This is a genomic window from Micromonospora sp. bgisy143 (assembly GCF_057708145.1).
This window is the reverse complement of the sequence record NZ_JBYIRN010000004.1, coordinates 167,389-224,799: the sequence shown is the minus strand read 5'-3', so window position 1 is coordinate 224,799 and position 57,411 is coordinate 167,389. Positions and strand designations below refer to the sequence as shown.

The 57,411-nt window shown below is 73.0% G+C and carries 49 protein-coding genes (2 of these 49 cut by a window edge); 25 read left to right on the top strand and 24 right to left on the bottom strand.

The window, feature by feature from the left end:
• A protein-coding gene (locus AC3EN4_RS09015; protein WP_435205453.1) for a penicillin-binding protein crosses the window boundary here: on the bottom strand, positions 1-2,226 show its 5' portion. It extends 213 nt beyond the left edge of the window; 2,226 of the gene's 2,439 nt are visible here — the first part of the coding sequence; the start codon lies at positions 2,224-2,226; its stop codon lies off the left edge, out of view.
• A gap of 403 nt (positions 2,227-2,629) precedes the next feature.
• Here AC3EN4_RS09015 and AC3EN4_RS09010 point away from each other — a divergent pair, with 403 nt between their 5' ends.
• Entirely contained in the window at positions 2,630-2,950 is a 321-nt protein-coding gene (locus tag AC3EN4_RS09010) for a WhiB family transcriptional regulator (RefSeq protein WP_130405437.1), read from the top strand.
• 6 nt (positions 2,951-2,956) lie between these two features.
• Here AC3EN4_RS09010 and bagB read toward each other — a convergent pair whose 3' ends face one another.
• The 3 genes from bagB to AC3EN4_RS08995 are packed head-to-tail and all read right to left on the bottom strand — an operon-like array spanning position 2,957 to position 5,715.
• A complete protein-coding gene (gene bagB / locus AC3EN4_RS09005) occupies positions 2,957-4,108 on the bottom strand; it encodes an ArsA family ATPase (RefSeq protein ID WP_435205451.1) in 1,152 nt (383 codons plus the stop codon).
• Between the two features lie 54 nt (positions 4,109-4,162).
• Entirely contained in the window at positions 4,163-5,140 is a 978-nt protein-coding gene (gene bagA, locus AC3EN4_RS09000) for an ATPase BagA (protein WP_435205450.1), read from the bottom strand.
• A 26-nt stretch (positions 5,141-5,166) separates the two neighbouring features.
• Positions 5,167-5,715, bottom strand: a complete 549-nt coding sequence (locus tag AC3EN4_RS08995) for an Rv0361 family membrane protein (protein ID WP_435205516.1) — start codon at positions 5,713-5,715, stop codon at positions 5,167-5,169.
• 794 nt (positions 5,716-6,509) lie between these two features.
• Here AC3EN4_RS08995 and AC3EN4_RS08990 point away from each other — a divergent pair.
• The 7 genes from AC3EN4_RS08990 to AC3EN4_RS08960 all read left to right on the top strand — a co-directional run bounded on the left by AC3EN4_RS08990 (position 6,510) and on the right by AC3EN4_RS08960 (position 14,422).
• A complete protein-coding gene (locus AC3EN4_RS08990; protein WP_435205449.1) occupies positions 6,510-6,995 on the top strand; it encodes a hypothetical protein in 486 nt (161 codons plus the stop codon).
• A 44-nt stretch (positions 6,996-7,039) separates the two neighbouring features.
• Positions 7,040-7,195, top strand: a complete 156-nt coding sequence (gene sp36 / locus AC3EN4_RS08985) for a Sp36 family protein (RefSeq protein WP_007466198.1) — start codon at positions 7,040-7,042, stop codon at positions 7,193-7,195.
• 55 nt (positions 7,196-7,250) lie between these two features.
• Complete coding sequence (locus AC3EN4_RS08980) at positions 7,251-7,712, top strand: RidA family protein (protein ID WP_422737321.1); 462 nt, start codon at positions 7,251-7,253, stop codon at positions 7,710-7,712.
• Positions 7,713-7,835: 123 nt separating this feature from the next.
• Positions 7,836-8,663 carry an MBL fold metallo-hydrolase gene (locus tag AC3EN4_RS08975; protein ID WP_435205448.1) on the top strand — a complete coding sequence of 276 codons (828 nt, stop codon included), beginning with the start codon at positions 7,836-7,838 and terminating at the stop codon, positions 8,661-8,663.
• The gene (locus AC3EN4_RS08970; RefSeq protein WP_435205446.1) at positions 8,660-12,262 is read left to right on the top strand and encodes an adenylate/guanylate cyclase domain-containing protein; all 3,603 of its coding nucleotides are present in this window, start codon (positions 8,660-8,662) and stop codon (positions 12,260-12,262) included. Before AC3EN4_RS08975 ends, AC3EN4_RS08970 begins: the two co-directional genes overlap by 4 nt.
• 156 nt (positions 12,263-12,418) lie before the next feature.
• Complete coding sequence (locus tag AC3EN4_RS08965; RefSeq protein WP_435205445.1) at positions 12,419-12,874, top strand: hypothetical protein; 456 nt, start codon at positions 12,419-12,421, stop codon at positions 12,872-12,874.
• A gap of 30 nt (positions 12,875-12,904) precedes the next feature.
• Positions 12,905-14,422 carry a serine/threonine-protein kinase gene (locus AC3EN4_RS08960; RefSeq protein WP_435205444.1) on the top strand — a complete coding sequence of 506 codons (1,518 nt, stop codon included), beginning with the start codon at positions 12,905-12,907 and terminating at the stop codon, positions 14,420-14,422.
• On the opposite strand, the gene AC3EN4_RS08955 is transcribed toward AC3EN4_RS08960, so the two are convergent.
• On the bottom strand, positions 14,409-14,750 hold the full coding sequence (locus AC3EN4_RS08955; protein ID WP_435205443.1) for a hypothetical protein: 342 nt from the start codon (positions 14,748-14,750) through the stop codon (positions 14,409-14,411). The genes AC3EN4_RS08960 and AC3EN4_RS08955 overlap by 14 nt on opposite strands.
• Before the next feature lie 169 nt (positions 14,751-14,919).
• Here AC3EN4_RS08955 and AC3EN4_RS08950 point away from each other — a divergent pair, with 169 nt between their 5' ends.
• Both AC3EN4_RS08950 and AC3EN4_RS08945 read left to right on the top strand, forming a co-directional pair.
• Positions 14,920-15,861 carry a transporter substrate-binding domain-containing protein gene (locus tag AC3EN4_RS08950; protein WP_435205442.1) on the top strand — a complete coding sequence of 314 codons (942 nt, stop codon included), beginning with the start codon at positions 14,920-14,922 and terminating at the stop codon, positions 15,859-15,861.
• Between the two features lie 44 nt (positions 15,862-15,905).
• Positions 15,906-17,033 (top strand): hypothetical protein, encoded by a 1,128-nt coding sequence (locus tag AC3EN4_RS08945; protein WP_435205441.1) that lies wholly within the window; start codon positions 15,906-15,908, stop codon positions 17,031-17,033.
• On the opposite strand, the gene AC3EN4_RS08940 is transcribed toward AC3EN4_RS08945, so the two are convergent.
• From AC3EN4_RS08940 to AC3EN4_RS08900, 9 genes are all read right to left on the bottom strand, one after another.
• The gene (locus AC3EN4_RS08940) at positions 17,027-18,190 is read right to left on the bottom strand and encodes an acyl-CoA dehydrogenase family protein (protein WP_435205440.1); all 1,164 of its coding nucleotides are present in this window, start codon (positions 18,188-18,190) and stop codon (positions 17,027-17,029) included. The two genes, AC3EN4_RS08945 and AC3EN4_RS08940, sit on opposite strands and share 7 nt — an antisense overlap.
• Positions 18,190-20,247 carry an acetyl/propionyl/methylcrotonyl-CoA carboxylase subunit alpha gene (locus AC3EN4_RS08935; protein WP_435205439.1) on the bottom strand — a complete coding sequence of 686 codons (2,058 nt, stop codon included), beginning with the start codon at positions 20,245-20,247 and terminating at the stop codon, positions 18,190-18,192. Before AC3EN4_RS08935 ends, AC3EN4_RS08940 begins: the two co-directional genes overlap by 1 nt.
• A gap of 9 nt (positions 20,248-20,256) precedes the next feature.
• Positions 20,257-21,858 (bottom strand): acyl-CoA carboxylase subunit beta, encoded by a 1,602-nt coding sequence (locus tag AC3EN4_RS08930; protein WP_435205438.1) that lies wholly within the window; start codon positions 21,856-21,858, stop codon positions 20,257-20,259.
• 55 nt (positions 21,859-21,913) lie between these two features.
• A complete protein-coding gene (locus AC3EN4_RS08925; protein WP_435205437.1) occupies positions 21,914-23,110 on the bottom strand; it encodes an acyl-CoA dehydrogenase family protein in 1,197 nt (398 codons plus the stop codon).
• On the bottom strand, positions 23,107-24,711 hold the full coding sequence (locus AC3EN4_RS08920) for an acyclic terpene utilization AtuA family protein (RefSeq protein WP_435205515.1): 1,605 nt from the start codon (positions 24,709-24,711) through the stop codon (positions 23,107-23,109). Before AC3EN4_RS08920 ends, AC3EN4_RS08925 begins: the two co-directional genes overlap by 4 nt.
• 56 nt (positions 24,712-24,767) lie before the next feature.
• On the bottom strand, positions 24,768-25,565 hold the full coding sequence (locus AC3EN4_RS08915) for a TIGR03084 family metal-binding protein (protein WP_435205436.1): 798 nt from the start codon (positions 25,563-25,565) through the stop codon (positions 24,768-24,770).
• A gap of 36 nt (positions 25,566-25,601) precedes the next feature.
• Positions 25,602-26,222 carry a TetR/AcrR family transcriptional regulator gene (locus AC3EN4_RS08910; RefSeq protein WP_435205435.1) on the bottom strand — a complete coding sequence of 207 codons (621 nt, stop codon included), beginning with the start codon at positions 26,220-26,222 and terminating at the stop codon, positions 25,602-25,604.
• Positions 26,223-26,633: 411 nt separating this feature from the next.
• Entirely contained in the window at positions 26,634-27,377 is a 744-nt protein-coding gene (locus AC3EN4_RS08905) for a metallophosphoesterase family protein (RefSeq protein WP_435205434.1), read from the bottom strand.
• Positions 27,378-27,500: 123 nt separating this feature from the next.
• Positions 27,501-28,178, bottom strand: coding sequence for a Crp/Fnr family transcriptional regulator (locus AC3EN4_RS08900; protein WP_007466162.1), 678 nt, complete (start codon positions 28,176-28,178; stop codon positions 27,501-27,503).
• 143 nt (positions 28,179-28,321) lie between these two features.
• Between AC3EN4_RS08900 and AC3EN4_RS08895 the strand changes: the two genes are divergently transcribed.
• From AC3EN4_RS08895 to AC3EN4_RS08870, 6 genes are all read left to right on the top strand, one after another.
• Positions 28,322-28,984 (top strand): adenosylcobinamide amidohydrolase, encoded by a 663-nt coding sequence (locus tag AC3EN4_RS08895; protein WP_435205433.1) that lies wholly within the window; start codon positions 28,322-28,324, stop codon positions 28,982-28,984.
• Positions 28,985-29,040: 56 nt separating this feature from the next.
• Positions 29,041-30,219 carry a CapA family protein gene (locus AC3EN4_RS08890; RefSeq protein WP_435205432.1) on the top strand — a complete coding sequence of 393 codons (1,179 nt, stop codon included), beginning with the start codon at positions 29,041-29,043 and terminating at the stop codon, positions 30,217-30,219.
• A 40-nt stretch (positions 30,220-30,259) separates the two neighbouring features.
• Positions 30,260-31,048 carry an endonuclease III gene (nth, locus tag AC3EN4_RS08885; protein ID WP_435205431.1) on the top strand — a complete coding sequence of 263 codons (789 nt, stop codon included), beginning with the start codon at positions 30,260-30,262 and terminating at the stop codon, positions 31,046-31,048.
• Entirely contained in the window at positions 31,045-31,704 is a 660-nt protein-coding gene (locus tag AC3EN4_RS08880) for a TlpA family protein disulfide reductase (protein WP_435205430.1), read from the top strand. Before nth ends, AC3EN4_RS08880 begins: the two co-directional genes overlap by 4 nt.
• The gene (locus AC3EN4_RS08875; protein WP_435205429.1) at positions 31,701-32,393 is read left to right on the top strand and encodes an NUDIX hydrolase; all 693 of its coding nucleotides are present in this window, start codon (positions 31,701-31,703) and stop codon (positions 32,391-32,393) included. Before AC3EN4_RS08880 ends, AC3EN4_RS08875 begins: the two co-directional genes overlap by 4 nt.
• Positions 32,394-32,457: 64 nt before the next feature.
• Complete coding sequence (locus AC3EN4_RS08870) at positions 32,458-33,636, top strand: MarP family serine protease (RefSeq protein ID WP_422737302.1); 1,179 nt, start codon at positions 32,458-32,460, stop codon at positions 33,634-33,636.
• Between the two features lie 12 nt (positions 33,637-33,648).
• On the opposite strand, the gene AC3EN4_RS08865 is transcribed toward AC3EN4_RS08870, so the two are convergent.
• The 4 genes from AC3EN4_RS08865 to eccCa all read right to left on the bottom strand — a co-directional run bounded on the left by AC3EN4_RS08865 (position 33,649) and on the right by eccCa (position 40,610).
• Positions 33,649-34,344: a phosphatase PAP2 family protein gene (locus AC3EN4_RS08865; RefSeq protein ID WP_435205428.1), complete on the bottom strand. Its 696-nt coding sequence runs from the start codon at positions 34,342-34,344 to the stop codon at positions 33,649-33,651.
• Positions 34,345-34,381: 37 nt separating this feature from the next.
• Positions 34,382-35,173, bottom strand: coding sequence for a phosphatase PAP2 family protein (locus AC3EN4_RS08860; RefSeq protein ID WP_435205427.1), 792 nt, complete (start codon positions 35,171-35,173; stop codon positions 34,382-34,384).
• 50 nt (positions 35,174-35,223) lie between these two features.
• Entirely contained in the window at positions 35,224-36,555 is a 1,332-nt protein-coding gene (gene mycP, locus AC3EN4_RS08855) for a type VII secretion-associated serine protease mycosin (RefSeq protein ID WP_435205426.1), read from the bottom strand.
• Positions 36,556-36,629: 74 nt separating this feature from the next.
• Positions 36,630-40,610, bottom strand: coding sequence for a type VII secretion protein EccCa (eccCa, locus tag AC3EN4_RS08850; protein ID WP_435205425.1), 3,981 nt, complete (start codon positions 40,608-40,610; stop codon positions 36,630-36,632).
• A 101-nt stretch (positions 40,611-40,711) separates the two neighbouring features.
• On the opposite strand from eccCa, the gene eccD reads away from it, so the two are divergent.
• The gene (eccD, locus tag AC3EN4_RS08845; RefSeq protein WP_435205424.1) at positions 40,712-42,115 is read left to right on the top strand and encodes a type VII secretion integral membrane protein EccD; all 1,404 of its coding nucleotides are present in this window, start codon (positions 40,712-40,714) and stop codon (positions 42,113-42,115) included.
• Between the two features lie 31 nt (positions 42,116-42,146).
• Here the strand turns inward: eccD and AC3EN4_RS08840 are convergent, their stop codons facing one another.
• A complete protein-coding gene (locus AC3EN4_RS08840; RefSeq protein ID WP_355052506.1) occupies positions 42,147-42,653 on the bottom strand; it encodes an inorganic diphosphatase in 507 nt (168 codons plus the stop codon).
• 464 nt (positions 42,654-43,117) lie between these two features.
• On the opposite strand from AC3EN4_RS08840, the gene dacB reads away from it, so the two are divergent.
• The 3 genes from dacB (at position 43,118) to tilS (ending at position 46,871) form a co-directional block, all read left to right on the top strand.
• Positions 43,118-44,662 (top strand): D-alanyl-D-alanine carboxypeptidase/D-alanyl-D-alanine endopeptidase, encoded by a 1,545-nt coding sequence (dacB, locus tag AC3EN4_RS08835; RefSeq protein WP_435205514.1) that lies wholly within the window; start codon positions 43,118-43,120, stop codon positions 44,660-44,662.
• Positions 44,663-44,797: 135 nt separating this feature from the next.
• Entirely contained in the window at positions 44,798-45,868 is a 1,071-nt protein-coding gene (locus AC3EN4_RS08830; protein ID WP_422737296.1) for a zinc-dependent metalloprotease, read from the top strand.
• Positions 45,869-45,878: 10 nt separating this feature from the next.
• Positions 45,879-46,871, top strand: coding sequence for a tRNA lysidine(34) synthetase TilS (tilS, locus tag AC3EN4_RS08825; protein WP_435205423.1), 993 nt, complete (start codon positions 45,879-45,881; stop codon positions 46,869-46,871).
• Here the strand turns inward: tilS and AC3EN4_RS08820 are convergent.
• Positions 46,858-47,838 carry a GlxA family transcriptional regulator gene (locus AC3EN4_RS08820; RefSeq protein ID WP_422737294.1) on the bottom strand — a complete coding sequence of 327 codons (981 nt, stop codon included), beginning with the start codon at positions 47,836-47,838 and terminating at the stop codon, positions 46,858-46,860. The genes tilS and AC3EN4_RS08820 overlap by 14 nt on opposite strands.
• A gap of 150 nt (positions 47,839-47,988) precedes the next feature.
• On the opposite strand from AC3EN4_RS08820, the gene AC3EN4_RS08815 reads away from it, so the two are divergent.
• The 4 genes from AC3EN4_RS08815 (at position 47,989) to folE (ending at position 51,976) form a co-directional block, all read left to right on the top strand.
• Positions 47,989-48,126, top strand: coding sequence for a hypothetical protein (locus tag AC3EN4_RS08815; protein ID WP_422737293.1), 138 nt, complete (start codon positions 47,989-47,991; stop codon positions 48,124-48,126).
• Positions 48,127-48,226: 100 nt separating this feature from the next.
• On the top strand, positions 48,227-48,802 hold the full coding sequence (gene hpt, locus AC3EN4_RS08810) for a hypoxanthine phosphoribosyltransferase (RefSeq protein ID WP_421473568.1): 576 nt from the start codon (positions 48,227-48,229) through the stop codon (positions 48,800-48,802).
• 451 nt (positions 48,803-49,253) lie between these two features.
• Positions 49,254-51,275 carry an ATP-dependent zinc metalloprotease FtsH gene (gene ftsH / locus AC3EN4_RS08805; protein ID WP_435205422.1) on the top strand — a complete coding sequence of 674 codons (2,022 nt, stop codon included), beginning with the start codon at positions 49,254-49,256 and terminating at the stop codon, positions 51,273-51,275.
• Between the two features lie 35 nt (positions 51,276-51,310).
• Positions 51,311-51,976 carry a GTP cyclohydrolase I FolE gene (gene folE / locus AC3EN4_RS08800; protein WP_422740850.1) on the top strand — a complete coding sequence of 222 codons (666 nt, stop codon included), beginning with the start codon at positions 51,311-51,313 and terminating at the stop codon, positions 51,974-51,976.
• A 36-nt stretch (positions 51,977-52,012) separates the two neighbouring features.
• Here the strand turns inward: folE and AC3EN4_RS08795 are convergent, their stop codons facing one another.
• Both AC3EN4_RS08795 and AC3EN4_RS08790 read right to left on the bottom strand, forming a co-directional pair.
• Positions 52,013-52,732 (bottom strand): hypothetical protein, encoded by a 720-nt coding sequence (locus tag AC3EN4_RS08795; RefSeq protein WP_435205421.1) that lies wholly within the window; start codon positions 52,730-52,732, stop codon positions 52,013-52,015.
• A 7-nt stretch (positions 52,733-52,739) separates the two neighbouring features.
• On the bottom strand, positions 52,740-55,460 hold the full coding sequence (locus AC3EN4_RS08790) for an FtsK/SpoIIIE domain-containing protein (RefSeq protein ID WP_435205513.1): 2,721 nt from the start codon (positions 55,458-55,460) through the stop codon (positions 52,740-52,742).
• A gap of 194 nt (positions 55,461-55,654) precedes the next feature.
• On the opposite strand from AC3EN4_RS08790, the gene AC3EN4_RS08785 reads away from it, so the two are divergent.
• Positions 55,655-56,209: an Rv0361 family membrane protein gene (locus tag AC3EN4_RS08785; protein ID WP_435205512.1), complete on the top strand. Its 555-nt coding sequence runs from the start codon at positions 55,655-55,657 to the stop codon at positions 56,207-56,209.
• A 3-nt stretch (positions 56,210-56,212) separates the two neighbouring features.
• Here the strand turns inward: AC3EN4_RS08785 and AC3EN4_RS08780 are convergent, their stop codons facing one another.
• Both AC3EN4_RS08780 and AC3EN4_RS08775 read right to left on the bottom strand, forming a co-directional pair.
• Positions 56,213-56,812: a hypothetical protein gene (locus tag AC3EN4_RS08780; RefSeq protein WP_435205419.1), complete on the bottom strand. Its 600-nt coding sequence runs from the start codon at positions 56,810-56,812 to the stop codon at positions 56,213-56,215.
• A 13-nt stretch (positions 56,813-56,825) separates the two neighbouring features.
• On the bottom strand, positions 56,826-57,411 hold the end of the coding sequence (locus AC3EN4_RS08775) for a M23 family metallopeptidase (protein ID WP_435205418.1). Its footprint extends 590 nt past the window's final position; the window shows 586 of its 1,176 coding nt (coding positions 591-1,176); its start codon lies off the right edge, out of view; the stop codon is at positions 56,826-56,828.

Here is a 57,411-nt window from a genome sequence, read left to right as displayed (position 1 = left end):
GCCCTTGATCCGGGACTTCGCGGTGTCCAGCGGCTGGCACTTCACGTCGGGAATGCTGCGCTGGTCACCCTCGGAGATCTTCTGGCCCGGGGGTTCGAAGTTGATGCGCGGCTTGCCCTTCATGGCGTCCCGCAGCGTCTCGTACACCGGCGGGTTGATGCCGTCCTTCTCGGCGTGCTTCATCTTGACGTTCGTCTGCGGCCAGTCCGGGTCGGCCATGATGCCGGCCACCGCGTACTGCTTGGTCATCGCGACCAGCGCGGCGGTCTTCTCGGAGTCGGTGGTACCGGACTTGCCGGCCACCGGCGCGTCGACGATGCCCTTCACCACGGCGGCCGTACGGCTGCTGCCGCACTTGCTGGTCTTGGAGTTGTCGCCGACCGGGCAGCGGGCGGCGTCGACGGCGGCGCGGGCCACGTCGGTGCTGAACCGCTTCTCGCAGCGCGGGTTGGCGATGTCCAGCTTCTTGCCCTCCGGGTCGCGGATCTCCTGCACCGGGATCGGCTCGCAGTACTTGCCGTCCGCCGCGAGAGTCGCGTACGCGTTGGCCAGGTCCAGCGGCGTGGTGGCGGAGACGCCCAGGGTGAAGGCGCCCCACTGGTGGGCGTAGTCCTTGGTGGAGGCGAACTTGGCGTCGTTGCTGGCCCGGAACTGGATGCCGGCCCGCCGGGCGACGTCGACCACGTTCTCCGCGCCGACCTGCTGCTGCAGCGGCACGAAGTAGGTGTTGATCGACTGGGCGAACGCGGTCCACATGTTCTGCACGCCACCGGCCTTCTTGCCGGAGTTGGTCGGGCAGTAGAAGTGGGTGCCGGGGCAGGCCGCGGGGCTGCTGCTGTCGATGATGTACTCCGACTTGAACTGCTGCGGGGCGTTCATCGAGTAGCTGAGCGGGATGCCCTTCTCCAGGGCCGCCACGACCGTAAAGATCTTGAAGGTCGAGCCCGCCTGGTAGCCGGCGATGCCGTCGCCGCCGGTGAGCAGCGGGTTCACCGTCGCCGGGTAGTTGCCCTTGATGCCCCGCTTGCTCTTCGCCGGATCGCTGGAGATCTTGTTCTTCGGGTTCTTCGGGTCGTCCAGCTTGAACTGCCGGTTGACCGCCAGCGCCCGCACCCGGCCGGTGCCCGGCTCGACCACGGCGACCATGGCGGCTTCCTTGCTGTTCTCGCTCTTCGCCTTGCGGACCGCCTTGTCCGCACCCTTCTGCGCCTGGACGTCGATCGACGTGACGACGGTGTAACCGCCGCTCTTGAGCCGCCGCTCACGGTCGTACGACGTCGAGCCGAACGTCTCCTGCTGCATCCACCAGCGGTAGAAGTAGTCGCAGAAGAAGCCCCAGCTGTTGACGTTGGTGGCGACGCAGCCGTTCGGGGTGCGCTTGTCCTGCACCTTCAGCTTGACCGCCTTGGCGGCGTCGGCCTCCTGCTGGGTGATCGCCTTGGTGTCGACCATGTTCTGGATGACGTAGTTGCGACGGTCCAGCGCCAGCGGGTAACCGCTCTTGGTGGTCGGGTCGTTCGTCGTCGGCGCCTTGACCATGCCGGCCAGCAGCGCCGCTTCCTCGATCTTCAGCTTGCTCGGCGGCTTGCCGAAGTAGACCTGGCTCGCGGCGTAGATGCCGTACGCGCCGTTGCCGAACGAGGCGAGGTTGAGGTAGCGGGTCAGGATCTCGTCCTTGGAGAACTCCTTGTCGACCTGCAGGGCCAGCCGCATCTCGCGGAGCTTGCGGGCGCTGGTGTCCTCGGTCGCCGCGACGACGTCGGCCGGGTGGGTGGCCGAGTAGGCGATCGCCAGCCGGACGTACTGCATGGTCAGCGTCGAGGCGCCCTGGCGGCCGGCGCCCTCGTTCTGGTTGTTGACGAACGCGCGGGCGACACCGTTGATGTCGACGCCGTTGTGCTTGTAGAAGTCGTGATCCTCGGCCGCGATGATGGCCTTGATCATGTACGGCGAGATGTCGGCGAGCTTCACGTCGCGGCGGTTCTCGTCGTACATCGTCGCCAGCGGGGTCTTGCCGTCCGACGCCAGCAGGTAGCTGATCTGTGGCGCGCGGGCCACCGTCAGCTCCGTGGGCAGGTTGCCGAATGTCTCGGCGCCGGCCTTCGCCGCCAGTCCGGACATCGCCACCGCGGGGAAGGCCGCCGCAGCGACCACCACGCCGGCCAGCAGGCCACATATGAGCAGCGATGCGGCGTTGGTCAGCACATTGTGGTCACGTTTCCGCATCCAGGTCACCTCGGCATGGTACGCGAGTAGGGAACGAGGGGCGCCTGGGCGTCTTTCCCCATTTCCTGCGCGCGCTGCCCTCGTTGTGCTAAACGCATGACCCCCGGTACGAGGTTGCGTGTGACTGGCGCGAGTCTCCTCCGATCGGTGGAGGCCGCGCAGCGTTTTCGCGGACCTCGGCGGGGTAACCGGCGGTCGAGAGCCCGGGAAGCCGGGAGTGTCCGGAATGATGGATTTCGCCGACAACGTTGCGTAATCGGTCGACTACAGAGCATGATGATGGCGGCGACAGCGCCACATGTCGTCCGCGCCGCCTTGGGGAAGGCGAGCCGGGCGATCGGGGGGAAATTGCCGGCTGCCGTGCAACGAGGTCGGTAGGTACTGCAAGGGGGGACGAGTACACATGGGCATGATCACTGACTGGCCGTCACTGGCGGCATGTCAGAACGGGGACCCGGACGCGTTGTTCGTACAGGGCGCCGAACAGAACGTGGCCAAGCGGATCTGCCGGAGCTGCCCAGTTCGGTACGAGTGCCTGGCCGACGCGCTGGACAACCGGATCGAGTTCGGTGTGTGGGGCGGTATGACCGAACGCGAACGCCGGGCGTTGCTGCGTCGTCACCCCCAGGTGACGAGCTGGCGCAAGATGTTCGAGGCGGCGATGAAGAAGAACAGCAAGGACAAGGCCGGCAAGGACAAGATCCTGGTCACCGCGGCAAACTGACGCCGGTCACGCCCGGCTGATCGCCGCGCCGATCGTCCGTAGCCCGTCGACGTCGTGCACGTCGGCGGGCTGTGCCGTCACCGACACCGCCGGCACCGCCGGGAACGCCTCGGTGAACCGCGCGGCGACCTGCTGCTCGCGTACCGCCTGACGCGCCAGCGCCGCGTGCGCCCGCAGCACGTCGGCGGCGCCCTCGTGCCCACCCAGCTCGGCCAGCCGCTCAGCGGCGGCCTGACTCCGCTCGGCGTCCAACTCCGGAACCACCGGGCGGTGCACCCGGTTGAGTACCAGGCCGGCCAGCGGCATCTTCTCCTCGCGCAGCCGGCCGGCGAAGTAGGCGGCCTCCCGGACCGCGTCCGGCTCGGGCGCCGCGACCAGCACGAAGGCCGTCTCCCGTGCCTGCAGGATGCGGTACGTCTGCTCGGCCCGCTGCCGGAAGCCGCCGAACATCGAGTCGAGCGCGGCGACGAAGCCGGACAGGTCGGTGAGCAGTTGCGCGCCGAGCACCTTCTGCACCACCTTGGAGAACATCCCGAACGACGCCGTGACCAGGCTGAACATGCTCCGCCCACCACTGCGCGCCGGGGCCAGCAGCAGACGCAGCATCCGGCCGTCGAGGAAGCGCGAGAGTCGGGCCGGCGCGTCCAGGAAGTCCAGCGCCGAGCGGGACGGCGGGGTGTCCACCACGATCAGGTCCCACTCGCCCCGGGCGTGCAACTGGCCCAGCTTCTCCATCGCCATGTACTCCTGCGTGCCGGCGAACGTCGAGCTCATGGCCTGGTAGAACGGGTTGGCGAAGATCTCCGCGGCCTTCGCCGGATCGGTGTGCTGGAGCACCACGTCGTCGAAGGTGCGCTTCATGTCCAGCATCATGGCGTGCAGCTCACCGCCGCTGGACTCGACGTCGATCCCCTTGACCTGCCGGGGCGTGTTGTCCAGCTCGGTCAGGCCCAGCGACTGGGCGAGCCGGCGGGCCGGGTCGATGGTGAGCACCACCGTGCGGCGGCCGTGCTGCTCGGCGGCCCGCAGCGCCAGGGCGGCGGCCGTGGTGGTCTTACCCACCCCGCCGGCACCGCAGCACACCACGATCCGTACGCCCGGGTCGGCGAGGATCTGGTCGACGTCCAGCTGCGGCGCCGCGTCTTCGGAAGGCACCAATCGAGCGTATCGGGCCGCGTCGGTCCATGCGCCCGTGCTGAGCTCAGGTGTGAGTCAATCGGCGCGGACGAGGGCCTGGGCCAGGGTTGCGAGGCCCGCCCGATCCACCCCGTCGGGCAGCAACGGCAGCTCGACCATCGGCAGCCCCAACTCCATCAGGTCGGCGCGGAGAGAATCCTCCAGTTCGCGCCGGATGAGCTGGTCCCGTGCCTCGTCGTGCAACCCGGCCACGATGTCCCGGTCGGCCGGCAGTCCCGCGGCGACCAGGCCCCGCCGCAGGTCCGCCGCGGTCACCGCCGGACCGGCCGGCAGCGAGGGCCGGGCACCGTTGACGATCACCTTCCCGATGCCGAAGCCGAGGGCGGTCAGGTCGGCGATGGCGTCCACCGTCTCCTGCACCGGCATCTCCTCCAGCAGGGTGACCACGTGCACGGCGGTCATCGGGGAGCGCAGCAGCGCGGAGACCCCCTCGCTCTGGGTCTTGATCGGGCCGACCTTGGCGAGCCGGGCGGTCTCGGCCGTCACGTTGAGGAAGCGGCCGATCCGACCGGTGGGCGGCGCGTCCAGCACCACCGCGTCGTACGCGCGCCGCTGCCCCGAGGTGCGGGTGGTGGCCTCCTTCACCTTGCCGGTGAGCAGCACGTCCCGCAGGCCCGGGGCGATGGTGGTGGCGAAGTCGATGGCCCCCAGCTTGCGCAGCGCCCGACCCGCCGCCCCCAGCTTGTAGAACATGTCCAGGTACTCGAGCAGCGCCTCCTCGGCATCCACCGCGAGCGCCCGTACCTCGCCGCCGTCCGGCGCGTCGGTGAGGTGTCGCTCCTCGTACGGCAGCGGGTCGAGCCCGAAGAGCTGGGCGATGCCCTGCCGGCCCTCGACCTCCACCAGCAGGGTGCGCCGGCCACCGGCGGCCAGCGCCAGGGCCAGCGCCGCCGCCACGCTGGTCTTGCCGGTGCCGCCCTTGCCGGTCACGACGTGGAGGCGGGCCGACCATCCGCTACCGGCCGGGTCGGACGGCCGCTCAGGTGCACGCACCTGTCGAGCCTATCCAGGGCGACGGGTCACGCGACCTCGCAGACCCACCAACCCGTCTTCTGCACCACGGTGAAGCGCAGGTCCTGGTCGGCCACCTTCTCGTCGGCCGTGGTCATGGTGATCCGGGTGGAGACGGTGGCCCGGTCCCCGGTCTGGTTGTCGACCTTGGGCGTAGTCCACTTGAACCGGGGGTTCTGGTACGAGGCGGCGTACTTCTCCACCTCGGCCACCTTGGCGGCGATCTTCTTGTCGTCGCGCGAGGCGGCGCAGACGTGGTCCGCGGCCTTGCCGGCGTCCCGGTCCTTGTAGACGGCGGTGAGGAACTCGTCGACGGCGACCGCCGGCTCCTTCGCGCCCTCGCCGGACTCGGCGTTGCGCAGGGTCAGGAACGTCACGACGCCGCCGCCCACGCAGAGCACCATGATCACGCCCAGCGCGATGAGCGCGATCAGCAGGCCGCGCTTCTTCTTCGGCTCGGCGGCGCCGGCGTACGGCGGATAGCCGGGCGGGGGCGGCGGGATCGCGCCCGGGGAGACCGGCAACGGCGTGTCGGTCGGGCCTGCGGGCTGCGGCACGCCACCGGGTGGGGCGGGCGTGGTGGGCGTTCCGGGCTGCGCGGGGAACGCTCCGGCCCCGAGCTGACCAGCAGAAACGGGCTGCGCGGAGACGGGCTGCGCGGAGACGGGCTGGCCGGAGACGGGCTGGCTGGGGAGGGTGGGCTGTCCACCGGGGGTGGCTTGACCAGGCCCGGCGGCGCTCTGGTGGGGCAGCGCCGGCTGGCCGGGCAGTGCCGGCTGGCCAGGCTGGGTCGAAGGGCCGGGCTGGGTCGACGGCCCGGGCTGGGTGGGGATGACCGGCTGGCCCGGTGCGGACGACGGGCCGGAATCCCCGGCGGAGGACGCCGGGTCGGACGGTGCGGGGTTTGCCGCGACCTCGGGCTGGCCGGAGGGGTCCGGCTGGGCCGGCGGAAGAGCGCGCGGGCCGGCCTGGTCGCCGCTGGGCGGTTGGGTCATCTCGTTCCCCCGGGGGTGCGGCGCCCGGCCGCCACCCCGGGCGCCGAGCGAGATCGAGCGGGCGGCCGGGCGCTGCGCGACCGTCCGACCGAGAGGGTAGCGGCCGGCCGGCGGTTCGGTGTCGCCCCTACCGCGCCGTACGTCACCTCTCGACCCGGAGAAGCGCATGGTGACATCTGAGGCAGTCGGGATTCCTGCCGCCGGTCTGTCACATATGTGACTCTGGGTGACTGATCGTGCGCGCCCTGTTGGCGAGACCGCCTCCGCGGGCCTACCTTCGTCCCGGTGCGGGGGCCGGAACGGTTGAGTGAACCGGACCGGAAGCGTGATCCGAGAGGTACGACCGGAGGCAGTTCATGCGCGATGCGGACAACATCCCTCGCACCCAGTTTCCGACGAACGACCGGCAACGGCGGCTCGGGTCCGTGGGTGAGGTGGCCGGCGGGCTGGGCGGCAACCTGCCCATCAACGAGCGGTCGTACCGTCGGGTTCCGGAGCCGCCGGAGAGCGTCCGGGCGTCGCACCGGTCGGTCGAGCGGCTGCGGGACGACGACGAGCCGGGTTTCGTCATCCACCTGCCGATTCGGGTACCCGACCTGGCGTCGGCGACCGCGCTGGCCGGGCGGGTCGCGGTGTCGTTGGGCTTCCTGCCGGAGCTGGACGCGGGCGAGACGACCGTGTCGAACGCGGACGACCAGAACAACCGGCACCGGGTCTTCTGCGACCTGTTGCTGCCCGACCGCTCGCGCTGCCCCCAGGGGTACGGCCACGAGGGGCCCTGCGGCGAGGTGCCGGCCACGCCGGAGCAACGTCCCGCGCCTCGCCCGGCCAGCGGACCGTAGGCTGTGCCTCGACGAAATCCGCACCACGAGGGAGCCCTCCAGCGATGCAGAAGTGGGAATATTCCACGGTCCCTCTGCTGGTCCACGCGACCAAGCAGATCCTCGACAACTGGGGTGAGGACGGGTGGGAACTCGTCGCCGTGGTCCCCGGCCCGAACCCGGACCAGCTCGTGGCGTACCTGAAGCGGCCCAAGGCGTGAGCGCCGGGACGTCGGCCCGGCGAGGCTCCGCGATCGCGAACAACGAGGTGACCCGATGAGCAACGGTCCCCACGCGAAGCTCGCCGAGCTGGGCCTCGAACTGCCCGACGTGGTGCCGCCGGTGGCCAGCTATGTGCCGGCGGTGCAGTCCGGGCAGCACGTGTACGTCTCCGGCCAGTTGCCCATCGCCGAGGGCAAGCTCCTGGCGACCGGCAAGGTCGGCGCCGGGATCTCCGCCGAGCAGGCCAAGGATCTCGCCGAGCGGTGCGCGCTCAACGCGCTGGCGGCGGTCGACTCGCTGGTCGGGCTGGAGAACGTGGTCAAGGTGGTCAAGGTGACCGGCTTCGTGGCTTCGGCCCCCGGGTTCATCGGCCAGCCCGCCGTGATCAACGGTGCCTCCGACCTGTTCGGCACCGTCTTCGGCGAGGCGGGTCGCCACGCGAGAAGCGCGGTAGGCGTGGCGGAGTTGCCCCTGGACGCCCCGGTGGAGATCGAATTAATCGTCGAGGTCGCCTGACCCCCGCTCTGACCCCCGCGATCTTGCACTTTCTGTGGTGACGAATGCCGTGAACAGGTATGAAGCAACAGCAGGAAGTGCAAGATCGCGGGGAGTGGCGGGCGGGGTCGTACGATCGCAGCCATGAGCGGGCACGTGACGGGGGCCGTGGCGGCACTTGCCGACGAACTGCCGAGCTGGGTTTCGTTGCTGCGCGCGCCCAACCCGGGGCCGATGACCCTCGACGGGACCAACACCTGGGTGCTGCGTGCACCAGGGGCCGGGTACGCCGTCGTGGTCGACCCGGGGCCGGCCGACGAGGGGCACCTGAACCGGATCGCCGAGCACGGCCCGATCGGCCTGATCCTCATCACCCACGGCCACCCCGACCACACCGAGGGAGCAGCCCGGCTGCGTGAGCTGGTCGGTGCGCCGGTCCTCGCCGCCGACCCGGCGCACACCATCGGCGGTACGCCACTGAGCGCCGACACCGCGCTCGACGAGACCCTCGGCATCCGGCTGCTGCACACCCCCGGCCACACCGCCGACTCGGTCTGCTTCCTCGTCGAGTACGGCGACGAGCGGGTGGTGCTCACCGGCGACACCATCCTGGGCCGGGGCACCACCGTGGTCGCCCACCCGGACGGGCACCTCGGCGACTATCTGAACAGCCTCGAGCTGCTCTCCGCGTACACCGGGATCGCGGCGCTGCCGGGCCACGGCCCGGCGCTGGCCGACTGCGCCGCCGCCGCCGAGTTCTACCTCGCCCACCGGCGGGCCCGGCTCGACCAGGTCCGGTCGGCGGTCGACGCGGGCGCCCGGACGCCCGCCGACGTGGTCGCGGCGGTCTACGCGGACGTGGACCGCTCGCTCTGGTGGGCGGCGGAATGGTCGGTCCGTGCCCAGTTGGAGTATCTGGGCGTCGACACCGGGGAATCTGCGCCGGGGGTCAGTGGGTTGGAGCACATGTGACCTGCCCGGTGTGCGGAACCGTCGCCGTCCCCGGCGCACGGTTCTGCCACAACTGCGGTGCCGCGCTCCCGGCGGCCGCCACGTTGCCGGCGGCCGAGCGCCGGGTCGTCACCGTTCTCTTCGGTGACCTCTCCGAATTCACCTCCTGGTCGGAGGACCTCGACCCGGAACGCGTCGGCGCGGTCACCGACCGGGTGCTCGCCGCCCTGGCCGGTGCCGTCAAGACCTTCGGCGGGCACGTCGACAAGCTGACCGGCGACGGGATCATGGCGGTCTTCGGCGCTCCGGTGGCGCACGAGGACGACGCCGAGCGGGCCGTGCGGGCCGCCCTGTCGATGCAGCGGGCGGTGCGTCGGGTGCTCGACGACGAGCGGGGCGGTGGCGCGCCGCTGGGCCTGCGTGTCGGGCTGAACACCGGCGACGTCATCGCGGGCATCCAGGCCGCCATCGAGTACACGGTCATCGGTGACACGGTGAACACCGCCGCCCGGCTGGCCGACGCCGCCGCCGTCGGCGCGGTCTACGCGGGCGCGCGTACCGCCGCCGCCACCCGGCACGTCGCCTCCTGGCGGGCGCTACGTCCGCTGCGACTCAAGGGCAAGCGGGAGCCGGTCGAGGCGTACGAGCTGCTGGGCCTCCTGGACGCGCCGGGCACCCGCTCGGGTCTCGGTGACGAGGCGCCCTACGTGGGCCGGGAGACCGAGATCGGGCGGGTCGCCGGACGGCTCGCCGAGGTGATCGACCAGGGCGACCCGCGGGTGCTGCTGATGACCGCCGAGGCGGGCATCGGCAAGTCCCGGTTCGCCGCCGAGGTCGAACGCCTCGCGGCCGGGTACGACGTGGGTGCCGGCCGGTACGCGGCGCACACCGGCGCGCGGGTGCTCTCGGTGCGCTGCGCCGCCTTCGGTGAGCGGCGTCGGCTCGCGCCCCTGGCCGACCTGGTCCGTGCCGCCGTCGGTCTCCCCACCGACGCGGCCACCGCGCTGACCCGGCCCGCCGTCGAGGAGCGGCTACGCCGACTCGCCCAGCGGCTGGCCCGCTCTGGCGAGACGGCCCCGATCGCCAACGACCAACTGCTCGCCCTGCTCGGCTACGCCGAACTGCCCGCGCACGGCGGCACCGACAACGGCGAGTGGGGCGGCGCGGGGTCGGCGGCCGCCGACGCCGAGGCGGTGCCGAGCGCCGTGGCCGACCTGCTCAGCGGGCTCGCCTCGGAGGCGCCGCTGGTGATCGTGGTGGACGACCTGCACGACGCGACGGCCGAGACCATCAGCGCGCTCGGGTCGACCCTGTCCCGGCTCACCGGCCCGGTGCTCGTCCTGCTGCTCGGCCGCCCCGAGCTGGTCCGTACCGCCGGTGCGTTGACCCGCGTCGCGGACGCCGAGGTGCACGCCCTGCCGCCGCTGCGCGGCGCGGACGCCGCCCGTCTGCTCACCAGCTATCTCGGTGGCGGGAAGTTGCCGCCGGCCGATGCCGACCGACTGCTCGCCACCGCCCAGGGCAACCCGTTCTACCTGGCCGAGCTGGTCACCCTGCTGATCGAGCGCGGCGCGTTGACCACTGCCGCCGGCACGCGGGACCAGGACGGGTCCGGTTGGCGGCTGGTGCCCGGCTCGCTGGGCAGCCGGCTGCTCTCCCGGGACCTCGCGGCCGTGCTCGCCGCCCGGATCGACGCGCTGCCCCCGGACGCCCGGTCCGTGCTGCGCGACGCCGCCGTGGTCGGTGACACCGTGCCGACCGGCGCGCTGGAAGCGCTGCGCGAGCAGCGGGCCGGCCGGGACGGGCGACCGTCCGCGGTGGTCGCCGTCGAGTTCGACCGGGCCGTCGAGGAGTTGCTGCAACGCCGCATGCTGCACCGCACCCGCGCCGGCTACGCGTTCGCCACCCCGCTGATGCGGGAGGCCGCGTACGCCGGGGTGAGCAAGGCGGAGTTGGCCGAGCGGCACGCCGCGCTGGCCCGCTGGGCCGCGCCGGCCGAGGGTGTCACGACGGGCGGTTTCACCGAGGAGGACCGCGACGACTTCGTCGCCGCCCACGTGCAGCGGGCCGCCGCCCTCGCCGACGCGGTGAAACTACGACCGGACGCGCCGGCCCGCACCGTGGTCCCGCTCGGGATCGCCGCGCTCGGCCGGGCCGCCCGCCGGTCGCTGTCCGCCGGGGAGCCCGCCCTCGCCGTCGAGTACGCCGAACGCGCCAGCGAACTGGCCCGCGACGGGGTACCGGCGAGCGACCGGGTGGTGCACGCCCGCGCGCTGTTGCAGATCGGTCGGGTGGGGGACGCGCTGGCCTTCGCCGAGAAGATCGCCGCGAACGCGGGGGACGACGCCACCCGGGCCAGCGCACTGCTGCTCGCCGGGCAGGCCCAGCAGACCCTCGGCGACCAGGGTCGGGCGGAGGCCGCCTGGCAGGAGGCGTTGCAGGTGGCCACCGCCGAAGGGTTGCCCACGCTGCGCGCGTCCGCGATGCGCCGGCTCGGCATGGCTGACTTCGTGGCCGGTCGGCTGGGCCAGGCGAGCAGCCGGTTGGCCGCCGCGTACCAGGTCAGCCTCGCCGCGCAGGACCGGCGCGGGCAGGCGTGGTCGCTCCAGAACCTGGCGTGGGTGACCACCACCCGCGGTGACTTCGCCGGCACCGACGCGGTGCTCGGCCGGGCCGCCCGGCTCTTCGCCGAGCTGAAGGACCCGTACGGGCGGGCATGGCTCCGCGGCACCACCGCGTTCGCCCGGCTGCTGGCCGGTCGGCTGCGGGAGGCGTGCCGCCTGGCGCAGGTCTTCCTGCCCTTCGGCGAACGGGTCGGCGAGGCGTGGGCGGTGGGTACGCTGCGCGCGGTCGCGGCGTTCGCCACCGCGGAGTTGGGCGACCTGGCGGAGGCGGACCGGGAGGCCCGCCGTGCGTACCGCGAGTTCGCCGCCGCGTCGGACGACTGGGGGCGCGGGTTCGCGCTGGTGGTCCGGGCCGTCGTGGCACGCGGACTGGGCGAGCCGGAACACGCCGCCGACCTGCTCACCGACGCGCTGGCGTACGCCGAACAGACGTCCCACCCGCTGCTCACCGGCATGGCCGGCACGCTGCGCGGTTCCGTGGCGCTGGACATGGGCGACCACGAGACCGCCGAGCAGGCCGCCCGGGCGGTGCTGACCGCCGTCGAGCCGCACAACCCGCAGGCGCCGGCGCAGGTCGCGCCCCGGGTGCTGCTGGCCACCGCTCGACTGGCGGCCGGTGACCCGGCGACCGCGGTCGGGTTGCTCGCCCCGGTGGCGACGGCCGCCGCCACCGCGCCCTCCCTGCTGTTGTCCCGCCGCCAGACCATGGCCCGGTACGCGTCGGCGCTGCTCGCGCACGGTCAGCGGGAGCAGGCGCTGGACTGGGCCCGACGGGCGGTCGCCGCCCCGGCCGAGGACGTGCGCAGTCAGGTGATCGCGGCGAGCGTGCTCGCCGAGGCGTTGGCGGCCTGCGGCTACCCGGACGAGGCCCGGTCCTGCGCCGACGAGGCCGTCCGCCTGGCGTACGCGACGGAACAACGCAGCGAACGAGCAGCGGCCAAAACCCTCCAAGAGCGCCTGACCCCTGCGGGGTCCCACCCCGCTCCTGCTCGTTGATCATAAAGTTATTGCGTCGACACGCCGATAGCGGTGGCAATAACTTCATGATCGACGCAGTGGGGGGATGTGGTTGTCCCGGGGAGCGGCGTAGCGTGTCACCACCGCGCGGTGGTCCACAGTGGTGACCGTCGCCGTGCCTGGGGGAGGCTCACCATGAAGCTGCCGCGTTCCGTCGCCGGCTGGACCATCGCGGTCTTCGGCGTCCTGGCGCTCGTGATGGGCGCCGTCGGCATCCTCTGGCCGGAGGCGCAGTTGCGCATGCTCGGCTTCGAGGTGCCGACGACGCGTTCACCCGGCGACTACACCGGCACCTTCCTGCTGGCGTCCTCGATGGCGGCGTTCAACATGGGCGTCTACTACCTGCTCGCGACGGTCACCGAGTGGCGGGCGTTCTACCGGTTCACGGTGGTGTTCCGGTTGGTCACCTTCACCGTGTTCACCATCGCCGTGCTGGCCGACATCGCTCCCGAGCGGTTCTTCGGCGTGGCCGCGTGGGAAGGGCTCGGCGCGGTGGCCACCGCGATCGGCCTGCGGGTGGACGCCCGCCGGGGCGCGCCGGCCGTCCCCGCCGCCCCCGCGCCAACCGCTTCGGCGGACGCGGCGCGCTGAGCCACCGGCAGGGTTGGGTATTTTCAAGCGGTGACCGACACCCCGAGCGGCGGCCTGCCGGTGCCGATCGTGCCCGGTCTGACTGATTTGCGGGTCTTTGCCCGGGGCGGTTACGCCACCGTCTACCAGGCCACCCAGATCTCGGTCGGCCGCGAGGTCGCCGTCAAGGTGGAGAACCGCACCCTGGACAGCGAACGCGACCAGGCCCGTTTCCTGCGCGAGGCGCGGGCGGCCGGGCGGATGTCGTCCCACCCGCACGTCGTGGACCTCTTCGACGTCGGCGTCACCGTCGACCAGCACCCGTACCTGATCATGGAGCTCTGCGACGGGTCGTATGCCGAGCGGATGCGCAACTCGCCGCTCGACCCGGTGGAGGCCCGCGACCTCGGCCTCAAGATCGCGGATGCGTTGGCCCACTCGCACGGCGCCGGGGTGCTGCACCGGGACGTGAAGCCCGCGAACATCCTCTACTCGCACTTCAACTCGGCGGTGCTGGCCGACTTCGGGCTCGCCGTGCTGGCCGAGGCCCGGGACGCCTCGGTCACCCTGGAAGTGCTCACCCCGGCGTACGCGCCACCGGAGATGTTCAGCCACAGCCCGCCGTCGCCGGCCGTCGACGTGTACGCGCTCTGCGCCACCCTCTACGCGGTGATGCACGGCCGTCCGCCGCGGTGGCAGTCCGAGCGCAACCCCAGCCTGGTGACCGTGCTGGAGATGTTCAACCAGCCGATTCCCGCCCTGCCGGGGGTGCCGGACGAGCTGGTCGACGTGCTGCGGCTCGGCATGGCGAACGATCCGGGTGAGCGGCCCTCCGCTCTCGAACTGCACGAACTGCTCGCCAACCTGCCGTTCGGCGCGCCGACCGCCCCGGTGAGTGGCGCACCGATCGGCGGCGGCACCCCGATCGGCGGCGGTTCGACCCGCTCCGGCCTGTACGGCACCGGCCAGCCCAGCCCTCGTTCCTCGGTCGAGGACACCCGTCCCGGGGTGCCCGGCGGCCGGCGCTGGCGGCGGCGCTGGTTCCTCGGCGGTGCCGGCGTGCTGGCGCTCGCCGCCTCGGCCACCACCGGCGCATGGGTGGCCAGCAGCGACGGGCCACCCGGCCCGTCCCCCTCGGTGACCCGGGTCGCGGCGCCGGCGACCGGGCCACTGCCCGGCTGTGCCACGGGCGCCGGAGCGCCGAGCGCACTGCCCGGCGGCGCCCGTTGCCTGCCCGAGTTGGAGTGCTTCGGTCCGGTGCGCATCCGTGGTCAACGCGCGGAGGCGGCGCGGGTCCCCTGCGACGGCCGGCACACCTGGGAGACGTACGCCGAGGGCATCCTGCCGGTGCCGCTGGTGGGCGCGGACTACGACGAGGTGATCGCCGCCGAGCAGGTACGGCAGGTGTGCAGCGACGACACGTTCCGGCTGACCACCGAGATCACCGAGCCGACCGGCTGGCACCTGGCGGTGCTGCCGCCCGTCGACGGCAACGTCGACCGGGTCTACCGGTGCCTTGCGGGACGGGGCGTCGACGCGCTCACCGCCCCCACTCTCACCGGTCGTTGAACCCGCCGCGCGCCCCACGCCGGTCACGCACCGCACGCAACGCGTCCCGACTGTCCAGCGCGTCGAGGGTGTCCGCGTCGATGCCGTACGGCATCAACTCCGGCGGGCCGGTCAGGTGCGGCTGCTCCGCCGGCTCCGGTTCGTCACGCTGACGGGCGGCCGACACGGCGACCGCGGTGACCATGACCAGCAGCACGCACAACAGCGCGAGAACCACGCCGACGAGGTCCTGCCGGCGCAGGACGACCAGCAGGATCAGCAGCGCGAGGGCTCCCGGCGCCGCGACCGCCGCCACCATCCGCGCATCGATCCTGGACAGTCGAGTCACCCTTCCAGCATGTCGTCGCCCGGCTCGCTGTCAACCGCAGAGGCGATCCGCCACGCCGATCGGCGTTGATCGAACGGTTGGATCGACCTGACCGAACGGCATGCGTACGCAGTGGACCGCTGTCGCTACTCTCGGTGTTCCGCAGGCTGCTCCGTCAGCGAGGTCGCCCATGAACGCACGCATTTCGCAGTCCCGGCTCCGCTCGGTCGCGACGACTCTGGCGGTCGCCCTGACCCTCACCCTGGCCGCTGCCGCCGGATGCGACAGCCGCAAGGAGCCCGACCTGCCGTCGGTGCAGGAGAAGATGCGCGAGTCGCACATCTACGGCCAGTCCAAGCTGCGCATCGGCGTCGCCACCAACGAGCCGCTGATGGGCGACCTCCGCAACGGCCAGCACATCGGCTTCGACGTCGAGATCGGCCGGTACATCGCCGCCTCCCTCGGCTACGAGGGCGAGCAGCAGCTGGAGTTCGTCTCGGTGGCCACCGAGGACCGGATCCCGTACCTCCAGGGCGGCACGGTCGATCTGGTGGTGTCCAGCTTCTCGATGACGGAGGAGCGCAAGAAGCTGGTCAGCTTCGCCGGACCGTACTTCGTCACCACCCAGGAGCTGCTGGTACCGGTCCGGCTGCGGGATGAGATCCGCACCATCGAGGACCTGCGGAACCCCAAGTACAAGATCTGCACCAGCGGTGGCTCCACCACCGAGATCGAGTTGGAGAAGCGCCAGGTCAAGGCGTTGGTGGTGAAGGACGTCTGGGACTGCGTGAACGGCATCCGCGCCGGCCGGTACGACGCCGTCAGCTCGGACGAGACGATCCTCGCGGGCTTCCTCGCCACGTACCCGAAGGAGTTCGAGATCGTCGACCTGCCCTTCGGCACGAGCGAGCTGTTGGGCATCGGTGTGCCGATCGGCGACCCGGCCCTGCGGGACCTGGTCGCGTTCTTCCTGCAGAAGAGCTACCTACAGGGGCGCAACGGGCAGTCCAGTCCGTGGCAGACCGCGTACAACCGGACCCTGGGCCCGTGGCTGCGGATCGAGAAGAGCCAGCCGCAACCGCTTGAGGTACCGAAGCTCGTCGACTTCGACGACAAGGCCCCCCGGCGGTGAGCGCGACGTGGACCGCGACCGGTGAAGCGGGCTCCGACGGCCCGGTGCCGACACCACGCGCGGCCGTACCGACCGACCACGTCGAGGTCGACGCCGACGAGACGCGGCGCGCCGAACCCACCGGACCCACCGCCGATCCGGAGCCGGTCGGCGACGCCGGGCCGGCACGGTGGGACCCGGCCGAGCGGCGGGCACGGGCCAGCCAGTCGTTCTGGACCGCCGTCGTGGGCGTACCGGCGATCTTCTCGGTGCTCCGGCTCGGCGTGGAGGCGGGCGGGGAGCTACAGACCACGCTGTTGCTTGTCGCGAACGTCGGGACGGTCAATTTGCTGGCGGGATTCCTGACCACCGCCGCCCGACTGCTCTCCACCGGTCTGGTCGCCGTCTTCGCGCTCGGCGCGGTGCTGGCGGTGAGCGTGGATCGCCTGCCGCCGGGCACCCGACGCCGCCCGCTCTTCGCCCGCTGGGCGGACCTCACCCCGGCCTGGTTCGTGCTGGCCAGCTTCCTGCTCGCCCTGCTCACCTGGCCGCTGCTCTACCTGCCGCTGCTGCTGCCGGCGTTCGCGGCCGCGTTCCAACTCCGGCCGGAGCGGTTGCACGAATGGGTCGTACCCCGGGTGCTGGCGATCGTCGCGCTGTTCGCCGGGTACGGGTGGCTGATGGTGCCCACGCTGCGCGAGGCCGGCGCGCAGGGTGAGCTGCTGGTGCTGGCGCTGCTGGTGGTTCCGCCGGTACTGGCGCTGTTCATCGCCGGACCGCTGCCCGGCATGGTGATCCGTCCACTGGCGTCGGTGACCGAGGTGGCGGTCCTGGTCATGCTGGTCTGGGCCGCGCTGCCGGTGATCAGCACACCGGTATTGCCGCTCACCGTCACCACGGTCGGCGTCGAGAACGGCCCGACCGAGGACGTACGGGGGCACGTGGTGACCACCGACGACGTCAACATGGTGATCCTGCAGGAACGGGGTGGGGTCCGGTACGTGCCCGTCGGCCTGGTCCGGGCGCAGGTGCTCTGCCCGAGCGAGGAGGAGTTGCCCCGGCACCGGCTGCGCATCCACGACTTCCACGTCGAGGACTCGTTGCTGGAGGGGTTGGGCCGCCGCGTCCGCCCGGTGCACCGCATCGACGCCGCCTGCCGTGCGCCCGGCGGACCCCGCGACACCACTCAGTAGGACTTCTCCTGACCCAGGACGTGCTGGGCCACGAAGTTGAGGATCATCTCCCGGCTGACCGGGGCGATCCGGCCGGCCCGTACCGCGCCGAGCAGCGTCGCCACCCCGTACTCGGTGGTCATGCCGGCCCCGCCGAGAACCTGCACGGCGGTGTCCACGGCGAGTGCGGCGGCCTCGCCGGCCGCGTACTTTGCCATGTTGCCGGCCACCCCGGCCTCCAGGTCGCGGCCCGCGTCGTACAGCGTGGCCGCCTTCTGGATCATGAGGCGGGCCAGCTCCACCTGTACCGCCGCGTGCGCGAGCGGGTGCGACACCCCCTGGTGCGAGCCGATGCTCCGGCCACCCCAGACCTTGCGGGTGGCGGTGTACTCGCTGGCGCGTTCGATGGCGTACCGGCCGGTGCCGGCGCCCATCGCGGCCACCGTGATCCGTTCCGGGTTCAGCCCGCTGAACAGCGCCGGCAGCCCGGCGTCCAGCGACTCGCCGACCAGCGCGTCGGCGGGCACCCGGACGTCGTCGAGGTAGAGCAGGAACTGGTTCTCCGGGGACACGATCTCCATGTCCAGCTTGGACCGGGTCAGCCCGGCCGCGTCGGTCGGCACGATGAACAGGGCGGGCTTGAGCTTGCCGGTGGCGGAGTCCTCGGTCCGCGCGACCACGAGCACGTGACCGGCCTCGTCGACCCCGGAGATGTAGCACTTGCGGCCGTTGAGCACCCAGTCGTCACCGTCGCGGCGGGCCACCGTGCCGAGGCGGTGGAAGTTGGAACCGGCCTCCGGCTCGGTGATCGCGAAGACGATCTTCGCCGACCCGTCGGCGAGACCGGGCAGGTGCCGTTTGCGCTGCTCCTCGGTGCCGTGCCGGGCGATCACGGTGGCCGCGATGGCGGGGGAGACCACCAGCAGCAGCAGCGGGCAGCCGGCCGCCGCCAGCTCCTCGCAGACGATGGCCAGCTCGGTGATGCCGCCGCCCCCGCCGCCGTACTCGGTGGGGATGTTGACCCCCAGGTAGCCGAGCCGGCCCGCCTCGGCCCACAGCTCGGTGGTGTGTTCCCCGGCCCTCGCCTTCTCGACGAAGTAGCCGTGCCCGTACCGGCGGCCGAGCGCCCGCACGGCGTCGCGCAACTGGTCCTGTTCGGAGGTGAGGTCGAAGGTCATCAGTGGTCCTTTCCGATAACGGCCAGCACGGCGCCCGTGCGCACCTGACCACCGGCCGGCACCGGCAGCTCGGTGACCACGCCGTCGGTCGGGGCGAGCACGGGATGTTCCAGCTTCATCGCTTCCAGGGTGAGCAGCGGATCGCCGGCCGAGACCCGTTGGCCGACCTCGACGTGCACCCGGGTCACCGCGCCGGGCAGCGGCGCGAGCAGCGAGCCGGCGGCCAGTTCCGCCGTCGGCAGCGGGAGACGCGGCAGCTCGGCCAGGCTCGCCGCCCCGTCCGGGCCGTCCACGAAGAACTCCGACCCCACCCGGTGTACGCGGTACGACCGCCGCACCCCGTCGACGTCGAGGACCACCCGGTCGGGTGTGGCCTCGACCAGCTCGACCACCTGCCGCTCGGCGCTGTCGTCAGCGGCACCGGGTCGGCCGGCGGCGCGGCGCTCGTCGGTGTCGCCCGGGCCGCCGTGATCCGCGACGGTGTGGTGCGCGACAGACCACTCGGCGAGGCCGCCGGTACGGTCCAGCCGGTAACGGACCTCGAGCTCGCCCTCCGGGCCGGCGAACCGGGTGACCTGCGGAACGGCCGGCACGTTGCGCCAGCCGGACGGAAGCCCGGCGAGCACCGGCGCGCTCGCTCGTCGGTGCGCGGCAGCCGCCAGCGCGGCGGCGAGCGCGGTGACCGGGAGTTGGTCGGCGGGGAGCAGCGGTGCGAAGACCTCCGGGTGCCGGTCCAGGAAGCCGGTGTCGATCTCGCCGGCTCCGAACTCCCGGCTGCGCAGCACCCGCACCAGCAGATCCCGGTTGGTGGCGACGCCGTGGATCTCGGCCCGGGCCAGCGCGCCGGCCAGTGCGCGGATCGCCTCCGCGCGGGTCGGCGCCACGGCGATCACCTTGGCGAGCAGCGAGTCGTAGTGCACGCCCACCACCGAGCCCGCCACCACACCCGAGTCGAGCCGCAGGCCGGACCGGTCGACCCCGCCGAACTCGCGGTCCACCCCGGGCACGTCGAAGCGGTGCAGCGTGCCGGTGGCGGGCCGCCAGTCCTGCGCCGGCTCCTCGGCACAGAGCCGCACCTCGATCGCGTGGCCGCGGGTGGCGGGGGCGTGGTGCTGCGCGGGCAGCGGCTCACCCTCGGCCACCAGCAGCTGCATCCGGACCAGGTCCAGCCCGGCCGGGGTGACCAGTTCGGTGACGGGGTGCTCCACCTGGAGCCGGGTGTTCATCTCCAGGAAGTAAACCGCCCCGTCGGGCGTCAGCAGGAACTCGACGGTGCCCGCGCCCACGTAGTCGACCGCCCGCCCGGCGGCCTCGGCCGCCTCGTGCAGCCGTTCCCGCACCTCGGCCGGCACGAGACCGGGCGCCTCTTCGATGATCTTCTGATGCCGGCGCTGGATCGAGCACTCCCGGACGCCGAGCACCTGCACGGTCCCGTGGGTGTCGCCGAGGATCTGCACCTCGACGTGCCGGCCGCGCTCGACGTACCGCTCGATGAAGACCGTGCCGTCGCCGAACGCCGCAGCCGCCTCGCGGCGCGCGGAGGCGACGGCCTCGGCGAGCCCGGCGGCGTCCCGGACGATCCGCATGCCCCGCCCGCCACCGCCGGCGGACGCCTTGACCAGCACCGGGAAGTCGGTGACCTGATCGGCGTCGGTCCAGCTCGGCAGCATCGGTACGCCCGCCTCGGCGAGCAGCGCCTTCGCGGCCAGCTTGTCGCCCATCGCGGCGATCACCTTGGCCGGCGGGCCGACCCAGGTCAGGCCCGCGTCGGCGACCGCCGCCGCGAACTCGGCGTTCTCGGCGAGGAACCCGTAACCGGGGTGGACGGCGTCCGCGCCGCTGCGCCGGGCCGCGTCCAGGATGAGATCCACCCGCAGGTACGTCTCGGCCGGCGTGTCCCCGGGCAGCCGCACCGCCTGGTCGGCCTCGGCGACGAAGGGCGCGTGGGCGTCCGCGTCCGAGTGCACGGCGACGGTCTGCACGCCCATCGCCCGGCAGGTGGCGAAGACCCGGCGGGTGATCTCGCCCCGGTTGGCCACGAGCAGTCTGGTGATCATGTCAGCCCTTCAGTGCCGGAAGACGCCGAAGCCGTCGGCGCCCTTCACCGGTCCGTTGTGGATCGCCGAGAGGCAGAGCCCGAGGACGGTACGCGTGTCCCGAGGATCGATCACCCCGTCGTCGTAGAGCCGGCCGGAGAGGAACAGCGCGCCCGACTGCGACTCGATCTGCTGCTCGACCATCATCCGCATCGCCGCGTCGGACTCCTCGTCGTAGTCCCGCCCCCGGGCGGCCGCGGCCTGCCGGGCCACGATCGACAGCACCCCGGCGAGCTGCGCCGGGCCCATCACCGCCGACTTGGCGTTCGGCCAGGTGAACAGGAACCTCGGCTCGTACGCCCGGCCGCACATGCCGTAGTTGCCGGCCCCGTACGAGGCACCGAGGTTCACCGTGAGGTGCGGCACCGTCGAGTTGGACACCGCGTTGATCATCAAGGCGCCGTGCTTGATGATGCCGCGCTGCTCGTACTCGGTGCCGACCATGTAGCCGGTGGTGTTCTGCAGGAAGACCAACGGGGTGTCGGAGGCGTTGGCGAGCTGGATGAACTGGGCCGCCTTCTGCGCCTCCGCGCTGAACAGCACCCCGCGCGCGTTGGCCAGCACACCCACCGGATAGCCGTGCAGTTCGCCCCAGCCGGTGACCAGCGAGTCCCCGTACGCCGGCTTGAACTCGTCGAAGTCACTGCCGTCCAGGATCCGGGCCAGCACCTCACGCGGGTCGAACGGCACCTTCAGATCGGAGCTGACGATGCCCAGCAGCTCTTCCGGGTCGTACTTCGGCGGCTGCGGCACGGCCGTCCGTGGCGCGGGACCCTGCTTGCGCCAGTTCAGCCGGCGTACGCACTGGCGGGCCAGGCGGATGCCGTCGCGCTCGTCCTCGGCCAGGTAGTCGGCCAACCCGGACGTGCCGGCGTGCATCGCCGCGCCACCCAGCGACTCGTCGTCGGTGACCTCGCCGGTCGCCATCTTCACCAGCGGCGGCCCGGCCAGGTACACCTGCGACCGGTCCCGAATCATGATCACGTGATCGGACATCCCCGGCACGTACGCGCCACCGGCCGTCGCGTTGCCGAAGACCACGCTGACCGTGGGGATGCCGGCCGCCGACAGCCGGGTCAGGTCCCGGAACACCCGACCGCCGGGGATGAAGATCTCCGCCTGGGTGGGCAGGTCCGCCCCGGCCGACTCGACCAGGTTGACCATGGGCAACCGGTTGGCGAGGGCGATCTCGCCGGCCCGCCGGGTCTTCGCGAGGGACCACGGGTTGACCGCGCCGCCGCGTACCGTCGGATCGTTGGCGACGATCAGGCACTCGACGCCCTCGACCACGCCGATGCCGGTGACCACGCTGGCGCCGACCGGGAAGTCCGTGCCGTGCGCGGCGACCGGCGACAGTTCGAGGAACGGGCTGTCCGCGTCGACCAGCAGCTCGATCCGCTCCCGGGGCAGCAGCTTGCCGCGCGCGTGGTGCCGCGAGACGTACTTCTCGCCGCCGCCCGCCCGCGCCTGGTCGAGTGCGGCGTCCAACTCGGCCAGCCGCTCCACCAGGGCCGCCCGGTTCGCCACGTACCCCGGGGCGGTCGGGTCGATCGCGCTGTCCAGGATGCTCACCGTTCCTCCTTCGTTCGCGACTGCGGGGCTCGCAAACCCGGCTCACTCCTCGCGCTCACAGGCCCATGCCTTTCGCGATGATCTCGTTCATGATCTCGGTGGTGCCGCCGCCGATGCCGAGGATCCGCGCGTCGCGGTAGTGCCGCTCCACCTCGGCGTCGCGCAGGTAGCCGAAGCCGCCGTGCAGTTGCAGCGCCTGGTCGACGACGTGGTCGCAGGCGGCCACGGCCACGTTCTTCGCCATGGCCACCTCGGTCACCACGGGCTCGCCCGCCGCCACCCGGGCGGCCACCTCGTGCACGTACGACCGGGCCGCCTCGGCCCGGGTGTGCATCTCGGCCAGCCGGTGCCGGACCACCTGCCGGCCGACCAGCGGACGCCCGAAGGTCTCCCGGTCCCGGCACCAGCGCATCGCCAGCTCCACGCAGCGCTGCGCGGTCGCGTACGCCTGGGTCGCCAAAGAGAGCCGCTCCGGCGCGAAGTGCTGCATGATCGCCAGGAAGCCGGTGTTCTCCGCGCCGATCCGGTTGGTCACCGGCACGCGCACGTCCACGAAGGACAGCTCGGCGGTGTCCGAGCAGTGCCAGCCCAACTTCTCCAACCGACGTCCCACGGTGAACCCGGGCGAGTCCTTGTCGATCACGAGCAGGGTCAGCGCGCCGCTGCCCGGAAAGTCGGTGCACACGGCGGTGGTCACGAAGTCGGCCCGGTGACCGCTGGTGATGTAGGTCTTCGACCCGTTCACCACGTAGTGGTCGCCGTCCCGGACGGCGGTCGTGCGGATGCCGGCCACGTCCGAACCGCCGTCCGGCTCGGTGATGGCCAGGGCGCCGATCATCGTGCCGGCCAGGGTGGGTCGGACGTACCGCTCGATCAGCCCGTCGTCACCCGGGGACGCGACGCCGGTGAGCCGGCCACCCAGCGATCCACCGGTACGGGCACCGGCTGCGGCGACCATGTGCGGCAGCGCGATGCCGTGCGTGAACAGGGCCGCTACCAGCCCGGACGACCCGCCGGAACGGATCAGCTCCTCGGTCACGATGATCGAGTCGAGCAGGTCGCCGCCGCTGCCGCCGACCGACTCGGGAAAGCCGATGCCGAGCAGGCCCAGCTTCGCGGCGGTGGCGTGCAGGGCCCGGGGAACCTCGCCGGCCCGCTCCCAGTCGTCCAGGTGCGGCAGCACCTCCCGGGTGACGAACGCGCGGGTCAACTCGCGGAGCTGTCGGCGTTCCGGGGTGTCCACGATGCTCATCGGGCCACCTCCGCCGGCAGGTCGACGATCCGTGCGCGGAGCAGCTCGCCCAGCGCCTTGGCCTGCGGATCGAACCGGGTGGACGCGGCGACCCCGGCCCCGAGCAGACCCTCGATCACGAAGTTCACCGCGCGCAGGTTCGGCAGCTCGTAGCGCCGGACGGTCAGCGCCCCCGTCTCGGGCAGCAACTCGGCCAGGCGCTCGACGGTCAACCAGGCGCGCAGCCACGCGTACCCGGCCTCGGAGCGCGCCCAGACGCCGAGGTTGGCGTCGCCGCCCTTGTCGCCGGAGCGCGCGCCGACCAGCTCACCGAGCGCGCCGCGCCGGGTCGGGCCGGTGACCGGCGCGTCGCCACCCGGGGCCGTCTCGTCCGGCGTCACGGGAGCCGTGCGGATCGGCGGGGGGATCGGCACCCGCTCGCCGCCGGGCAGGACCGCCACCTGGGCGACCTCGTCCTGCGGCACGGTGTCGGCGGTGAAGACGCCGTACGGGGTGGCGTCGCCGGGCAGGGTCGTCAGCGTGCAACCCGGGTACGAGGCCAACGCCAGCTCCACGGCGGCGGCCGAGAAGGCCCGCCCGGCCCGCTTCCGGTCGCTGTCCCGCAGGTGTACGTGCAGCAGGGCGCTCGCCGCCTCGGTGTCGGCGGCGTCCGGGTGATCGGTACGCGCGAGGGTGAACTCCAGCCCGTCCGTGCCCACCGCCTCCTCGATCTGCCCGCGTACCAGAGCGGCCTTCGCCTCGATGTCGAGGCCGCACAGGACGAACGTCATCGAGTTCCGGAACCCGCCGAGGTTGTTGACGCCCACCTTGAGCGTGGGCGGCGGCGGGGTGCCCCGTACACCGCTGACCCGCACCCGGTCCGGCCCGTCGGGGTGCAGGGTCACCGTGTCCAGGCGGGTGACCACGTCCGGCCCCAGGTACGCCGGCCCGCCGACCTCGTACAACAGTTGGGCGGTGACGGTCTCCACGGTGACCGCGCCACCGGTGCCCGGATGCTTGGTGAGCACGGCCGAGCCGTCGGCGTGCACCTCGGCGATCGGGAAGCCGGGCCGGTGCCCGCCGTCGGGCAGTTCGGTGAAGAAGCTGAAGTTGCCGCCGGTGACCTGCGCGCCGCACTCGATCAGGTGCCCCGCGACGGTCGCCCCGGCCAGCTCGTCGAGGTCGTCCCGGCGCCACCCGTACCGGGCGATGGCCGGACCCACCACCAGCGAGGCGTCGGTGACCCGGCCGGTCACCACCACGTCGGCCCCGGCGTCGAGGCAGGCGGCGATCCCGAACGCGCCCAGGTACGCGTTCGCGGTGAGCGCGTCGGCTCGCGGGAGCGCGTCGCCCTCGACGTACCCGACCCGCACCGCCAGGCCCAGCCGACCGGCGAGCGCCTCGATGGCGGCGGCCAGGCCGGCCGGGTTCAGCCCGCCGGCGTTGGTCACGAGCCGTACCCCCCGGTCGAGGGCCGTGCCGAGGCACGTCTCCGCCTGCCGCAGGAACGTCTTTGCGTAGCCGAGGTCGGGGTCGCGCAGCCGGTCCCGACCGAGGATCAGCATGGTCAACTCGGCCAGGTAGTCACCGGTCAGCACGTCCAGCTCGCCGCCGTCGAGCATCTCCCGCCAGGCGGTGAACCGGTCACCGTAGAAGCCGGAGGCGTTGCCGATGCGGATCACGGACGTACCCCGTCTCCGCCGGCTGGCGTCCGGCCGTCGCCCGGCGGCCCGGCGAAGGCCTGGGCCACGTCGAGCCACTCGTCGGCGACCGGGCCGGTCGGCCGCAGGGCGAGGTCCGCCCGGTGCCGGCGCTGGGTGACCAGGAGACAGAAGTCCCGGGCCGGACCGCTCAACCGGTCGGCGGCGTCCGCCGGGCCCCAGGCCCAGGTGTCGCCGTCCGGCGCGGCCAGCTCCACCCGGACCGGCGACGTCGGCGCGGGACGGCCGTGGGCGGTGAACCCGTGCCCGAGGGTACGCACACCGAGGTGCGCCACATGGCGGAGGCGGCCGGTGGCCGGGCGGACGACACCGAGGGCGTCGGCCACGTCCTCACCGTGCGCCCAGGTCTCCATCATCCGCGCGGTGGCCATCGAGGTGGCCGACATCCGGGTGCCGTACCAGGGCACCTTCTCGCCGGCCGGAACGGCGGCCAGTGCGTCGGCGAGCGCGCCCCGGCCGGCCCGCCAGCGGGCCAGCAGGTCGACCGGTGGCGCCAGGAACTCGTCGACCCCGGCGTCCACCAGCCGGGTCACGTCCGGCGCGGCGATCACCGTCGCGTAGAACGCCTCGGCGTCGGTGGCGGCCAGCAGCGCCATGTGGTCGGTCCAGGCCAGGTGGGCGATCTGGTGCGCGACGGTCCAGCCTGCCGCCGGCGTCGGGTGGGCCCAGTCGGCCGCGGACAGCGGCGTGACCAGCGCGTCCAGGTCGGCGGACTCGTCGGCCAGATCTGTGAGCAGGTCACTGAGGTCGACCATGGTGCCTCCGGTCGGTGCGGGCCCCGATGGCCGGGGTCAGGGCGTGAGCAGGGTGGCGAGCTGGCGTTTCCAGGTGACGAGCAGGGCGGTACGACGGGCCGAGTCGTCGCTGAGCAGGTTGGCCACCCCGAGCCCGCGCATCAGGTCGAGGGTGGCCTGTACCGCCTCGCGGACGCCGGGTCGGCGCTCGTCGACGCCGAGCAGCGCGACGGTGAGCCGGTGCATCTCCCGGCCGACCGTCGCCTCCAACGGCACCAGGGCGTCGCGCAGCTCGCGGTCGGTGCGGGCGGCCACCCACAGTTCGAGCGCGGCCACGAAGAGCGGCCCGGTGAAGGCCGCCCCGAGCAGGTCGATCACCCGGTCGAGGCGCTGCGGCCCGGCGGGCAACGCCTCGGCCTCGGTGCGCAGCTCCTGGGCCCGGCGTTCGGCCAGGTGCGCCACGGCGGCCGTGACCAGCGCGGCCTTCGTGGGGTAGTGGTGCAACTGGGCGCCCCGCGAGACGCCGGCCCGGGCGGCCACCACGGTGGTCGTGGTGCCCGACCACCCGTGCTCGATGAGACAGTCGACGGTGGCTTCCAGCAGGCGGGCCCGGGTGGCGCGACTGCGCTCCTGCTGAGGCACACGCGTCCATGCGGCGGGGGTCGATGGGAGGGGCACGCGAACAGCCTGCGGTCTGAGAAACAAACAGTCAAGACTGACTTTTTATGGCTCCGAGGCGGCGAACAGTGGACCGGAGCCGCTCCCACCCGGTGTGCTCGCGGTCTGCCGTGCCGGCCCCACCCGCTCTAACTCGAGTCCTGTCGAGCTGCCCCAGAAATGGGGCGGCGAGTCGCGTCCTGATAGGCGTCTCCTGCCCCAATCCCGGGGCAGCTCGACAGGACTCGGTCACCTACCCCGGGGTCGCTCGACAGGACTCGGTCACCTACCCCGGGGTCGCTCGACAGGACTCGGTCACACCTACCCGGGGCTGCCCCGAATCCGGGGCAGCTCGACAGGACTCGGTCACCTATGTCGGGGTCCCTCGTCGGCGCCCACCGCAGCGAGACGTCAGCAGTGATGTCTTGCGGGTCAGCGGCCGTCGCGGGGGCCGAAGACGACCAGCGCGTCGGCGTCGCTGTGGTGGGAGCGCAGGTACTCGTCGGCCCAGGCCACGGCGTCGGGGAAGGCCGACTCCGCCGCCACCCGGGCGCACGCCGCGTCCACGTCGAAGGCGGTACGGCGTAGCTGCACGCCCGGCCCGAGCAGGGCCCACCACGCGCCAGCGCCCCCGTACGGCATGCCGACGCTGCCCGGGTTGACGACCAGCCGTCGGTCCACCAGCCGGGTGAAGGGCATGTGGGTGTGCCCGCAGACGACCGTGCGGACCTCGGCCGGCAGGCCCGCGAACACCTCGGCCCAGCGCTCCATCCGCGAGTCGACGAGCACCATCTCCTCGTCGTCTCGGGGTGTCGCGTGGCAGAACAGGGTCGGGCCCAGGCCGTCGATCTCCAGCGTCACGGTCGCGGGCAGCGCGGCCAGCCGCGCGACCTGATCGTTCCGGAGTTGCCCGGCCGCCCAGTTCGACACCTCGATCGAGGCGGGTCGGCCCGCGCGGGCGTCGACCAGCTCACGTTCGCAGTTGCCGGCGACCCAGCAGGCGCGGTCACCGAGGTCGGCGAGCACGTCCAGCACCTCGACCGGCTGCGGACCGGCCGCGATGTCGCCGGTCAGCACGATGAGGTCGGCGGCGGCGACGTCCGGCTCGGCCAGCACGGCCTCCAGCGCGGGCAGTACGCCATGGATGTCGGAGAGCACGGCAACCCGGTTCAGCATTGCCCCACTCTCGGCCCGACGGTCGCCCCGATCCAGCGATTCTGCGCCGGGCAGACAACCCGGGCAGACAAAGACGTCCCCGCCTCGCCGTCGGTGACGGAGAGGCGGGGACGTACCGATGTCTCAGACGCGGGCGCGGCGGGCCAGGCGCTCCGGGTCCAGGATGATGATGCTCTTGCCGTCCAGCCGCAGCCAGCCGCGCGAGGCGAAGTCGGCCAGCGCCTTGTTGACCGTCTCCCGGGAGGCGCCGACGAGCTGGGCGATCTCCTCCTGGGTGAGGTCGTGGGTCACCCGCAGGACGCCGCCGTCGCGGGTGCCGAAGCGACCGGCCATCTGGAGCAGGTTCTTCGCCACCCGACCCGGCACGTCCGTGAAGATCAGGTCGGCGAGCGAGTCGTTGGTCCGGCGCAGCCGCCGGGCGAGCACGCGGAGCAGCTGCTCGGCGATCTCCGGCCGGTTGTTCAGCCACGGGCGCAGCGCCTGCTTGCGCAGCCGTACCAGCCGGGTGTCGGTCACCGCGGTGGCGGTCGCCGTACGCGGACCCGGGTCGAAGAGCGACAGCTCACCGACCATGTCCGACGGCCCCATCACCGCGATCAGGTTCTGCCGGCCGTCCGCCGCCCGGCGGCCGACCTTGATCTTCCCGGACAGCAGGATATAGAGGCTGTCACCGGGCTCGCCCTCATTGAAGACGATCTCGCCCTTGCGGACCTCGATCGTCTCCATCTCCTTGGCGAGCGCCTCGGCAGCTTCCGGGTCCACACCCTGGAAGATCCCGCTGCGGGCCAGTACCTCATCCATCGCGCACCTCCGGTTGCGCGTGCCGTCCGTCGGCCGGGGCCGCCGTCCGCTGATCCCCTCGCGCGCCGCCAAGTCTAGGCGCACGTGAGCACGAATCAGAGGTCGCCCCTGGAATCTTGATCGGTGGGCGTAACCTGCCCGACGTGCTGAGGGACCCGATTCTGACCAGCCGCGTCGAGGGCGGGCGGTCCGTACCGCTGCTCGTCTGGCGGGCCGACGGCCCCCTTCGGGCGGCCAGCAGCGGCCCGCTGGGCGGTGGCGTCGGCGTCCGGCGGTGGGTGCTGAACGCGACCGTGCCCATGTCGTACGACCGGGACGACCCCGCCGTCCACCTGGCCGCGCTCGCCGCGGACCTGGCCCTGGACGGTCCCGGGGTGGGTCTGCTGACCGGCGTCGACGTGACCGAGGTGGTGGCCCGGACGGACACCGGGGTGCGGGCCTGGGCGACCGTCGGGATCGGCACGCCGGTGCCCGCCGCCGCACCGGCCGCGGGCGCGCTCAGCCAGCGGGTGGGCACGGTCAACATCGTGGTGTACGTGCCGGCCCGGCTCGCCGATTCGGCCCTCGTCAACGCCGTCGCCACCGCCACCGAGGCGAAGACCCAGGCCATCGGCGAGCTGGGACTGCCGGGGACGGGCACGCCCACCGACGCGGTCACCGTGCTCTGCCCGGTGGACGGGCCGGAGGCCGCGTACGGCGGACCGCGCTCGACGTGGGGCGCCCCGTTGGCCCGAGCCGTGCACGCCGCCGTACGCGCGGGCGGCGAGCGGCCGGTCGTGCCCTGGTCAGACCGGCTGACGGGCTGAACTTCCGACCGATCGGCCCTCGTCGGCGCGTCCCGAGGTCGGTAGGGTCGCGGGCGATGTACGCTGCCGCCCCTTCCGCGCCCCGCCCGTTCCGCCGCGTCGCCATCGGCCTCGCGGCGCTGCTGGCCGCCCTGCTCGTCGCCGGCTGCGCCGACAGCGGGGAGGCCCCGACGTGGCAACCCGGCGCCGGTGGCGGTGGCACGGGCGCGCCCGTGAGCACGGCCGGCCCGAAGGCCAGCGGCGACGCGCCGGCCGCCGGCGGAGGCGGCGCCATCTCGCTCTCCGCGACCGGCGACATCATCATGGGCAACGCGCCCGGCCGCCTGCCCGCCGCCGGGGGGAAGGGATTCTTCGACTCGGTCACCGGAGCACTCAAGGCCGACCTGGTCATGGGCAACCTGGAGGAGCCGCTGACGGTGGACACCGGCACCGGCAAGTGCGGGGCCAACTCCACCCGCTGCTTCCAGTTCCGGGCCCCGCCCGAGTACGCGGCGCATCTGCGCGACGCCGGCTTCCGGGTGCTCAACCAGGCGAACAACCACGGGTACGACTACGGGCCCAAGGGCTACGAGAACACGCAGAAGGCGCTGAAGAAATACGACCTGGAGCACACCGGCGCCCCCGACGAGATAACCGTGGTCACCGTCAAGGGCGTCAAGGTGGCGGTGGTCGGCTTCTCCTCGTACGTCTGGTCCAACAGCCTGGTCGACATTCCCAAGGCCAAGACGGTGGTCGCCAAGGCGGCCACCATGGCCGACCTCGTCGTGGTGCAGGTGCACATGGGCGGCGAGGGAGCGGACAAGACCCGGGTGAAGCCGGGCACCGAGCTGTTCCTGGGCGAGAACCGGGGCGATCCGGTCAAGTTCTCGCACGCCATGATCGACGCGGGCGCGGACCTGATCGTCGGACACGGGCCGCACGTGCTGCGCGGCATGGAGTTCTACAAGGGGCGGCTGATCGCGTACAGCCTGGGCAACTTCGCCGGCGGCGGCAACTCGCTGAGCAACGCCGGGCGGCTGGGCTGGGGCGGGGTGCTGAAGGTGTCGCTCAAGCCCGACGGGAGCTGGGCCGGCGGGTCGTTCGCCTCGACGTACATGAACTCGACCGGCAAGCCGACGATGGATCCGGACGACCGGGGCCTGGGGCTCGTCACCGAGCTGAGCCGTACCGACTTCCCCAAGGCCGGGGCCCGGTTCGACGGGCAGGGCAGGATCACCGCGCCGACCGGCGGTTGACCGCGGAGGAACGTCCGGGGTGCGACGTAGGCTGGCCGTCGTGACCAGTAGCCCTCCCGGCGCCAGCGAGACCGACCTCGGGCGCACCCGCCGCGCCCGCAAGATCGGCCGGGTGCTGACCGAGACGCACCCCGACGCGCACTGCGAGCTGGACCACTCCAACGCGTTGGAGCTGTCCGTCGCCACCATCCTGTCCGCCCAGTGCACCGACAAGAAGGTCAACGAGGTCACCCCGAAGCTCTTCGCCCGCTACCCGGACGCCGCCGCGTACGCCGGTGCTGACCGGGGCGAGATGGAGGAGCTGATCCGACCCACCGGGTTCTACCGCAACAAGACGGACTCGCTGCTCAAGCTCGGGCAGGCGCTCGTCGACAGGTACGACGGCCAGGTCCCCGGCCGGCTCGCCGACCTGGTGACGCTCCCCGGGATCGGCCGCAAGACCGCCAACGTCATCCTCGGCAACGCCTTCGACGTCCCGGGCATCACCGTCGACACGCACTTCCAGCGGCTGGTGCACCGGTGGCGGCTGACCGCCGAGACCGACCCGGTCAAGATCGAGCACGCGATCGGCGCGCTGTATCCCAAGCGCGACTGGACCATGCTGTCGCACCGGATCATCTTCCACGGGCGGCGGGTCTGCCACGCCCGCAAACCGGCCTGCGGGGCGTGCACGCTCGCGAAGCTCTGCCCCTCGTACGGCACCGGGCCGACCGAGCCGGCCGCCGCCGCCAAGCTGCTCAAGGGCCCCCGGGCGCGTGAGCTGGCCGTGGCGGCCGGGGTCGACCCGGAGCTGGTGCCGCCGCAGGCGGTCGCCGCGGAGGTGCCGTGAACCGCCTGCGCACGGGTGCCGTCACCCGACGGCTCGCCCTGCTCGCCGTGCCCCTCACGCTGTTCGTCGGGGGCTGCACCGGCAGCCCGGCCGACGACTCCGCACCCAAGCCGCCCGCCGCCGCCGAACGACCGTCGCCCTTCCGGGACTGCGCCGCGTTGAGCGCGGCACCGACGCCCAGCCCCGGTGCTGTCTCCGCCCCGCCGGCCGCGAACACCGCACCTGCGGGCGGGCCGGAGTTGCCGGCGTTGACCCTGCCCTGCTTCACCGGCGGTGCGCCGGTCGCGCTGCGGGACGTGGCCGGGCCAGCCGTGATCAACGTGTGGGCCTCCTGGTGCGGGCCGTGCCGTAAGGAGCTGCCGGCCTTCCAGCGGCTCAGCGAGCGGACCGCCGGCCAGCTCCAGGTGGTCGGGGTCAACACCCGGGACAGCCGCAGTGGCGCCCAGTCCATCGGCGAGGACTTCGGCGTACGGTTTCCGGTCCTCGTCGACCAGGGCGACGCGCTGCAACGGGAGCTGCGGCGCAACGCCTTCCCGCTGACCCTCTTCGTCGACGCGGCGGGCCGGATCCGGCACGTCGACGCCACCGGGGCCCTCGACGATGCTCAGCTCAGCACGCTGGTGCGCGCGCACCTGGGCGTGGCGGTGCCGGCGTGACCCGTCGACCTCCCGGCTGGATCGACCCGCTGCTGAGCCGGCTGGGCACGGCCCGCGTCGAGGACTTCACCCGGCTCACCACCCCCGCCGAGGGTGGCCGGGAGAGCGCCGTGCTGGTGCTGCTCGGCGAGCAGCCCGACACCGGGCCGGACGTGCTGATCCTGCAACGGGCCGCGACCCTGCGTAACCATGCCGGCCAGCCGGCCTTTCCCGGTGGGGCGGCCGACCCGGAGGACGCCGACGCCCGCGCCACCGCGCTGCGCGAGGCCAACGAGGAGGTCGGTCTCGACCCGGCCAGCGTGACCGTGCTGGCTGAGCTGCCGAAGCTGTGGATACCGGTCAGCGACTTCGTGGTCACCCCGGTGCTGGCCTGGTGGCACGACCCGCACCCGGTGCACCCCCGGGAGCCCGCCGAGGTGGCGCACGTGGCCCGCCTGCCGATCCGCGAACTGGTCGACCCGGCCAACCGGCTGCGGGTCCGCCATCCCAGCGGCTGGGTGGGGCCGGCGTTCTCGTCGCGCGGCATGCTCGTCTGGGGCTTCACCGCCGGGGTGCTGGCGGCCCTGCTCGAGATGGGTGGCTGGGCCCGCCCGTGGTCGCCCGGCCGGCTCGTCGACCTGCCGCCCACCGGCGCCACTCCGGCCCCCTCGGCCGGCACCGACGACGTCGACGAGACCGCCCTGCGCTGACCACGCGGTCACCTTCCGCAAGCGATGGTCATCCGCCGGGCGCGGTGCCCGTACGCTGGACCCCGTGTCCGTCGTGGATCTCGTCCTGCTGCTGCTCATGCTCGTGTTCGCGATCAGCGGATACCGCCAGGGTTTTGTCATCGGCATCACCTCGCTGTCCGGCTTCTTCCTGGGTCTCCTGCTCGGCCTGCAACTCGGGCCGCTGTTCGCCCGACAGTTCGTCGACGCCGGGACCCGGGTGCTGATCTCACTGGTGGCGATCTTCGGTCTGGCGGTGATCGGGCAGGCGCTCGCCGGCTGGCTCGGGTCGCACCTCCGCAAGACGATCACCAGCGACGTGGGCCGGCGGGTCGACGACATCGGTGGCGCGTTCGTCTCCCTGTTCGCGGTGCTCCTGCTGGCCTGGCTGGTCGCCGTACCGCTCGGGTCGTCGTCGGTGCCCTGGCTCGCCGCCTCGGTGCGCAACAGCGCGTTGATCAGCGTGGTGAACGGGATCCTGCCGGAGGAGGCACACCGGCTCTCGACCGCGTTGGAGGACACCGTCGACACCGACGGTTTCCCGGACGTCTTCGGTGGCCTCGCGCCCACCCGGGCCCGGCAGGTCGAGCCGCCCGACCCGGCGCTGGCGGGCTCCCAGGTGGTGGTCAACGGTCAGCGTTCGGTGGTCAAGGTGCTCGGCTCCGCGCCGAGCTGTTCGCGCCGCATCGAGGGCTCCGGCTTCGTGTACGCCGACGACCGGGTGATGACCAACGCCCATGTGGTCGCCGGTACTCGTTCGGTGGCCGTGGAACTGGGCGGGGAGCGGTACGACGGCCAGGTGGTGGTCTACGACCCCAACCGGGACCTGGCTGTGCTGCTGGTGCCGGGGCTCCCCGGCCCGTCGCTGCGGTTCGCCGCCGGCAACGCGGGCAGCGGCTCGGACGCCATCGTGCTCGGCTTCCCGCTCGACGGCCCGTACAACGCGCAGTCGGCCCGGGTGCGTGACGTCGACCGGATCAAGGGGCCGGACATCTACTCCTCCGGCGACGTCACCCGGGAGATCTACACGATCCGGGCCCTGGTGCGCAGCGGCAACTCCGGTGGTCCGCTGCTGTCGGCCAACGGCCTGGTGCTCGGCGTCATCTTCGCGGCGGCGGCCGACGACCCCAACACCGGCTTCGCGGTGACCGCCGCAGAGGCCCGCCCGGTGGCGTTGGCCGGTGCCGAGCGGAACCGGGCGGTCGCCACCGGCGAGTGCACCTGAGCGCCGTACCGATCAGGTCCGGGCGGTCGCGGCGGCCGGCAGCTTCGCGCGTCCCCAGCGCAGGCCCCGGTCCAGGACCGCCCGCGCCATGATCGCGACGCAGGTGCCGCCGTTCAGGAAGGACGCCGCCACGTCGCTCGGGTGGTGCATCCCCCGGTACATGCGGGTCAGCGCCACGCCCACCGGCACCAGCAGCAACAGCGTCCACCAGGCGACCTTCGCGCCGGTGCTGCGCGCCCGCAGGGCCATCAGCACCGCGATACCGACGTAGAGGGCCACCGCGGCCGAGGTGTGCCCGGACGGGAAACTCGAGGTGGGCGGCGACGTGTCCATGTGCTCCACCGCCGGCCGCTGCCGGTCGATCACCATCGTGGTGAACAGGAACACCAGCGCCTGGGCGGTCACCGCCGCGCACAGGAACAGGGGCTCCCGCCAGCGCTTCAGCCAGAGTCGCAGCGCCAGGGCCACCAGCACGGTGACCACGACGATCATCTGGGTGCTGGCCAAGGTGCTGAACACGAGCGAGACATCGTTCCAGCCGCCGGTACGGTCACCGGCGAACTCCCGGTTGACCGCGTCCTCGACGGTGAACGGCCAGGTATGGGCGAACACCCGGGTGACCAGTACCCCGAGCAGCACCATGACGCCGAACAGGAGGGACACCGGCAGCAGCACCCGCCGGACGATCTGGACCACGATGTCGGACATGAGCCGGCCAGTACCCCCTCGGCGTCGTCGTCACGCCTCAGGTCGCGTCGGGCCGCCGCTCGACCTCGGGCGCGACGCCGTCGCGGACCGGTCGGACCGGCCGCAGACCGGTGTGCGCCCGCCAACTGGTGAACGCGGCGGTGGTCGCCGCGACCACCGCCACGCCGAGCAGCCAACCGCCCAGCACGTCACTGGTGAAGTGGACGCCGAGCACCACCCTGCTCAGCCCGGTGACCACCGTGATCAGCAACGCGGCGACCCAGAGCGCGACCCGCGACGCCCAGCGCCGGACGTACGGCAGGAACACCAACAGCAGCACGCCGGCGGCTAAGGTGGCGTTCAGCGCGTGCCCGGAGGGGAACGAGTAGCCGGCGGCCCGCGCCACCGGGTCGAGCAGCTCCGGCCGGTCCCGCCCGACAAGCAACTTGAGCAGCGGCCCCAGCAGTCCGCCGACGACCATGGTGGTGGCCGCCCAGAGCGCCAACCGGCGGGCCCGTCGGCGCAGCAGCCAGATCACCACCAGCAGCACGACGGCGCGCAACGGCATCGGCGCGAACACCTCGCTCCACACCCGCATCAGCAGCACCCACGCCGGGTGGTCCACCGCGTGCCCGTGCAGCGCGTCGGTGATCGTCGCGTCCAGCCGGTGCAGCGGCGCCCACGCTCCGAGCACCAGCAGAGCGAGCAGGGCGAACGGCACCAGCACCAGGAACGCCGCCGTCGCCGCCAGGGTCAGCCGCAGACCCAGGGAGTGGTCCGGGTCGAGGCGACGCCGCCGCCAGGACGGGTGCCGGGTCGTGTCGCGGGTACGGGTGGCGGGCGTACTCATGCGGTCGGTTCTACCCCAACCGCCGGGCAATCAGGCCTGCCGCGCGACGGTCAGCGGGCGCGCTGACGGAACCGGCGCACCATCAGCGCCGCGCCGGTGACCAGAGCGGCGAAGAGCGCCGCCCCCGTCCACAGTTGCTCCGGCGCGGACTCGGCCGGTACGCCCGCCGGGCGGGCCGTCCAGCCGGTCTGCTGCCGGGGCGCGGTGAACCCGAGCGGGTCGCTGCCGGCGCCGCTCACCGGGTCGTCGTCGCCCGAACCGGGGGCCGGTCCGAAGCCGACCACGCCCGGCGAGGTCTGGTCGTCCAGCGGGTTGACCGCGACAGCGGGGACGTCCGCCGTCAGCGCGGCCACCGGGTCGACCACCCCGTACCCGAAGCGGTCGTCCCGGCCGGTCGGGCCGATGTCCCGGGCGGTGGCCAGTAGTCGGTTGACGACCTGACCCGCGGGCATGTCCGGGTAGCGGGAGCGGACCAGCGCGGCGGTGGCGGCGACCAGGGGCGCGGCGAAGCTGGTGCCCTGCACCCGCCAGTACCCGTCGGCCGGACGGGCACCCACCAGGCCGGTGGCGGGGGCGGTGAGCACCGTCGCCCGGCCGGTGATCGCCCCGGACCAGAGGTTGTCGCTGCTGCGCTCCAACCCGGAAACCGCGATCACGCCCGGCTCGCGGGCCGGGTACCAGACCTTGGTGTCGGGCGACGTGGCCAGGTTGCCGGTGCAGGCGACCACCACCACGTCGCGGGCGAACGCGTAGTCCAGCGCAGCGGCCAGCGCCGGGCTGTCGCCGCTGCCGCCGAGCGACAGGTTGATCACCCGGGCACCGTGGTCGACCGCCCACCGGACGCCCTTAGCGACGATCAGGGCGTCGTCGTACTTGTTGCGCTCGTCCAGCACTCGGACCGGGAGGATCCGGGCGTCCGGCGCCAGGCCGACCACGCCCCGCTTGTCGTCGTTGCGGCCGGCGATCAGGCCGGCGACCGTGGTGCCGTGGCCCACCGGATCCGGGCCGGCGCCGCCGGCCGGCCCGACCAGGTCGAGGCCGGGCAGCACCTGACCGGCCAGGTCCGGATGGTTGCCGTCCACACCGGAGTCGACCACCGCGACGGTCACGCCGCGGCCGGTGGAGGTGCGCCAGGCCGTGTCGGCCCGCAACTCGTCCAGCTGCCACTGCTCGTCACGGACCTGGTCGGTGCGGGAGACGCTGTCGCCGGGAGCGAACGCGGCCGGCGCGCCGGCGAGTTGCCCACCGCTGCTCGGGGCGGCGACGGGCGCGGCGGTCGGCACCGCGACGGCGGCCAGCGCCACCACGCCGAGCAGCGCCCGGCCGGCCCGCCGGGCCACTACCGGAGCGCTGTGCCGAACCCCAGTCACATCCTCTGCCATTCATCCCGACGGAACCATGACGATCGGAGATTACCGGTTTCCTCACGCGTCACGGGAGGAACCGCGAAGACAGGTCACGGTGGCGGCAAATGTGCCAGTTGCACGAGGCGTACGCCCTCCCGCCGGGTGACCAGCCGACCACGGCCCGGCGGCAACGGCCCGGGGCGTACCGGTCCGACGAGCGCGCCCTCCTCGGGGCTGCCCGCCATCACGAGGCCGGCGGTGGAGAGTTCCCGCAGCCGCTGCACGATCGGCTCGTACTGGGCCCGGCCCGCGCCCCCGGAGCGGCGGGCGAGCACCAGGTGCAGGCCGACGTCGCGGGCGTGCGGCAGATGCTCCTCCAGCGCGTGCAACGGGTTCGCCGGACCGGTGGCCACCAGGTCGTAGTCGTCGACGAGCACGAACAGTTCCGGCCCCGACCACCACGAACGGTCGCGCAACTGCTGCGGCGTGACCTCCGGCCCGGGCGCCCGTCGTTGGAGGTAACCGGCGGCCGACTCCACCAGGTCGGCGGTGTGCGCGGCGGCGGTGCCGTAGCCGATGAGGTGCGGCGTCTCGATGGCACCGAGCAGGCTGCGCCGGTAGTCGACGAGGATCACCCGGGCCTCCTCCGGCGTGAACCGCGCGGTGATCGACGCGGCCAGCGCCCGCAGGAACGACGACTTGCCGCACTCGGCGTCCCCGAAGACCACGAAGTGCGGCTCGGCGGCGAAATCGAGCTGGACCGGCCGCAGGTCGGCCTCGGCGACCCCGATCGGCAGTCGCAGCCCGCTCGCGGCGGTCAAATCCAGATCGGAGTACGGCAGCACCGGTGGCAGCAGCCGGACCGGAGGCGCCACCGGCCCGGCCCATCTGTCGGCGATCCGCTGGACGAGTTCGGCGGTGCCACCGTCGGGGCCGGCGAGTCGCGGGAGCGCGGTCAGGAAGTGCAGGCTCTGGGCCGTCACCCCCCGACCGGGGCGCTCCGGCACGTTCGCCGCGGCCCGCCGGGCGACAAGCGAGTCGGCCGGGTCGCCGAGGCGCAGCTCCAGCCGGGAGCCGAACAGGTCCCGGATCGCCGGGCGGAAGTCCAGCCAGCGCACGGCCGTGGCGACGACGTGCAGCCCGTACGACAGACCACGGGTCGCCAGGTCGGTGACCAGCGGTTCCAGGTCGTCGTACTCGCTGCGCAGGGTGCTCCACCCGTCCACCACCAGGAAGACGTCGCCGAACGGGTCGTCGTCCGGCTGGTCGGTCGTCGTCGACGCGGCCCGGCGGTCCCGGTAACTGGCCATCGACTCGACGCCCAGCTCGGCGAAGCGGCGCTCCCGGTCGACCAGGAGCGTGGTCAGCTCGCCGACGGTGCGTCGTACCGCGGTCGGGTCGGCGCGGCCGGTCACCCCGCCCACGTGCGGCAGGTCGCGCAGCGCGGTGAGGCCGCCGCCGCCGAAGTCGAGACAGTAGACCTGCGCCTCGGTCGGGGTGTGGGTGAGCGCCAACGCGCAGATCAGCGTCCGCAGCGCGGTGGACTTGCCGCTCTGTGGAGCGCCGACCACCGCCACGTGCCCGGCCGCGCCGTCCAGGGCCAGCCAGAGCAGGTCCCGGCGCTGCTCCAACGGCCGGTCCACCACGGCGACCGGTACGCCGAGCGCCCCGTGCAGCTCGGGGTTGGCCACGGTGAGCCCGCGCGTCGGGTCCACCTCGACCGCGCCGACCAACTCGTCCAGAGCCGGCGGGTCACCGAGCGGCGGCAGCCACACCTGGTGTGCGGGCGGACCCTGCCCGACGAGCCGTCCGACCAGCAGATCCAGCAGGGTCTCCCGGGCCGTCTCGTCCTCGGCCACCATGGGCAGGGCCGGGGTGGCCGGCTCGGGCAGCGGTACGGCGTGGGTGGTGAACGTGAGCAGGCGGGCTTCGTCGCCGCCCGTCGCGCCGGCGGTGGTGGTCCGCCGGCGTACGGTGCCGGAGACGTACGCGGCCTTGAACCGGGCCAGTGGGTCGGTGCCGGCACGCAGGTAGCCGTGGCCCGGCGAGCGGGGCAGCTCGTGGGCGTCGGGCACGCCGAGCACCGTGCGGGACTCCAGCGCGGAGAAGGTACGCAACCCGATCCGGTACGACAGGTGCGTGTCCAACCCGCGCAGCCGGCCCTCCTCCAGGCGCTGGCTGGCGAGCAGCAGGTGCACGCCGAGCGACCGCCCCAGCCGGCCGATCTGCACGAACAGGTCGATGAAGTCCGGCTTGGCGGAGAGCAGCTCGGAGAACTCGTCGCAGATCAGCAGCAACGACGGCAGTGGGGCGAGCGGGCTGCCGGCCGCCCGGGCGCGCTCGTAGTCGCGCACGCTGGCGAAGTTGCCGGCCCGGCGTAGCAGCTCCTGCCGGCGGACCAGCTCCCCGTTGATCGCGTCGACCATCCGGTCCACCAGCGGCAACGCGTCGGCCAGGTTGGTGATCACAGCGGCGGTGTGCGGCAGCCGGTCGAACGGCGCGAAGGTGGCACCGCCCTTGAAGTCGACCAGGACGAAGTTGAGCTGCTCGGAGCTGTGCGTCGCGGCCAGCCCCAGCACGAGCGTACGGAGCAGTTCGGACTTGCCCGAGCCGGTGGCCCCGATGAGCAGGCCGTGCGGGCCCATCCCGTCCTGGGCGGACTCCTTGAGGTCCAGCTCGATGGCGCCGCCGTCGACGCCCACCCCGATCGGCACCCGCAGCCGGTCCCGGGACGAGCGCGGCGTCCAACCCTGCTCGGCGGTGAAGCTCTCCGGGTCGCCGAGGCCGAGCAGCTCCGGCAGGCCCAGCTCGGCCTCCAGCGGGGCGTCCGGGCCGCGGGACGTACCCGCCAGTCGCAGTGGCGCCAGCCGTCGGGCCACCGCCTCGGCGTCGGCCAGGTCGAGGTGGTCGGCCGTGCCCACCTCGGCGTGCCCCTCGACCGACCACGAGTGCAGCCGCCGGCCGCGCAGCTCCAGCAGCAGCGCGTACCGGTCGAGCAGGCGCGGCGGCGGCGTGTCCAGGTCCAGTACGGTGACCGCGTCGATGCCGCTGTCGCCGGTCAGGTCGGTGGCGCCGGTCAGGTCGCCACCGTCGAGGACCACCACCACGTGCGGGCCGTCGGTGGCCGGACCGGTCGGGCTGAACCGGGAGCGGCTGGCCACCACGTCCGCGAGCAGCCGTTCCAGCTCCGCGACCGACGAGGTCACCAGCCGGAGCGGCCCGAGCGCGTCGACGCGACCGGGATGGTGGGCGTGCGGCAACCACTTGACCCACTCCCAGGCGGCGCGGCGTTCCGGACCGGCGCAGACCGCGATCAGCAGTTCGTCGGGCGCGTGGAACACGGCGAGCTGGATCACCATGGCCCGGGTCAGGGCCTGCGCCGCCGGGTCACCGGTCGGCGTGGGCGGCCCGCCGCCGGCCGGGCCGCCGCGAGCGGTGCGAACGTGCACCCGGGCGAAGCTGCGCAGGGACAGGGCTACCGGCAGTTCCGGCACCACCGAGTACGCGTCCAGGAAGCGGCGCAGCGCGCCGGCCGTCATCGGCTCCAGCTCCTCGAGTGGCCGGGTGACCGGCGGCACCAGCGGGGTGGCCAGCGTCTGTGGCCCGACGGCGACGCGTACCACCGCGAAGTCCGGGTCGTCGGGACGACGTTCCCAGACCCGACCGCTGTCCACCGTCGACCACAGTCGGGCCGGGTCGGGGTGTCGGTAGTAGAGCCCGGCGCGCTGCTGTCCGGCGGTCTGCCGGACCCGACGCCGCAACGTCGCCAGGTGGCGCAGGTACTCGCGGCGGGCCGCCATCATCTCGGACTTCTTCGGGGTGCCCGAGGCGCTGCCCCATGTGGTGACCAGCATCGCCAGCGACGAGAGCCCGAACATGCCACCCACCACGTACGAGTACGCGCCGCCGCCCCGCCCGAACATCATCGCCATCGCCACCGTGCCGCCGAGCATGGGCAGGACCATCAGTGCCTGCTGCCACCGGCCGCCGGCCACCGCCGGGATCTCCGGCGGTGCCTCCACGGGCAGTTCGCCCACCGGGATCTCCGGCGCCGGCAGGCGCGGTGGGCGCTTGATGACGACTGTGGACACTCGGCCTCCTGACTGCGCTGGGTGACCCGAGCCTGGCTCATGGTAGGTAAAGTCCTGTCGTCCCCGCAGCCTCCGACACCGCTCGATATGGAGACCAGTCGATGACGACCGGACTGGCCCGCGTCACCATCAGCGCGCCCCAACGGCGGGTGGACGTCGCCCTGCCGGAGCAGGTTCCCCTGGCCGAGCTGCTGCCCGACGTGCTCCGGCACGCCGGCGAGGGACTGGCCGACGACGGTGAGCGGCACGGCGGCTGGGTGCTGCGGCGCACCGACGGGGCGTTGCTGGCGACCGCGCAGGCGCTGCTGCCGCAGGGGGTCCGCGACGGCGAGGTGCTGCACCTGGTGCCGGCCCGCGCCCACTGGCCAGAACTGGAGTACGACGACGTCGTGGAGGCGATCGCCGACGGGGCCCGCCGCCGTGGCGGGGCCTGGTCGCCCGCCGCCACCCGGGTCGCCGGTCTGGCCGGCGCCGCCGTGCCACTCGCCGTCGGGCTGCTCGCCCTGCTCGCCAGCGGTCCGACGGCGAGCGGTGGCTGGGTCGCGGCGGCGGTGGTGGCACTGCTGCTCACCGTGGCCGGCGCGGTCGCCAGCCGGGCCAACGGCGACGGCGCTGCCGGGGCGACGCTCGGCGGGTACGCCCTCCCGTACGCCTTCGTGGCCGGCGCCCTGGCGGTCGGCTCGGGGGATCCGGTCGGGCCGCTCGGGCCGGTGCGCTGGATCGGCGCGCCCGAACTGCTGGTCGGCTCGGTGGCGCTGCTGCTCGTGGCCCTGGTCGGGCTGCTCGGGGTGGCGAGCCGACAGCGGATCTTCGTGGCCGGCGGCACGGTCGGCCTGCTCGGCGCCGGGGCGGCGCTCGCGGCGCTGCCGCTGACCCCGGCCGGCACGGCGGCGGTGCTGCTGAGCGCGCTGGTCTTCGCCATCGGTGCGATCCCGCTGCTGGCCATCCGGCTCGGCAAGCTGCCGCTCCCGCCGATCACACTGCCGGCCACCCCGCCCGCGGCCGAGCCGGAACGGCCCGGGGACCTACCGGACTCCGGTCGGGTGCAGGCGGCGGTCACCCGTACCGAGGAGATGCTCACCGGGATGCTGCTCGGGCACGCCGTGCTGGCGGTCGGCGCCGCGGTCGTCCTCGGGGTGGCCGGGGGGACGGCCGGCCTGGTGCTGGTGGCGGTGGTCTCGGCCGTGCTGCTGCTGCGGTCGCGGCTCTTCGTGGCGCTCCGGCACCGGGTGCCGACGGTGCTCGCCGGGCTGGCCGGCTACGCCGTGCTGGGGGCGATGCTGGCCGACCGGGCCGACGACGTCGGTCGCCTGGCGTTGGTCCTCGGCGGGGCGACGCTGGGCCTGCTGACCGTGACGGCGGGCACCGGCTACGCCCGGCGGCCGGTCTCGCCGTACCTCGGGCGGGTGGCGGATCTGACCGACACGGCCCTGGTGGTCGCCGTGGTGCCGGTGGCCTGCGCGGTGCTCGACCTGTACGACCGGGCCCGAGGGCTGCTCGGGTAAGCAGCCCGCGGGCCCGGTCGGTGGTCGTACGTCAGTGGGTGGACTCGCCGCGCGCCTCGGCGTCGCGCGCCCGCTGGTAGGAGGCACGGATCTCGGCCTCGGCCTCGGTGCGGCCGACCCAGGTCGCGCCCTCGACCGACTTGCCGGGCTCCAGGTCCTTGTACACCTCGAAGAAGTGCTGGATCTCCAGGCGGTCGAACTCGCCCAGGTGGTGGATGTCGCGCAGGTGCTCCTGGCGGGGGTCCTCGTAGGGCACGCAGAGGACCTTGTCGTCGCCGCCCTTCTCGTCGGTCATCCGGAACATGCCGATGGTCCGGCAGCGGATCAGGCAGCCCGGGAAGGTCGGCTCGGGGACCAGCACCAGCGCGTCCAGCGGGTCGCCGTCCTCACCGAGCGTGTCCTCGATGAAGCCGTAGTCGGCCGGGTACTGGGTGGACGTGAACAGGGTGCGGTCCAGCCGGATCCGGCCGGTTTTGTGGTCCACCTCGTACTTGTTTCGGTGACCTTTCGGGATCTCAACCGTCACGTCGAAATCCATCTGCACGCTCCCTCGTCTGCCCACGCTGGCTAACGGAACCACTGGCGGCCCTCCGGACAGGTGAATGCCCACCCGCCGACTCCGGCCGCCGCATAGTCTTCGGACCGAAGTAGTGTCACCCAAGCCGATTTTCGTTGGGGGAGGAGGGGGTCGTGGGGAGGGAAGATTCACACTACTGCCCGGACGGGGGCGTCGCGCGCGGTAACGGACGATCCGGCCCCGGTGGGGCGACCGGGCGGGTCCCGGTGCCCGACGCGCACCTCCCCCGGACGCCGGAGGAGTCCGTCCCCGAGCGGCCACCGCCGCTGCCGTGGCATCCGTCCGGCGCGGCTCCGGCGGCCCCGAACAACGGTCGCTTCCCGGCCCTCGGCCCGGACCGCTCCGCGGGCGGCGCACAGCCCACGGGTCGCGCGTCGGTCCAACCCGCCCCGAACGCCCCGAGCGGCCCGACCTGGGGCGGCCCGATGTCCGGTGCGGGACCGACCGGCCACGATCGCAACGGCGTACCGCCGCTGGGTCCGCCGATCTCCGCGCTGCCCTCGACGGCCGGCGGTGAGCCGCCGCTGACGCCGCCGCCCCCGCCGCGCCGTCGCGGGCGACTGGTGACCGTGCTGGCCGTCGTGGTGCTGCTGGTGCTGGCCGGTGTGGGCGTCGTGGTGACCCGGCCCGGCCCGGTCGCGGGCTGGCTGGGCGAGGACGACGCGTCCGCCCCGACCGCCGCCGGTCCCAGCGCCGAACCCGACCCGTCGGACGTGTTGAACGGCCCCGACCCGAACGCTCCGCTGCCCGCCGCCGACGCGGTGCGGGCCGCGCTCGACCCGCTGGTCGGCGTACCCGCCCTGGGTGACCGGGTGAACGTCTCGGTGGCCGACGTGACCACCGGCCAGACGCTGTACGCCAAGGGGGCGGACGATGGGACCGTGCCCGCCTCGGTGACCAAACTGGCGACCGCGGTGACCGTGCTGGCCGCCCGCGGCCCCGGATTCCGCATCCCGACCCGGGCGGTGGCCGGCACCAAGCCGGGCGAGGTGGTGATCATCGGCGGTGGTGACCCCACGCTCGCGGTGAACAAGAAGGGCTACTACCCCGACGCGGCACGCCTGGACGACCTGGCCGCGCAGGTGCGTACCGCTCTCGGCGGCACCGCCCCGACCAGCGTCACCGTCGACGGCACGGTCTACTCCGGCCCGCTGTACGGCCCCGGCTGGGACGACGACATCCCGACCGGCGGGTACGGCGGCGCGGTGACCGCGCTGATGACCGACGGCGCGCGCAAGGACCCGGGCGCCGAGCCCGGCGGCGCCGAGCGGGTCGCCGAGCCCGACCTGGCCGCCGGCCGGTCGTTCGCCCGGCTGCTCGGCGTACCGACCAGCGCGGTCAAGCGGGGTACCGCACCGGCCCTGGCGACCGCCGCCGGTGGCACCCCGCCGGCGGGCACCGAGTTGGGCGTGGTGCAGTCGCCACCGCTGATCCGGCTGGTCGACATCATGATCAGCGAGAGTGACAACCTGCTGGCCGAGGCGCTGGCCCGTCAGGTGGCGCTGGCGCGCAACCAGAAGGCGTCGTTCGACGGCGCCGCCGCCGCGATGGACGCCGAGGTGGCGGCGCTGGGCCTGCCCGCCGAGGAGATCACCCTCTCCGACGGCAGTGGGCTGTCGCGCCGTAACCGGATCAGCCCGTCGCTGCTCACCGACCTGATCCGGTTGGCCGCGAGTCCGGACCATCCGGAGTTGGCCGGCGTCTTCGGCGGGCTGCCGGTGGGCGGCTGGTCCGGAACGCTGGGCGAGCGTTACCGGGGCGCGCCGGGGACCGCCGCCGGCGCCGGGGCCGTACGCGCGAAGACCGGCACCCTGACCGGCGTGCACGCCATCGCCGGCCTGGTCACCACGGCGGACGGCCGGCTGCTCACGTTCGCGGTGCTCACCGACAGGGTGCCCGGCGGGACGGACACCGCCCAACCGGCACTGGACCGCATCGCCTCCGCGCTGGCCGGCTGCGGCTGCCGCTGACCGTCCGCGCCGGTGGGTGCGACCGCCGCTGACCAGCGTCGGGGTGGCGTTCGGGTCGGCGCGCACGGCCGCGACCGGCGTCGATCGCCGACGCGAGCCCGGGCCGGGGTGTCCCGGCGCGGGTACGGTGGGTTCATGGCGCAGTTCGTGGACTGGGATCTGGCCGCCGCCACCGCGGGGGCCTTGAGCAAGTCGGGCCCCCGGGTGTCGTACGCCGAGGCCACCGACGTGGTCGGCGACCTGCGTCGGCTCACCGACGAGGCGGCCGGACACGTGGCCGACTACACCGGCCTGCGGGCGCAGGTGGCGCACCCGCCGGTGCGGGTCGTCGACCGGCGGGACTGGGCGGCCACCAACATCGCCGGGCTGCGTGAGGTGATCACCCCACTGGTCAGCCGGCTCTCCGGCGACAAGCAGCCCGGCGCGCTCACCGAGGCGATCGGTTCGCGGCTGACCGGCGTGCAGGCCGGTACCGTGCTGGCCTACCTGTCCGGCCGGGTGCTCGGCCAGTACGAGGTCTTCTCCGCCGATCCGGGGCAACTGCTGCTGGTGGCGCCGAACATCGTCGAGGTCGAGCGCAAGCTCGAGGCCGACTCCCGGGACTTCCGGCTCTGGGTCTGCCTGCACGAGGTCACCCACCGCACCCAGTTCACCGCCGTGCCGTGGATGCGGGCCTACTTCCTCGGCGAGGTGCAGGCCTTCGTCGACGCGTCGTCCAGCGGCGGCGAACATCTCGTCGAGCGGCTGCGGCGCGGAGTCGCGACGCTGTCCGAGGCGGTCCGCGACCCGGACAGCCGGACGAGCGTGCTGGACATCGTGCAGACCCCGGCGCAGCGGGCCGTCCTGGACCGGCTCACCGCGCTGATGACCCTGCTGGAGGGGCACGCCGAGTTCGTGATGGACGGCGTCGGCCCGCAGGTGATCCCGAGCGTGGAGCGGATCCGGGCCTCGTTCAACCGCCGCCGCGAGGCGGGCAACCCGCTGGAGAAGGCGATCCGCCGGCTGCTCGGCGTGGACGTCAAGATGCGCCAGTACGCCGAGGGCCGCAAGTTCGTGCACGGGGTGGTCGAGCGGGTCGGCATGGACGGCTTCAACCAGATCTTCAGCTCGCCGCTCACCCTGCCCCGGCTGTCCGAGTTGGGCGACCCGGACGCCTGGGTGGCACGCGTGCACGGGCCGGCCGGCACCGTCCCGTCCGCCGGCTGACCGTCCGTCGGTGGCCGCGCTCGCCCCACCGGTGGCCGCGATCCGGGTGGCGGTCCGGCGCGCGCTGACGCACCTGCCGTCCGATGGTCCGGTGCTGGTCGCCTGTTCCGGCGGGGCCGACTCGCTGGCCCTGGCGGCGGCGACCGTGTTCGTGGCGCCCCGGCTGGGTCGGCCCGCCGGCCTGGTGACCGTCGACCACGGCCTGCAGGACGGTTCGGCGGGCCGCGCCGAGGCGGTGGCCGACTGGGCCCGAAAGGCCGGGTTCGCGCCGGTCACGACGGTGCGGGTCGAGGTGGCCGGACGTCCCGGCGGGCCGGAGGCGGCAGCCCGCGAGGCCCGCTACGAGGCGTTGACCGAGGCCGCCCGGCAGCACGGGGCGGTCGCCGTGCTCACCGGCCACACCCGCGACGACCAGGCGGAGACGGTGCTGCTCGCGCTCGCCCGGGGCGCCGGCCCGCGCGGGCTGGCCGGGATGCCCGTCCGGCGGGAGTTGGCCGGGGTGCCGCTGCTGCGCCCGCTGCTGGAGATCGGTCGGGAGCAGACCCGCGCCGCCTGCGCCGTCCTGGGGCTCAGCCCGTGGCAGGACCCGCACAACACCGACCCGTCGTACGCCCGCTCCCGGGTGCGGGCCGACGTGTTGCCGGCGTTGGTGCGGGCGCTCGGGCCGGGTGTGGTGGACAACCTGGCGCGTACCGCCCGGCTGGTGGCGGCCGACAACGCCGCTCTCGACGAGATCGCGGCGACGGCGCTGGCGGCGGCCCGGCACCCCGTCGGTGGGCTCGCGGTGGCGGAGTTGGCCGGCCTGCCCGCCGCCGTGCGTGGCCGGGTGCTGCACGCCTGGGCCCGGGAGTTGGGCGCGGTCGGCGGCGCGCTGTCGCACCGGCACGTCGCCGCGCTGGACGCCCTGGTCACCGACTGGCACGGTCAGGGGCCGACGGACCTGCCCGGGGGCATCCGGGTGCTCCGTCGCGACGACCGGCTGGCGGTCCTCAGCCCGCGCTGAGCGCTGCCACGCCGTCGGTCCGGTCCCGGAAGGTGGTCCGGTAGCTGTGCGGGGTGGCGCCGACCCGGCGGGTGAAGTGGTGGCGCAGTGCGGCGGCGTCGCCGAAACCGGCCTGGTCGGCGACGGCCTCCACGCTCAACGGCGTCTCCTCCAGCAGCCGCCGGGCGAGCAGGACCCGCTGGTTGGTGAGCCAGTCGTGCGGGGTGGTGCCGGTCTCGGCCCGGAACCGCCGGGCGAACGTCCGGGGGGCCATGCCGGCGCGGGCGGCCAACTCGTCCACCGTGATCGTCCGGTCCAGGTGCCCCATCAGCCACTCCAGCACCGGTTCCAGGGTGGGCGCCTCCGGGGCCTTCGGGATCGGCGCCTCGACGTACTGCGACTGGCCGCCGTCGCGGTGCGGGGGGACCACCATCCGCCGGGCGAGCCGGGTCGCGGTGGCCGAGCCGTGCACCTGGCGGACCAGGTGCAGGCAGGCGTCGATGCCGGCCGCGGTGCCGGCGCTGGTGAGCAGCCGACCGTCCTGGACGTACAGCGAGTTGCAGCGCACCCGGGCGCGGGGGTGCCGGCGTTGCAGTTCGTCGGTGTACCGCCAGTGGGTGGTGCACTCCCGGTCGTCGAGGAGCCCGGCCTCGCCGAGCAGGAAGGCTCCGGAGCAGACGCTGATCAGGTGGGCGCCGCGCGCGTCGGCGCGGCGCAGCGCGTCGAGCACACAGTCCGGTACGACGGTGCCCTGACCGTGCGCGGGAACGGCCACCAGATCGGCCTCGTCGAGTGGGGTCAGGTCGGCGCTCGGGGTGAGGTGGAAGCCGGCCGAGGTGCGTACGACGGCGCCGTCGGGGCTGCACACGTCGAAGCGGTACGCGGGGAAGCCGTCGGCCGTCCGGTCGGTACCGAACACCTCGGCGAGCACCCCGAGCTCGAAGGGAGCGACCTGGTCCAGGGCGAGCACGGCAACCGATCGGAGCATGTGACGAGGGTAACCCCAGAGGTGGCAGTAAATCGATGCCCAGTGGCATCTCTGCCACTGTCCGGACGGTGCGAGTCGGCGCAGACTGGTCTCAGTCCGGTGCGCACCGGCGGCGAAACCGACAGCAATCATGCGAAAGCGAGCGCCGCCATGGAGTTCCTGTTCTTCCTCCTGTTCCTCGTCCTGCTCGTCGCCGCCTCGGCGGCCGGCCTCACCGCGGACAGCCACGACTCGGCCGACTGGAAGCCGAGCGAGGACGGCCGCCGCTGGCGGTCCCGTACCAGCTGATGCCTTTGATGCCCTTTGCGGCAAAAATCCCGGGCGGGACCGTGCCGAAAGGTGCGGCCCCGCCGACGGAGGCCATCCGACGTACGGCAGGCTAGGAGTCATGGCTGACGGCTCCTGGTACGACGCCGACATCGACCACGTGATCATCTCCGAGGCGCAGATCCGCGAGAAGACAGCGGAACTGGCCAAGCAGGTCTCCGCCGACTACGCCCACGTGGGCGACGGACTGCTGCTGGTCTGCGTGCTCAAGGGCGCGGTGATGTTCATGGCGGACTTCGCCCGGGCTCTGGGTCGCAACGGCCCCCCGGCCGAACTCGACTTCATGGCCATCTCCTCGTACGGCCAGGGCACCACCTCCTCCGGGGTGGTCCGCATCCTCAAGGACCTGGACCGCGACATCGCCGGTCGGCACGTCGTGGTCGTCGAGGACATCGTCGACTCCGGGCTGACGCTCTCCTGGCTGCTGCGCTACCTGGAGTCCCGCTCGGCGGCGAGCGTCGAGGTGGTCGCGCTCTTCCGCAAGCCGGAGGCGGTCAAGGTGCCGGTGCCGGTGAAGTACGTCGGCTTCGACATCCCCACCGAGTTCGTGGTCGGCTACGGCCTCGACTTCGGCGAGCGCTACCGGGAGCTGCCCTACGTCGGGGTGCTCAAGCCCGAGGTCTACGCCCGCTCCTGAACCGCCCGCCGGACCGTCGTGAGGGCGACTCGTATCGGCGTTCGTCAAGCCGACGTTCAGCGGGCTCTCAGCTCTTGCGGTTACGGTGGACCCCGGTGGCGTGGAGGCAACTCCGCGCCCGACCCCTCGACCGCGTGACCGGGCGTTCGGGTGGCCGGGCCGGACTCCCCGTCACGCCGGCACCTTCCCGGACCGATTCGACGGTGCACGCCTGCGGGGCTCGCAAGCGCTCCTCGCGTACACCGCAGTCATTGTGTACGACTGCGGGGCTCGCAAGCTCACTCCTCGCGTACACGGTGTACCGTCGAATGACCGCGGCGCGGCAGTTTCGGCGCCTCGGGGTCGAAGCCGGCCCGCACGGCGGCTGCGGCCGCCGCTCACCGCGGCGACACCATCAGACGGTCAGGACGTCGATCAGGAGGATGCGGGCGCTCCGGCGCTCGACAACAGTATGGAACGTACGCGTTTCTTCCGCCGACCGGTGGTCTGGATCATCCTGGTCATCCTCGGCGCCGTTGTGCTCAGTCAGCTGTTCACCGCTGGTCCCAGCTACCACCGCGTGGACACTTCCGTTGCGCTCGACCAGCTCCACACCGCACAGATCAACAAGGTCATCTTCCAGGACAAGGAGCAGACGCTCCAGCTCGACCTGAAGAACAAGACCAAGTTCGGTGAGACCACCACCGACCGGATCGAGGCCCAGTTCCCGTACCAGGTGGGCGACGAGATCTGGAACGAGGTGCTGGCAGCCAAGGCGGCCAACCGGGTCACCGGCCCGGCCGACGCCAAGGTCTCCTCGGACAGCATCTGGGTGAGCCTGCTGGTCAACCTGCTGCCGATCGCGCTGCTCGTGCTCCTGCTGCTGTTCTTCATGTCGCAGATGCAGGGCGGCGGCTCCCGGGTGCTCAACTTCGGCAAGTCCAAGGCGAAGATGATCACCAAGGACACCCCGAAGACGACCTTCGCGGACGTCGCGGGTGCCGAGGAGGCCGTCGAGGAGCTGCACGAGATCAAGGACTTCCTGCAGAACCCCGCGAAGTACCAGGCGCTCGGTGCCAAGATCCCGAAGGGCGTGCTGCTGTTCGGCCCGCCCGGAACGGGTAAGACGCTGCTGGCCCGCGCGGTCGCCGGCGAGGCCGGGGTGCCCTTCTACTCCATCTCCGGCTCCGACTTCGTGGAGATGTTCGTGGGTGTCGGCGCGAGCCGGGTCCGCGACCTGTTCGAGCAGGCAAAGGCGAACGCCCCCGCCATCGTCTTCGTCGACGAGATCGACGCCGTCGGTCGGCACCGCGGCGCCGGCATGGGCGGCGGCCACGACGAGCGGGAGCAGACGCTCAACCAGCTGCTCGTCGAGATGGACGGCTTCGACACCAAGGGCGGCGTGATCCTGATCGCCGCCACCAACCGGCCGGACATCCTCGACCCGGCGCTGCTGCGCCCGGGCCGGTTCGACCGCCAGATCCCGGTGGACGCCCCCGACATGGAGGGCCGCAAGGCCATCCTGCGGGTGCACGCCAAGGGCAAGCCGTTCACCCCCGACGTCGACCTCGACTCGGTGGCCCGGCGTACCCCCGGCTTCAGCGGCGCCGACCTGGCCAACGTGATCAACGAGTCGGCCCTGCTCACCGCCCGCAAGGACCAGCGGGCGATCACCAACGACTCGCTGGAGGAGTCGATCGACCGGGTGATCGCCGGTCCGCAGCGCCGGACCCGGGTGATGAGCGACCAGGAGAAGAAGATCACCGCGTACCACGAGGGTGGGCACGCGCTGGTCGCCTGGGCGCTGCCGCACGCCGCGCCGGTGCACAAGGTGACGATCCTGTCCCGTGGCCGCTCGCTGGGCCACACCCTGGTGCTCCCCACCGAGGACAAGTACACCCAGACCCGCGCCGAAATGATCGACACCCTGGCGTACGCGCTGGGCGGCCGGGCCGCCGAGGAACTCGTCTTCCACGAGCCGACCACCGGCGCGGGCAACGACATCGAGAAGGCCACCCAGCTGGCCCGCGCGATGATCACCCAGTACGGCATGAGCTCCAAGCTCGGCGCGATCAAGTACGGCACCAGCGGGGACGAGCCGTTCCTCGGCCGCAACATGGGCCACGAGCGGGACTACTCGGACTCGGTGGCCGCCGAGATCGACGGCGAGATGCGGGCCCTGATCGAGCTGGCGCACGACGAGGCCTGGGAGATCCTGGTCGAGTACCGGGACGTCCTGGACAACATCGTGCTCGAGCTGATGGAGAAGGAAACCCTCTCCACGGCCGACATGGCGCGGATCTGCTCCCGGGTGGTCAAGCGCCCGCCGCTGGCCCCGTACAACGGCTTCGGCAAGCGCCAGCCGTCCACCGAGCCGCCCGTGCTCACCCCTGCGGAGAAGGACAAGCTCAAGGCGCAGGCCCAGGCCGACGGCGCGCAGGCGTCCGTCGGCGGCGGGTCGCCGTCCAGCAACAACTCGGACGGTACGCACTGAGCAACGACCCGACGGCCAGCTCCCCCCACCGGGAGCTGGCCGTTTCCGCGACCGAACCCGACGGCGACGACGAGCTGGACTACGTCGCCGCCCGACTGATCAGCGGCAAGCTGACCGGCCGTCCCGTCGAGGACGCGGTCGACCTCGGCCGCATTGAGAGAGCCGTCCGCGAGATCCTGATCGCGGTCGGCGAGGACCCGGACCGGGACGGCCTCCAGCAGACTCCGGCCCGGGTCGCCCGCGCGTACGCCGAACTCTTCGCCGGTCTGCGCGTCGACCCTGGGCAGGTCCTCAGCACCACCTTCGAGGCCAACCACGAAGAGCTGGTGATCGTCCGGGACATCGACGTGATGAGCCTCTGCGAGCACCACCTGCTGCCGTTCCGGGGCAGCGCGCACATCGGCTACATCCCCGGCCCGGACGGGCGGATCACCGGCCTGTCCAAGCTGGCCCGCCTCGTCGAGGTGTTCGCCCGCCGTCCCCAGGTGCAGGAGCGGCTCACCTCGCAGGTCGCCGACCTGCTGATGAGCAAGCTGGCTCCGCGCGGCGTCGTGGTCGTGCTCGAATGCGAGCACATGTGCATGGCGATGCGCGGCATCCAGAAGTCCGGCGCCAAGACCATCACCTCGGCGGTGCGCGGCATCCTGCAGACGGACTCGAAGTCGCGGGCCGAGGCGATGGCCCTGATCCTGCCCCGCTGATCCACCTCCTGGCCTGGCTGTGCCCGCCTCGGCGGGTCAGCCGGCCAGCAGGGCCAGCAGCAGGCCGGCCGTGACCAGCACCGCCGGCACCAGGCAGACCAGCACCCCGAAGCGCACCGTGCGGTCCACCTGATCGTCGGGGCCGGCCCGGAACACCCGGCCGACAACGACCCAGCCGACGACGAAGGCGGCTGCCGGCATCGGCAGCCCGCCGACCAGGGCCGTCACGCTTGCCCGACCCGACCCGGTCGTCAGGTACACGATGACCTGGATCAGCGGTACGAGCAGTGCCAGCGGCCCGTACACCAGGAGGTTGCGGGCCGGCGCGGACCAGGAGGTCGGTCGGAGGCCGCGGCGCGCGGCCAGCGCCGCGTCCGCCGCCTCGGCCCGACCCCGCGCGGTCCGCAGCGCCGCCAGCACGGCGGCCGGGCCGCCGGCCATCGACCGGGTGGCCTCCGTCAGCTCCGGCGGCGACGGCACCAGCGAAATCGCCGGTACGCCCCGCTCCCGCAACCGCTCCTGCTGGGTCGCCAAGCGGGCGCGTACCACCGTCAGTTCCTCCCGGGCGGCTTCCGCCGAGCGGGCCTGTTCGCCGGCGGCGGTCGCCGCGCTGCGACGGACCGCATCGAGCTGACGGGCCGCCGCCAGGTACTCGGCCCACGCGTCGACAGGCGCCGCGTCGGCGTCCGGACCGGCGGTCCGCTGCGGGCCCGGACCGGTCACCGCCGCCGTCATCTCGACACCTTCGGAACGCATCGCCGGCTCACCCCGCATCGCCCGCGTGCCTTGTGTCGCCCGCGTGCCCCGTGTCGCCCGCGTGCCTTGTGTCGCCCGCGCGCCCTGTGCCCTCCGCACGCCTTGGCTCGCCCGCGCGCCCTGTCTCGTCCGCGCGTCTTGTGTCCTCCGCGCGCCTTGGTTCGTCCGCGGGCCGTGGCTCGTCCGCGAAGGGCACCAGGACTGTGCCCCGCTCGTCGGGACCGTCCCACAGCGCCGCCCGGTCCGGGTGCGCCCGCCACTGGACCGGCCGGCCGAACACGGCGGTGAGCTGCGTGGCCGGCACGTCCAGCGCCACCACGGCGGCCAGCTTGTCGACCTCGCCGTCCGGCTCCAGCAGCGCGGCGAACGGCGGCACCGCCCGCCACCAACCCAGCAGGTGCCGGCCCGCCGGTGGCCCGTCCCGCAGCAGCGCCCGCAGCCGATCCGCCGGCAGATCCCGGGGCCCGGGCCGATCCAACCCGAAGACCACCAGGTACGTCGGCAACTCGTCGTCGGCGTCCGCCAACAGCGTCGGCAGGTCCACCAGCCAGGCCGGATGACGGGCGGCCAGCTCGGCCGTCAACGCCTCCGCGAGCGGGCCGGCCCCCAAATCGGGCGCGGCCACCAGGAAACGGGCGGTGCCCGGGACGTGGTGGGCCGCGGTGCTCCGGGCCGCCGTCGCCAACAGACCACCCGCCGCCACGCCCGACCCGAGCACCGCGAGGTTGCGTCCGGGCGCGGGCCCCATCGGCACGGCGACCGTCGTACGGGCCACGTCCACCGCACGGCCGAGCAGAGCCGCCGGGCCACGAGCCTGCCCCGCCAGGGCCGCCCGGTGCCGCGGATCGTTGCCCAGCAGCGGACGGGCGTACCCGGCGAACACCACCGGCGGGAGCGCGTCGGCCGGTCGGGCCGCCCACAGCTCGTGTCGCAGCCGCTCGACCACCTCCGGATCGTCGAGCGGATCGGGGTGGCGGATCAAGCGCTCGTGACCACGGATCGCACCCCGTGGACCGCCCAAACCGCCGGCGGTGTTCACCACCGCGCTGCCCACCGGTAGGCCGGCCGCCGAATCGTTCGTCGGTTCCAACACCGGGCCACCACCCGGCAACGCCACCCGCACCGGGAACTGCCCGAGCACCGAATCCCGGGGTCTTGTGTCGGTGGAGGCGCCCAACCCCAACTCACCCGCACCGGCCAGCACCAGGTGCACGCCGTACGCCCGACCGGCGCGGGCCAACCCGTCCACCTGCGCGGCCAACTCGACGGCCAGCCGATCCCGCTCGGCGAACAGCAGCGGCACATTGTCCACCACACAGACGATGCGCGGCAGCGGACGATGCTGGCGCAGCTCCGCGAAGCGCTGCCCACCGGCCCGCTCCGCCGCCTCCGCGCGGCGCTGCACCTCGGCCGTCAACTGGTCGAACAGGTCCCGGACGTACTCCCGGTCGGCCGCCATGGCCGCCGCCCGCACCTGCGGTACCCAGGAACGGTCCCGCTCGGTCTGCAGAAACTCCACGAACGACTCACCGTCGCCCAGGTCGGCCAGGTAGAGCGCCAGGTCGTCCGGCCCGTACCGGGCGACCAGTCCCAACAGGGCGGTCGTCAGGAACGCGGCACGGCCCGCGCCGGACCGGCCGCTCACCAGCCAGTGCGGCGTCAGCTCGGTGAAACCCAACGGCACCGGCCGACCCCCCGCGTCACCCACCATCGTGGTGAGGCTGTCCGAGGAATCCCCGGTCCACCGACCGTCACCGGTCTCCGGCAGCAGATCCGCCAACGCCAACCGGGAGCCCGCCTCCACCTGGGCCGCGAGTCGCCGACAGACCCCGTCGACGAGGTCCGCCGGTGGATCCGTCTCCACGAAGACCGGTGAGTTCATCCCACCGGGCGCCGTGGCCCCGGGGCTCGCGAACGATGCCCCCGGCGGATCACCGAGCAGCGCGTACGCGTTGCGCAACACCAGCGAGGTGGCCCTTGGCAGCGGGGCCCGGGGCGCGTACGGGCCGGGCGGCGGCCACCCGGCCACCACCAGGTGCAGCCCCGCCGCCGGCCCCTGCTCGGCCAGCGCCTCGATCCGCGTCAGGTCGGTCGGACCGGTCAACTCCGGCAGCGCGGCGACCACCAGCAGCAGCGTCCGGTCGTGACGACGGCGTCCGCTCGCTCCCGGAGTCACCCACTGCTCCGCCTCGGTCAGCACCGCGCGCAGACCCGCCACGTCCACCGCCGGCGGAGGCAGCAGCCCGGCATCGGCCAGCGCGCCGAACGGTGTCAGCACGGCACCCGTGGCATCCACCGCGCGGACCAGCAGCGCGCCCGCGGGCGCCGCCCCCAGCAGCCGCAGCACCACGGCCCGCAACAGGCCCGCCACCCGAGGCTCCCGCCCGTCGGCGTCCACGCTCAGATGCCCCGTACCGACCAGCGGCACCAGAGCGGGGAAGCGGGCGTCGTCCAACGGTGCCGCCGTGCCGACCCGCACGAATGGTGGTGGACCGTCACCCGCCGGAGACTCCACGCCGAGTGCATCCAGGGCGGCCCCCGACCAGCCCGGGGCCAGCCGCGCGGCAACAACCCGCAGCCGCTCGGCCAACTCGTACTGCCGGCGTTGATCAGCAGGGGCTGGTCGCACCTCGTCGAGGATCCCGGCGGCGGCGGTGACGACAGCGGCAGCCCGGCGGTGCAGCGCCGCGGCGCGGTTGGTGCGCTTCGGACCGGCCACCGTGTCCACCCCCTCACCCGAGGTCGGCAACCCCTCCCCGAACAGTGACGGTATCCCAGCCACAGCCCCACCTCCGGGAGGTACCGCGGCGGTGCGCCGGTGTTGTCGCGGATGTCACCGGTGGGGAGGGGTCCGTCACGATCCGCTGGATCTGAGGCATTGGCTCCGAGCCGTCCAGCCGTTAACGTCAGGAGGTGGAATCAGTGCAGCCCCCCGCCGGTTCCCAGGTCTCCCGCGTACCGGCCCAACGGACTCCGTCCGAACAGCTGCCGCCGGCCCCGCCAACGCCGGCTCCACAGCCACGACGCCGCCGGCTGCGAACCGTCCTCACCGTGGTCGGTGGGGTGCTCGCCCTGCTTCTGGCAGGCGGGGTGGTGACGGGCTTCGTGCTGTACAACCGCGCCGCCGCCCCGGACCGCAGCGCCCCCGACGTGGTCGTCGTCAACTATCTGCAGGCAGCGCTTGTGTCTCGCGATCCCAACAGGGCCAAGCTCTTTACTTGCGATGGGTCGGTCCCGGCGCTGGACGAGTTCAACGCGCAAGCAGTCCGTCGTGAACAAGAATTAGGCGTTTCGTTCTCAATCAATATTGAGGGTGTTAGCGTAACCAAGATCAATTCGAGTAGTGCCTCGGTCGTCGCTGTAATCCGCCGTAGCGCATCGGTCGATGGAATCCAACAGAGTCTGGCCGACGCCTGGCAATTCGATGTCCAGGACAGGGACGGTTGGCGTGTGTGCACTGGCACGAAGGTCCGCTAGATGTCACTCAATCCACAGCAGATGGACGGGTACCTCCAGCGTGGTGGGTGACTGACCGCGCCAGGCCCAGCGGTACCACTCCACCTCGGGTGTGATCCGCACGCAGATGTCGCCCTCGGCCCCCGAGTAGGTCTCGGTCACCGCCCGCAGGTCCCGATGCTCGCGTCCGTCCTCGACGTGCACCACCCGGCGTCCGGTGACCGCGTCCGCTTCGAACACCGGGGTGGGGGTGCGGTGGGAGGGGCCGTCCAGCGAGACCAACCGGATGCCGGTGTCGCGTGCGCCCTCCGTCGTGGGCCGATCACCAACCGTCTCCACCCACACCCGCTCCACCGGCACCAGCGGCGCGAACACCTCGACCTGGTCGGCCTCGGCCCGGTACCACTCGTGTTCGGGGATGACCGGCACGTAGGTCCGGGCACCCTGCACCACCCGGTCGTCCGCGCGTAGGTCTCCCCGCCAGCCGAGCCCTGGCAGACCCACGAGCACCCGCTGCCCGCGCAGATCGACGCGTCCGGTGGCGGGCACGATGGCCAGGGGGCGGGGTGGTCGGGGCGCCCAGTCGGGCTGGTCGGCGAACGGGTCCGGCAGCGGTCCGGTCATGCCAGTGAGGGCCTCACTCCGCGGCGCGCAGCGGAGCACCCCGCTCGCGCATGAAGGGGATCGGGTTGGTCGCGCCCCGGCTGGACCGGTCGCCGCGCAGGTGCACCTCGAAGTGCAGGTGCGGTCCGGAGGAATTGCCGCTGCTGCCGACCTGCCCGATCACCTCGCCAGCCGGAACGATCTGATCCGGCGAGACCCGGGGCTGGACCACCATGTGGCAGTAGCGGGTGATGTACCCACCGGCGTGCAGGATGTCGACGAACCAGCCGCAGCCACCCTTGCCCGGGTAGCCGTCCACGTCGCAGCTCCGGCGTCCCTTGTGGTCCGGGTCGCAGCGGGCGACAAGCACTCGGCCAGCGGCCGCGGCGCGGATCTCGGTGCCCTTCGCCGCGCCGATGTCGACACCGTTGTGGCTGGGCCGATCGGTGGTCCGGAAGCCGGAGCCGACGTCGCCGGATATCGGCGCCGTCCAGCCGGAGGCGGCGATCTGGCCGCGCTCTGCCGCGTCGCACACCGCCTTGCCGTTGATCTGAACGGTGCGGGCCGCACCACCAGCGAGGGCGTCCACGATCGTGCTGGCCAGCTCCTCGTGCTTGGCA

What these genes read in the sequence shown, in the direction of transcription:
- AC3EN4_RS09010 (WP_130405437.1), top strand. Translation starts at nt 2,630, where the DNA reads ATGGGCATGATCACTGACTGGCCGTCACTGGCGGCATGTCAGAACGGG.
- AC3EN4_RS08990 (WP_435205449.1), top strand. Translation starts at nt 6,510, where the DNA reads ATGCGCGATGCGGACAACATCCCTCGCACCCAGTTTCCGACGAACGAC.
- sp36 (WP_007466198.1), top strand. Translation starts at nt 7,040, where the DNA reads ATGCAGAAGTGGGAATATTCCACGGTCCCTCTGCTGGTCCACGCGACC.
- AC3EN4_RS08980 (WP_422737321.1), top strand. Translation starts at nt 7,251, where the DNA reads ATGAGCAACGGTCCCCACGCGAAGCTCGCCGAGCTGGGCCTCGAACTG.
- AC3EN4_RS08975 (WP_435205448.1), top strand. Translation starts at nt 7,836, where the DNA reads ATGAGCGGGCACGTGACGGGGGCCGTGGCGGCACTTGCCGACGAACTG.
- AC3EN4_RS08965 (WP_435205445.1), top strand. Translation starts at nt 12,419, where the DNA reads ATGAAGCTGCCGCGTTCCGTCGCCGGCTGGACCATCGCGGTCTTCGGC.
- AC3EN4_RS08950 (WP_435205442.1), top strand. Translation starts at nt 14,920, where the DNA reads ATGAACGCACGCATTTCGCAGTCCCGGCTCCGCTCGGTCGCGACGACT.
- AC3EN4_RS08940 (WP_435205440.1), bottom strand. Translation starts at nt 18,190, where the DNA reads ATGACCTTCGACCTCACCTCCGAACAGGACCAGTTGCGCGACGCCGTG.
- AC3EN4_RS08935 (WP_435205439.1), bottom strand. Translation starts at nt 20,247, where the DNA reads ATGATCACCAGACTGCTCGTGGCCAACCGGGGCGAGATCACCCGCCGG.
- AC3EN4_RS08925 (WP_435205437.1), bottom strand. Translation starts at nt 23,110, where the DNA reads ATGAGCATCGTGGACACCCCGGAACGCCGACAGCTCCGCGAGTTGACC.
- AC3EN4_RS08920 (WP_435205515.1), bottom strand. Translation starts at nt 24,711, where the DNA reads ATGCTCGACGGCGGCGAGCTGGACGTGCTGACCGGTGACTACCTGGCC.
- AC3EN4_RS08915 (WP_435205436.1), bottom strand. Translation starts at nt 25,565, where the DNA reads ATGGTCGACCTCAGTGACCTGCTCACAGATCTGGCCGACGAGTCCGCC.
- AC3EN4_RS08905 (WP_435205434.1), bottom strand. Translation starts at nt 27,377, where the DNA reads ATGCTGAACCGGGTTGCCGTGCTCTCCGACATCCATGGCGTACTGCCC.
- AC3EN4_RS08900 (WP_007466162.1), bottom strand. Translation starts at nt 28,178, where the DNA reads ATGGATGAGGTACTGGCCCGCAGCGGGATCTTCCAGGGTGTGGACCCG.
- AC3EN4_RS08890 (WP_435205432.1), top strand. Translation starts at nt 29,041, where the DNA reads ATGTACGCTGCCGCCCCTTCCGCGCCCCGCCCGTTCCGCCGCGTCGCC.
- AC3EN4_RS08865 (WP_435205428.1), bottom strand. Translation starts at nt 34,344, where the DNA reads ATGTCCGACATCGTGGTCCAGATCGTCCGGCGGGTGCTGCTGCCGGTG.
- AC3EN4_RS08860 (WP_435205427.1), bottom strand. Translation starts at nt 35,173, where the DNA reads ATGAGTACGCCCGCCACCCGTACCCGCGACACGACCCGGCACCCGTCC.
- mycP (WP_435205426.1), bottom strand. Translation starts at nt 36,555, where the DNA reads ATGGCAGAGGATGTGACTGGGGTTCGGCACAGCGCTCCGGTAGTGGCC.
- eccD (WP_435205424.1), top strand. Translation starts at nt 40,712, where the DNA reads ATGACGACCGGACTGGCCCGCGTCACCATCAGCGCGCCCCAACGGCGG.
- AC3EN4_RS08840 (WP_355052506.1), bottom strand. Translation starts at nt 42,653, where the DNA reads ATGGATTTCGACGTGACGGTTGAGATCCCGAAAGGTCACCGAAACAAG.
- dacB (WP_435205514.1), top strand. Translation starts at nt 43,118, where the DNA reads ATGTCCGGTGCGGGACCGACCGGCCACGATCGCAACGGCGTACCGCCG.
- AC3EN4_RS08830 (WP_422737296.1), top strand. Translation starts at nt 44,798, where the DNA reads ATGGCGCAGTTCGTGGACTGGGATCTGGCCGCCGCCACCGCGGGGGCC.
- AC3EN4_RS08820 (WP_422737294.1), bottom strand. Translation starts at nt 47,838, where the DNA reads ATGCTCCGATCGGTTGCCGTGCTCGCCCTGGACCAGGTCGCTCCCTTC.
- AC3EN4_RS08815 (WP_422737293.1), top strand. Translation starts at nt 47,989, where the DNA reads ATGGAGTTCCTGTTCTTCCTCCTGTTCCTCGTCCTGCTCGTCGCCGCC.
- hpt (WP_421473568.1), top strand. Translation starts at nt 48,227, where the DNA reads ATGGCTGACGGCTCCTGGTACGACGCCGACATCGACCACGTGATCATC.
- ftsH (WP_435205422.1), top strand. Translation starts at nt 49,254, where the DNA reads ATGGAACGTACGCGTTTCTTCCGCCGACCGGTGGTCTGGATCATCCTG.
- AC3EN4_RS08795 (WP_435205421.1), bottom strand. Translation starts at nt 52,732, where the DNA reads ATGCGTTCCGAAGGTGTCGAGATGACGGCGGCGGTGACCGGTCCGGGC.
- AC3EN4_RS08780 (WP_435205419.1), bottom strand. Translation starts at nt 56,812, where the DNA reads ATGACCGGACCGCTGCCGGACCCGTTCGCCGACCAGCCCGACTGGGCG.